At 55.2% G+C, this 57,671-nt stretch carries 51 protein-coding genes (1 of these 51 only partly in view); 23 read left to right on the plus strand and 28 right to left on the minus strand.

Features of this window, described 5'->3' with window-relative positions; genetic code table 11:
* Nucleotides 1–222: 222 nt before the first annotated feature.
* Nucleotides 223–1,851, minus strand: coding sequence for an ABC transporter substrate-binding protein (locus tag H2Z33_RS22770; protein ID WP_023296279.1), 1,629 nt, complete (start codon nt 1,849–1,851; stop codon nt 223–225).
* Between the two features lie 270 nt (nt 1,852–2,121).
* Between H2Z33_RS22770 and yccA the strand changes: the two genes are divergently transcribed.
* Together yccA and tusE are read left to right on the plus strand one after the other, a co-directional pair.
* Nucleotides 2,122–2,781, plus strand: coding sequence for an FtsH protease modulator YccA (gene yccA / locus H2Z33_RS22775; RefSeq protein ID WP_003858127.1), 660 nt, complete (start codon nt 2,122–2,124; stop codon nt 2,779–2,781).
* 88 nt (nt 2,782–2,869) lie between these two features.
* Nucleotides 2,870–3,199 carry a sulfurtransferase TusE gene (gene tusE, locus H2Z33_RS22780; protein WP_003858129.1) on the plus strand — a complete coding sequence of 110 codons (330 nt, stop codon included), beginning with the start codon at nt 2,870–2,872 and terminating at the stop codon, nt 3,197–3,199.
* Here tusE and yccX read toward each other — a convergent pair.
* Nucleotides 3,196–3,477, minus strand: a complete 282-nt coding sequence (yccX, locus tag H2Z33_RS22785) for an acylphosphatase (RefSeq protein WP_017693676.1) — start codon at nt 3,475–3,477, stop codon at nt 3,196–3,198. The genes tusE and yccX overlap by 4 nt on opposite strands.
* 93 nt (nt 3,478–3,570) lie before the next feature.
* On the opposite strand from yccX, the gene rlmI reads away from it, so the two are divergent.
* Together rlmI and hspQ are read left to right on the plus strand one after the other, a co-directional pair.
* Nucleotides 3,571–4,761 carry a 23S rRNA (cytosine(1962)-C(5))-methyltransferase RlmI gene (gene rlmI / locus H2Z33_RS22790; RefSeq protein WP_063135271.1) on the plus strand — a complete coding sequence of 397 codons (1,191 nt, stop codon included), beginning with the start codon at nt 3,571–3,573 and terminating at the stop codon, nt 4,759–4,761.
* Between the two features lie 60 nt (nt 4,762–4,821).
* Complete coding sequence (gene hspQ, locus H2Z33_RS22795) at nt 4,822–5,139, plus strand: heat shock protein HspQ (RefSeq protein ID WP_003858136.1); 318 nt, start codon at nt 4,822–4,824, stop codon at nt 5,137–5,139.
* 32 nt (nt 5,140–5,171) lie between these two features.
* Here hspQ and H2Z33_RS22800 read toward each other — a convergent pair whose 3' ends face one another.
* The gene (locus tag H2Z33_RS22800) at nt 5,172–5,585 is read right to left on the minus strand and encodes a CoA-binding protein (RefSeq protein WP_006809337.1); all 414 of its coding nucleotides are present in this window, start codon (nt 5,583–5,585) and stop codon (nt 5,172–5,174) included.
* A gap of 171 nt (nt 5,586–5,756) precedes the next feature.
* Between H2Z33_RS22800 and csgI the strand changes: the two genes are divergently transcribed.
* Together csgI and mgsA are read left to right on the plus strand one after the other, a co-directional pair.
* Nucleotides 5,757–6,419 (plus strand): curli synthesis inhibitor, encoded by a 663-nt coding sequence (gene csgI, locus H2Z33_RS22805; protein ID WP_015570892.1) that lies wholly within the window; start codon nt 5,757–5,759, stop codon nt 6,417–6,419.
* 80 nt (nt 6,420–6,499) lie between these two features.
* On the plus strand, nt 6,500–6,958 hold the full coding sequence (mgsA, locus tag H2Z33_RS22810; protein WP_063135272.1) for a methylglyoxal synthase: 459 nt from the start codon (nt 6,500–6,502) through the stop codon (nt 6,956–6,958).
* Nucleotides 6,959–7,011: 53 nt separating this feature from the next.
* Here the strand turns inward: mgsA and helD are convergent, their stop codons facing one another.
* The gene (gene helD, locus H2Z33_RS22815) at nt 7,012–9,066 is read right to left on the minus strand and encodes a DNA helicase IV (protein ID WP_063135273.1); all 2,055 of its coding nucleotides are present in this window, start codon (nt 9,064–9,066) and stop codon (nt 7,012–7,014) included.
* 122 nt (nt 9,067–9,188) lie between these two features.
* On the opposite strand from helD, the gene H2Z33_RS22820 reads away from it, so the two are divergent.
* Nucleotides 9,189–9,635, plus strand: coding sequence for a YccF domain-containing protein (locus tag H2Z33_RS22820; protein WP_015570894.1), 447 nt, complete (start codon nt 9,189–9,191; stop codon nt 9,633–9,635).
* Between the two features lie 18 nt (nt 9,636–9,653).
* Nucleotides 9,654–11,816, plus strand: a complete 2,163-nt coding sequence (yccS, locus tag H2Z33_RS22825; protein WP_015570895.1) for a YccS family putative transporter — start codon at nt 9,654–9,656, stop codon at nt 11,814–11,816.
* On the opposite strand, the gene H2Z33_RS22830 is transcribed toward yccS, so the two are convergent.
* Nucleotides 11,773–12,399 carry a TfoX/Sxy family DNA transformation protein gene (locus H2Z33_RS22830; RefSeq protein ID WP_063135274.1) on the minus strand — a complete coding sequence of 209 codons (627 nt, stop codon included), beginning with the start codon at nt 12,397–12,399 and terminating at the stop codon, nt 11,773–11,775. The genes yccS and H2Z33_RS22830 overlap by 44 nt on opposite strands.
* Before the next feature lie 217 nt (nt 12,400–12,616).
* On the opposite strand from H2Z33_RS22830, the gene sulA reads away from it, so the two are divergent.
* Together sulA and ompA are read left to right on the plus strand one after the other, a co-directional pair.
* Nucleotides 12,617–13,126, plus strand: coding sequence for an SOS-induced cell division inhibitor SulA (gene sulA / locus H2Z33_RS22835; RefSeq protein WP_026094322.1), 510 nt, complete (start codon nt 12,617–12,619; stop codon nt 13,124–13,126).
* A 356-nt stretch (nt 13,127–13,482) separates the two neighbouring features.
* Nucleotides 13,483–14,535, plus strand: coding sequence for a porin OmpA (gene ompA / locus H2Z33_RS22840; protein ID WP_017694761.1), 1,053 nt, complete (start codon nt 13,483–13,485; stop codon nt 14,533–14,535).
* A gap of 65 nt (nt 14,536–14,600) precedes the next feature.
* On the opposite strand, the gene matP is transcribed toward ompA, so the two are convergent.
* Nucleotides 14,601–15,053 carry a macrodomain Ter protein MatP gene (gene matP, locus H2Z33_RS22845; RefSeq protein WP_006809347.1) on the minus strand — a complete coding sequence of 151 codons (453 nt, stop codon included), beginning with the start codon at nt 15,051–15,053 and terminating at the stop codon, nt 14,601–14,603.
* A 186-nt stretch (nt 15,054–15,239) separates the two neighbouring features.
* Here matP and H2Z33_RS22850 point away from each other — a divergent pair, with 186 nt between their 5' ends.
* The gene (locus H2Z33_RS22850) at nt 15,240–17,000 is read left to right on the plus strand and encodes an AAA family ATPase (RefSeq protein ID WP_033487273.1); all 1,761 of its coding nucleotides are present in this window, start codon (nt 15,240–15,242) and stop codon (nt 16,998–17,000) included.
* A 68-nt stretch (nt 17,001–17,068) separates the two neighbouring features.
* Nucleotides 17,069–17,587 carry a bifunctional 3-hydroxydecanoyl-ACP dehydratase/trans-2-decenoyl-ACP isomerase gene (gene fabA / locus H2Z33_RS22855; protein ID WP_000227926.1) on the plus strand — a complete coding sequence of 173 codons (519 nt, stop codon included), beginning with the start codon at nt 17,069–17,071 and terminating at the stop codon, nt 17,585–17,587.
* 71 nt (nt 17,588–17,658) lie between these two features.
* Here the strand turns inward: fabA and rmf are convergent, their stop codons facing one another.
* The 6 genes from rmf to rlmKL all read right to left on the minus strand — a co-directional run bounded on the left by rmf (nt 17,659) and on the right by rlmKL (nt 25,584).
* Nucleotides 17,659–17,826 (minus strand): ribosome modulation factor, encoded by a 168-nt coding sequence (gene rmf / locus H2Z33_RS22860; protein WP_003858162.1) that lies wholly within the window; start codon nt 17,824–17,826, stop codon nt 17,659–17,661.
* A 254-nt stretch (nt 17,827–18,080) separates the two neighbouring features.
* Complete coding sequence (gene pqiC, locus H2Z33_RS22865) at nt 18,081–18,647, minus strand: membrane integrity-associated transporter subunit PqiC (RefSeq protein ID WP_017384809.1); 567 nt, start codon at nt 18,645–18,647, stop codon at nt 18,081–18,083.
* Nucleotides 18,644–20,284, minus strand: coding sequence for an intermembrane transport protein PqiB (gene pqiB, locus H2Z33_RS22870; protein WP_015570901.1), 1,641 nt, complete (start codon nt 20,282–20,284; stop codon nt 18,644–18,646). The genes pqiC and pqiB overlap by 4 nt, the downstream gene beginning before the upstream one ends.
* Nucleotides 20,285–20,288: 4 nt before the next feature.
* Entirely contained in the window at nt 20,289–21,542 is a 1,254-nt protein-coding gene (gene pqiA, locus H2Z33_RS22875; protein ID WP_063135276.1) for a membrane integrity-associated transporter subunit PqiA, read from the minus strand.
* A 13-nt stretch (nt 21,543–21,555) separates the two neighbouring features.
* Nucleotides 21,556–23,463 (minus strand): ABC transporter ATP-binding protein, encoded by a 1,908-nt coding sequence (locus H2Z33_RS22880; protein WP_023296269.1) that lies wholly within the window; start codon nt 23,461–23,463, stop codon nt 21,556–21,558.
* 12 nt (nt 23,464–23,475) lie between these two features.
* Nucleotides 23,476–25,584 carry a bifunctional 23S rRNA (guanine(2069)-N(7))-methyltransferase RlmK/23S rRNA (guanine(2445)-N(2))-methyltransferase RlmL gene (gene rlmKL, locus H2Z33_RS22885; protein WP_033487276.1) on the minus strand — a complete coding sequence of 703 codons (2,109 nt, stop codon included), beginning with the start codon at nt 25,582–25,584 and terminating at the stop codon, nt 23,476–23,478.
* A 98-nt stretch (nt 25,585–25,682) separates the two neighbouring features.
* On the opposite strand from rlmKL, the gene H2Z33_RS22890 reads away from it, so the two are divergent.
* Entirely contained in the window at nt 25,683–26,792 is a 1,110-nt protein-coding gene (locus tag H2Z33_RS22890) for a YcbX family protein (protein WP_063135277.1), read from the plus strand.
* On the opposite strand, the gene zapC is transcribed toward H2Z33_RS22890, so the two are convergent.
* Nucleotides 26,789–27,331 carry a cell division protein ZapC gene (zapC, locus tag H2Z33_RS22895; protein ID WP_015570906.1) on the minus strand — a complete coding sequence of 181 codons (543 nt, stop codon included), beginning with the start codon at nt 27,329–27,331 and terminating at the stop codon, nt 26,789–26,791. The two genes, H2Z33_RS22890 and zapC, sit on opposite strands and share 4 nt — an antisense overlap.
* Before the next feature lie 166 nt (nt 27,332–27,497).
* Nucleotides 27,498–28,508 carry a quinone-dependent dihydroorotate dehydrogenase gene (gene pyrD / locus H2Z33_RS22900; RefSeq protein WP_015570907.1) on the minus strand — a complete coding sequence of 337 codons (1,011 nt, stop codon included), beginning with the start codon at nt 28,506–28,508 and terminating at the stop codon, nt 27,498–27,500.
* Between the two features lie 249 nt (nt 28,509–28,757).
* Here pyrD and ssuE point away from each other — a divergent pair, with 249 nt between their 5' ends.
* From ssuE to ssuB, 5 genes are read left to right on the plus strand one after another with little or no spacing between them, the layout of a single operon-like run.
* A complete protein-coding gene (gene ssuE / locus H2Z33_RS22905; RefSeq protein ID WP_003858180.1) occupies nt 28,758–29,333 on the plus strand; it encodes an NADPH-dependent FMN reductase in 576 nt (191 codons plus the stop codon).
* On the plus strand, nt 29,326–30,288 hold the full coding sequence (locus H2Z33_RS22910) for a sulfonate ABC transporter substrate-binding protein (protein ID WP_017693689.1): 963 nt from the start codon (nt 29,326–29,328) through the stop codon (nt 30,286–30,288). Before ssuE ends, H2Z33_RS22910 begins: the two co-directional genes overlap by 8 nt.
* Complete coding sequence (gene ssuD, locus H2Z33_RS22915) at nt 30,285–31,430, plus strand: FMNH2-dependent alkanesulfonate monooxygenase (RefSeq protein WP_063135278.1); 1,146 nt, start codon at nt 30,285–30,287, stop codon at nt 31,428–31,430. The genes H2Z33_RS22910 and ssuD overlap by 4 nt, the downstream gene beginning before the upstream one ends.
* A gap of 9 nt (nt 31,431–31,439) precedes the next feature.
* Entirely contained in the window at nt 31,440–32,231 is a 792-nt protein-coding gene (gene ssuC / locus H2Z33_RS22920) for an aliphatic sulfonate ABC transporter permease SsuC (RefSeq protein WP_063135279.1), read from the plus strand.
* Nucleotides 32,228–32,998, plus strand: coding sequence for an aliphatic sulfonates ABC transporter ATP-binding protein (ssuB, locus tag H2Z33_RS22925; protein WP_063135280.1), 771 nt, complete (start codon nt 32,228–32,230; stop codon nt 32,996–32,998). The genes ssuC and ssuB overlap by 4 nt, the downstream gene beginning before the upstream one ends.
* Before the next feature lie 100 nt (nt 32,999–33,098).
* On the opposite strand, the gene pepN is transcribed toward ssuB, so the two are convergent.
* Nucleotides 33,099–35,711 carry an aminopeptidase N gene (pepN, locus tag H2Z33_RS22930; protein WP_032671214.1) on the minus strand — a complete coding sequence of 871 codons (2,613 nt, stop codon included), beginning with the start codon at nt 35,709–35,711 and terminating at the stop codon, nt 33,099–33,101.
* Between the two features lie 254 nt (nt 35,712–35,965).
* Here pepN and pncB point away from each other — a divergent pair, with 254 nt between their 5' ends.
* The 4 genes from pncB (at nt 35,966) to H2Z33_RS22950 (ending at nt 41,777) form a co-directional block, all read left to right on the plus strand.
* On the plus strand, nt 35,966–37,168 hold the full coding sequence (gene pncB / locus H2Z33_RS22935; RefSeq protein WP_033487278.1) for a nicotinate phosphoribosyltransferase: 1,203 nt from the start codon (nt 35,966–35,968) through the stop codon (nt 37,166–37,168).
* 168 nt (nt 37,169–37,336) lie between these two features.
* Nucleotides 37,337–38,737: an asparagine--tRNA ligase gene (gene asnS, locus H2Z33_RS22940; RefSeq protein ID WP_015570955.1), complete on the plus strand. Its 1,401-nt coding sequence runs from the start codon at nt 37,337–37,339 to the stop codon at nt 38,735–38,737.
* A 606-nt stretch (nt 38,738–39,343) separates the two neighbouring features.
* Nucleotides 39,344–40,402, plus strand: coding sequence for a porin OmpF (ompF, locus tag H2Z33_RS22945; RefSeq protein ID WP_015570956.1), 1,059 nt, complete (start codon nt 39,344–39,346; stop codon nt 40,400–40,402).
* A gap of 184 nt (nt 40,403–40,586) precedes the next feature.
* The gene (locus tag H2Z33_RS22950; RefSeq protein ID WP_017384820.1) at nt 40,587–41,777 is read left to right on the plus strand and encodes an amino acid aminotransferase; all 1,191 of its coding nucleotides are present in this window, start codon (nt 40,587–40,589) and stop codon (nt 41,775–41,777) included.
* A gap of 53 nt (nt 41,778–41,830) precedes the next feature.
* Here H2Z33_RS22950 and H2Z33_RS22955 read toward each other — a convergent pair whose 3' ends face one another.
* The 7 genes from H2Z33_RS22955 to cmoM form a co-directional block, all read right to left on the minus strand.
* Nucleotides 41,831–42,478 (minus strand): MBL fold metallo-hydrolase, encoded by a 648-nt coding sequence (locus H2Z33_RS22955; protein ID WP_015570958.1) that lies wholly within the window; start codon nt 42,476–42,478, stop codon nt 41,831–41,833.
* Between the two features lie 20 nt (nt 42,479–42,498).
* Nucleotides 42,499–43,050, minus strand: a complete 552-nt coding sequence (locus H2Z33_RS22960) for a YcbK family protein (protein WP_003858202.1) — start codon at nt 43,048–43,050, stop codon at nt 42,499–42,501.
* A 175-nt stretch (nt 43,051–43,225) separates the two neighbouring features.
* On the minus strand, nt 43,226–45,049 hold the full coding sequence (ldtD, locus tag H2Z33_RS22965) for a L,D-transpeptidase (RefSeq protein ID WP_063135282.1): 1,824 nt from the start codon (nt 45,047–45,049) through the stop codon (nt 43,226–43,228).
* 179 nt (nt 45,050–45,228) lie between these two features.
* The gene (gene mukB, locus H2Z33_RS22970; RefSeq protein WP_033487280.1) at nt 45,229–49,677 is read right to left on the minus strand and encodes a chromosome partition protein MukB; all 4,449 of its coding nucleotides are present in this window, start codon (nt 49,675–49,677) and stop codon (nt 45,229–45,231) included.
* Nucleotides 49,677–50,381, minus strand: a complete 705-nt coding sequence (gene mukE / locus H2Z33_RS22975; protein WP_033487281.1) for a chromosome partition protein MukE — start codon at nt 50,379–50,381, stop codon at nt 49,677–49,679. The genes mukB and mukE overlap by 1 nt, the downstream gene beginning before the upstream one ends.
* A complete protein-coding gene (mukF, locus tag H2Z33_RS22980; RefSeq protein ID WP_015570962.1) occupies nt 50,362–51,684 on the minus strand; it encodes a chromosome partition protein MukF in 1,323 nt (440 codons plus the stop codon). Before mukF ends, mukE begins: the two co-directional genes overlap by 20 nt.
* A gap of 3 nt (nt 51,685–51,687) precedes the next feature.
* Complete coding sequence (gene cmoM / locus H2Z33_RS22985; RefSeq protein ID WP_003858212.1) at nt 51,688–52,467, minus strand: tRNA uridine 5-oxyacetic acid(34) methyltransferase CmoM; 780 nt, start codon at nt 52,465–52,467, stop codon at nt 51,688–51,690.
* 120 nt (nt 52,468–52,587) lie between these two features.
* Between cmoM and elyC the strand changes: the two genes are divergently transcribed.
* Entirely contained in the window at nt 52,588–53,367 is a 780-nt protein-coding gene (gene elyC / locus H2Z33_RS22990) for an envelope biogenesis factor ElyC (RefSeq protein ID WP_063135283.1), read from the plus strand.
* On the opposite strand, the gene H2Z33_RS22995 is transcribed toward elyC, so the two are convergent.
* From H2Z33_RS22995 to msbA, 6 genes are all read right to left on the minus strand, one after another.
* Nucleotides 53,344–54,237: a YcbJ family phosphotransferase gene (locus H2Z33_RS22995; protein WP_045338017.1), complete on the minus strand. Its 894-nt coding sequence runs from the start codon at nt 54,235–54,237 to the stop codon at nt 53,344–53,346. The genes elyC and H2Z33_RS22995 overlap by 24 nt on opposite strands.
* Before the next feature lie 142 nt (nt 54,238–54,379).
* Nucleotides 54,380–55,126, minus strand: a complete 747-nt coding sequence (gene kdsB / locus H2Z33_RS23000; protein ID WP_063135284.1) for a 3-deoxy-manno-octulosonate cytidylyltransferase — start codon at nt 55,124–55,126, stop codon at nt 54,380–54,382.
* On the minus strand, nt 55,123–55,305 hold the full coding sequence (ycaR, locus tag H2Z33_RS23005) for a protein YcaR (RefSeq protein WP_003858220.1): 183 nt from the start codon (nt 55,303–55,305) through the stop codon (nt 55,123–55,125). The genes kdsB and ycaR overlap by 4 nt, the downstream gene beginning before the upstream one ends.
* Nucleotides 55,306–55,350: 45 nt before the next feature.
* A complete protein-coding gene (locus tag H2Z33_RS23010) occupies nt 55,351–56,580 on the minus strand; it encodes a winged helix-turn-helix domain-containing protein (RefSeq protein ID WP_047062302.1) in 1,230 nt (409 codons plus the stop codon).
* Nucleotides 56,581–56,623: 43 nt separating this feature from the next.
* Nucleotides 56,624–57,601 (minus strand): tetraacyldisaccharide 4'-kinase, encoded by a 978-nt coding sequence (gene lpxK / locus H2Z33_RS23015; RefSeq protein WP_063135285.1) that lies wholly within the window; start codon nt 57,599–57,601, stop codon nt 56,624–56,626.
* Nucleotides 57,598–57,671, minus strand: the 3' portion of a protein-coding gene (gene msbA, locus H2Z33_RS23020; protein WP_003858227.1) for a lipid A ABC transporter ATP-binding protein/permease MsbA. 1,675 nt of this gene lie beyond the right edge of the window; only the last 74 of its 1,749 coding nucleotides appear in the window; its start codon lies off the right edge, out of view; it ends in the stop codon at nt 57,598–57,600. The genes lpxK and msbA overlap by 4 nt, the downstream gene beginning before the upstream one ends.

Genomic DNA, 57,671 nt, shown 5'->3' on the forward strand with positions numbered 1-57,671 from the left:
GTAGAGATTCGAACTCTAGAACCCTTTCGGGTCGCCGGTTTTCAAGACCGGTGCCTTCAACCGCTCGGCCACGCTTCCTAAGTGAAGCGAACTATAAACACCTCACCGCGCGCTGTAAAGAGTGCGCGCATTCGTTCGCTTTAAAAATAGCCAAAATGCGTTTAATCGGTTGAATAGACGACAGATTGGCCGTTTTGGCAGCATAATATCCACCGCGGATCGTTAGTGCTTTTTGATGTACATATCTTTGGTGTAGTAATACCCGAGCTTGTCTGGCGTGAAGCCCCCTACCCACGGTTTCACCAGGTGCGTGCGCACGTAATGATAGACCGGGATCGCCGGGACATCGCGTCCCAGCAGATCTTCTGCCTGCTGGTAGAATTTACCGCGCTCCTCCGCCGTTTTCGATTTCGCCGCGTTCACCAGTGCCCGATCGTAGTCCGGATTGCTGTACTGAGTGGTGTTTTGGCTGTCCCCGGTACGGAAGTTGTTCAGGAAGGTTGCCGCATCGTCGTAATCGGCAATCCAGGCGTAGCGTACCGCGTCAAAGTTATGGGTGTGCATGGTATCAAGCATGGTTTTCCACTCCTGATTTTGCAGCTTCGCCTCCACGCCGAGGTTCTTCTTCCACATTGAGCTGGCGGCAATGGCAATACGCTGGTGCGATTCCGAAGTGTTATAGAGAAGATTAAAGCTGAGCGGATGGCTGTCGTTAAATCCGGCTTCGGCCAGCAGCTTTTTCGCCTCGGCAATGCGTTTATCCATCGGCCAGCTGGCGTAATCCGGGTTCTGGAGCTTGACGCCGCCAATATCCGGCTGGCTGATCAGCCATGCCGGGCGCTGGCCCTGCCCTAATACTTTCCCGGCGATGATGTCTTTATCCAGCGCCAGGTTCAGCGCCTTGCGCACGCGGGCGTCGTTGAACGGCGGCCGGGTGGTGTTGAACTGATAATAATAGGTGGCAAGCTGCGGTGAAACGTCCAGCTCGCTCCCCAGCGTTTTCTTCAGCTGAGCAAACTGGTTGATCGGCACCGTGTAAACAATGTCGATTTCGCCCGCTTTGTAGCGGTTGACGTCAGCAGCTTCAGAGGAAATGGGCAGATAGGTCACCTTGTTGATGACGGTATGTTCGTTATCCCAATATTTCGGGTTACGCACCGCCACAATGCGTTCGTTAACCACCCACTGTGACAGTTTATAGGCCCCGCTGCTGACGAAGTGCTCCGGTTTGGTCCACTTATCACCGAAACGGCCTACCAGGACTTTATCAATTGGCACCAGAGACGGGTGAGCCAGCATCGCCAGGAAAGCGGCGTTAGGTTGCGTGAGCGTAACTTCCAGCGTGGTGTCATTGATGGCTTTCACCCCCAGCGACTCGGGCGCTTTTTTGCCTTCTGCGATATCAGTGCCGTTGACGATACGCATACTACCGGGATAGCTGGCATACGGAGAGGCGGTTTTCGGGTCGACCAGCCGCTGCCAGCTCCAGACAATATCTTCCGCGGTGATGGGGGTTCCATCGCTCCAGGTAATGCCCGGACGCAGATGGAACGTCCAGACGGTGTTGTCTTTATTTTCCCATTTCTCCGCCAGGCGCGGCTGGATTTCACCTGCCGGAGAGACGCTGACCAGCCCGTCGAATAAATCGCTGATAATATTGAATTCGACATCGCTTTCGACTTTATGCGGGTCGAGCGAGGCGGGTTCACTGCCGTTGTTCCTGACCAGTTCCTGCTTATCTGCCAGCTGGGTTCCTGCCGGCACGTTAGCCGCCCAGGTTGCCGTGCTGGCGCACAGGATCCCTGCGGTTAACAAAGAGAGTGTAAAGTGCGTGCGTGTTTGTGGTTTCATTTCCTTCGCCTTATTGTCTGTTTTTATGACGATCCGGAAATAACTCTTAGCGGCCTTAGGGAAATAACGCAATATTTTTCAGTGACCTATAAGAGGTTGATCTGAATACGCCCTACAAACCGCACTTCATTCTGAGTACAAAGGCTTTGCCAGAATAAAAAACCAGTATAATCCCTAAGGGGCTGAGTAAAGATGGGTAAAACCACTTTGCGTCTGCCGCGCCGTTTCCTATTCTTTGCGCTAATTACATCTGTCATAAGAGAGTGACTCATGGATCGTATAATTACTTCTTCACGCGACCGCACATCGCTACTCAGCACCCATAAGGTGCTGCGCAATACCTATTTCATGCTCAGCCTGACGCTGGCGTTTTCGGCGATCACCGCGACGGCCAGCACTGTACTGATGCTGCCTTCTCCGGGCCTGATCCTCACGCTGGTAGGTATGTACGGTCTGATGTTCCTGACCTACAAAACCGCGGATAAACCGGTGGGTATTCTCTCCGCGTTCGCCTTTACCGGCTTCCTGGGCTACATTCTGGGGCCAATCCTGAATGCCTATCTGTCTGCCGGAATGGGCGACGTAATTGGTATGGCGCTGGGCGGTACCGCGCTGGTGTTCTTCTGCTGCTCGGCCTACGTGCTGACCACCCGTAAGGACATGTCCTTCCTTGGCGGTATGCTGATGGCAGGTATCGTGATTGTGCTGGTCGGTATGCTGGCGAACATCTTCCTGCAATTGCCTGCGCTGCATCTGGCAATCAGCGCGGTGTTTATCCTGATTTCATCCGGCGCAATCCTGTATGAAACCAGCAACATCATTCACGGCGGTGAGACGAACTATATCCGCGCCACTGTGAGCCTGTATGTGTCGCTGTACAACATTTTTGTCAGCCTGCTGAGCATCCTGGGCTTCGCCAGCCGCGATTAACTCACCGTGCTGTGAACAGGGCCCCGCTTATGCGGGGCTTTGTTTTTTTGGTAGACTTAGGCGGTTTTTGACTAACGTGTGAATGAATATGTTGAGTTTTGAAGGCAAAGAGATCGAAACCGATAACGACGGTTATCTGAAAGAGAGCAGCCAGTGGAGCGAAGCGCTGGCGGAGAAAATTGCGGAAAACGAAGGAATCACCCTCTCCCCGGAACACTGGGAAGTGGTGCGCTTCGTGCGAGAATTTTACCTTGAATTCAACACCTCGCCGGCTATCCGCATGCTGGTCAAAGCCATGGCGAATAAATTTGGCGAAGAGAAAGGCAACAGCCGTTATCTGTATCGCCTGTTTCCGAAAGGCCCGGCTAAACAGGCGACAAAAATCGCCGGCCTGCCAAAGCCGGTAAAATGCATTTAATAGCGAATACTGAAGTCAGCGTATTCCCGGTCGGGTTGATGCGGTTCCGTTAGCACCTTATCAACCCGCGCGCTGCGCGGTCCGCCCGCTTTCAGCCACGCCACCAGCTTCTCAACCCGATCCGCCTCACCGCAGGCCACAACCTCCACGCTGCCATCATCCATGTTACGCGCATACCCTGTCAGCCCGAGCTGAAGGGCTTCGCGCTGGGTGCTGTAGCGGAATCCGACGCCCTGTACAAGGCCATGGACCCAGGCAATGGTGCAAACATTTGACATCATCCTTCTCCTTATCCGACTGGCGCGTTGCATTTCCTCACTGAAGTCGGGAAAATGGCGGCCATTTCATTGGAATCGACAGAATAGCAAATTATGAGTGTACGTTTAGTGTTAGCCAAAGGGCGCGAGAAGTCATTACTGCGCCGTCATCCCTGGGTCTTTTCCGGCGCGGTTGCCCGCATGGAAGGTAAAGCCAGCCTCGGTGAAACCATCGATATTGTTGACCATCAGGGGAAATGGTTAGCACGCGGCGCATACTCGCCAGCATCTCAGATCCGCGCGCGCGTCTGGACGTTCGATAAAGACGAAACCATCGATATCGACTTCTTTGTCCGTCGTTTGCAACAGGCGCAGCAGTGGCGCGAGTGGCTGGCAAAGCGTGACGGGCTGGACAGCTATCGTCTGATTGCCGGAGAGTCCGACGGGCTGCCGGGCGTGACCATTGACCGCTTCGGCAATTTCCTGGTGTTGCAGCTGTTGAGCGCCGGGGCGGAATACCAGCGTGCCGCGCTGATTAGCGCCCTGCAAACCCTGTTCCCGGATTGTGCCATTTACGACCGCAGCGACGTGGCGGTACGTAAAAAAGAGGGCATGGAGCTGACGCAAGGCCCGGTCACCGGCGAACTGCCGCCTGCCCTGCTGCCTATCGAAGAACATGGCATGAAGCTGCTGGTGGATATCCAGGGCGGCCATAAGACCGGTTATTACCTCGACCAGCGTGACAGCCGTCTGGCAACGCGCCAGTACGTTGCCGATAAACGCGTGCTGAACTGCTTCTCTTATACCGGCGGCTTTGCGGTCTCTGCCCTGATGGGCGGCTGTGCTCAGGTGGTGAGCGTCGACACCTCACAGGAAGCGCTGGACGTGGCGAAGCAGAACGTTGAGCTGAACAAGCTGGATCTGAGCAAAGCGGAGTTTGTGCGCGACGACGTATTCAAACTGCTGCGTAAATACCGCGACCAGGGCGAGAAATTTGACGTCATCGTGATGGACCCGCCGAAGTTTGTTGAAAACAAAAGCCAGCTGATGGGCGCCTGCCGTGGCTATAAAGACATCAACATGCTGGCGATCCAGCTGCTGAACCCGGGCGGCGTGCTGCTGACGTTCTCCTGCTCTGGCCTGATGACGACAGATTTATTCCAAAAAATCATCGCCGATGCCGCAATAGATGCGGGTCGTGATGTACAATTTATAGAGCAGTTCCGTCAGGCCGCCGATCACCCGGTGATCGCTACCTACCCGGAAGGGCTGTATCTGAAAGGGTTTGCCTGTCGCGTCATGTAACTTGAAAAGAGAAATATTGCCCGCACATAGTGTGTATGTAATGTTTCCCGGGAGGTGACTATGATTGCCAGCAAATTCGGTATCGGCCAGCAGGTCCGCCACACCTTGCTTGGATATTTGGGTGTGGTCGTGGATATCGACCCGGAGTATTCCCTTGATGAACCGTCAGCAGACGATCTGGCCGTTGACGCAGAGCTTCGCGCCGCGCCCTGGTATCATGTGGTTATGGAGGGCGACGATGGTCAGCCTGTCCATACCTATCTTGCCGAAGCGCAGCTGAGTGGTGAACTACAGGATGAGCATCCGGAACAACCCACTATGGACGAGCTTGCTCAGACCATCCGCAAACAGTTACAGGCACCAAGACTGCGCAACTAAAGGTGTAAAAAAGCCCGTCAAACGGGCTTTTTTTATTTTGCCAGCCCCAGACGGGGAATATCGATTGCCGGACAGCGATCCATCACCACCTTCAGCCCGGCATCGCGCGCCAGCACGGCCGCCTGCTCATTAATCACGCCCAGCTGCATCCACAGCGTTTTCGCGCCGATGGCAATCGCCTCCTGCGCCACGCCCCAGGCCGCCTCTGAATTACGAAAAACGTCCACCATATCCACCTTTTCCGGCACGTCCGCGAGCGTCGCATAGCCCTGCTGGCCCAGCAGCGTTTTCCCCGCCACCTTCGGCGAGACCGGGATCACGTGATAACCCTGATCCAGAAGGTATTTCATGACCCGATAGCTTGGGCGATCCGGTTTATCGCTCGCGCCGACCAGCGCGATAGTGCGCGTGGACGTCAGAATCTCGACAATGTCGTTCTCTTTCATGCTCTTCCTCCTGGCTTTTTTCAAAGTGTACGTCAAAGCGGACATCTCAACCACGCATCCCATACAGAAGTATGAGGGCAAAACGGCAGAATATGTCTATATGTTAGTAAACGTGTTTGTCGAAAACTTTTGATACATTCTTACCGGGTAGTTTGTCTACAGGAGTCTGCTATGAAAACCGGCATTGCCTGGGCTATGGTTGCGTTAATCATGCCGGTTTGTGTTTTCGCAACCACCCTCAGACTCTCAACCGACATTGACCTGCTGGTGCTGGACGGGAAAAAAGTCTCCAGCTCCCTGCTGCGGGGTGCAGACAGTATCGAGCTGGATAACGGCCCGCACCAGGTGGTTTTTCGGGTGGAAAAGACCATTCGCCTCGCCGACAACGAACAGCAGGTGTACATTTCGCCTCCGCTGGTGGTCAGCTTTAATACCCAGCGTATCAGCCAGGTCAATTTTCGTCTCCCGCGCCTTGAGACAGAAAAGGAGTCACTGGCATTTGATGCCTCGCCGCGCATTGAACTGGTGGACGGGGACTCCATGCCCATCCCGGTAAAACTGGATATTCTGGCGCTGACAAAAAGGCCAAAGGGAACAGACTATGAAGCGGACACCGAGACCTACAACAGGGCCAGCAGGCGCGCCTCGCTGCCCCAGTTCGCCACCATGATGGCGGATGACAGTACCCTGCTTTCGGGCGTATCGGAGCTGGATGTACTCCCCCCTCAGTCGCAGACCCTTACTGAGCAACGCCTCAAGTTCTGGTTCCAGAATGCCGATCCGGACACGCGCGCCCGTTTTCTGCAATGGGCGAAGCAACAACCTTCGTCGTAAGCCACATTTTTTCGTCCTTTCTCTTGCAGCATCAGCCAGTTCCCGTCATCGTGTAGCGAGGTAACCTCACGGATAAGATTATGGAACTGACAACACGCGCACTTCCGGCGCGCAAGCACATTGCTCTGGTTGCGCACGATCACTGTAAACAAATGCTGCTTAACTGGGTTCGTCGCCATCAGCCTCTTTTACAGCATCATGCCCTTTCTGCCACGGGAACAACCGGCAACCTGATCCACCGCGAAACCGGTCTGGAAGTGAATGCCATGCTGAGCGGCCCGATGGGGGGTGACCAGCAGGTAGGTGCTCAGATTTCAGAAGGTAAAATTGACGTTCTGATTTTCTTCTGGGATCCGCTGAACGCGGTTCCGCATGATCCGGACGTTAAAGCGCTGCTGCGTCTGGCGACGGTGTGGAACATTCCGGTAGCCACCAATCTTTCAACGGCAGATTTCATCATTGAATCGCCGCAGTTTAACGATCCGGTGGAGATTTTGATCCCGGATTATCAGCGTTATCTTGCGGAGAGACTGAAGTAGTTTTTTGCCCGGTGGCGCTGCGCTTACCGGGCCTACAGAATTTGCCCGGCGCGTTACGGCTTTCTCGCCACCGGCACGTCAATACTTTTCAAAATATCGACAAACACCGACGGCTCCTCTTTGTTGAACAAGAGCCACACGCGATGGCGCGCGCGGGTTATCGCCACGTACAGTAAGCGCCGCTCCTCTGCATCCGGGAAATCTTCCGGAACAGGTAATAACGCCTCTTCCATCACGGATTCCCGCGCCGGTGCCGGGAAACCGTCGCTCCCCTCTTTTAGCCCCACCACAATCACGTAGTCGGCCTGCTGCCCTTTACTGGCGTGAATGGTCATAAAATCGAGCTGAAGTTTTGGCCAGCGCGTCGCCGCTTTTTCCAGCGCCGTCGGCTTGAGGTGGTGATAACGCGCCAGCACCAGAATCCGTTCATCCGGTTTCGCATAGCCGCTCAGTTTATCCAGCAGCAGTTCCAGCTGATCGCCCGCCAGCAGCGTGACGGCCTTTTTATCCCCCGACGTCAGGCTGTTAAGCGGTTTCGACAGCTGGTGCGGGTTCTGCTGAATAAAACGGTTGGCTATTTCGCCAATCCGCGCGTTGAAGCGGTAGGTGGTGTCCAGATCGCTGCGATCGCCTTCCCCAAAATAGTGGTGGAAGGCCGTCGTGAGGGATAGTTGCGCCCCGCTGAAACGGTAGATAGCCTGCCAGTCATCGCCCACGGCAAACAGCGACGTGTGTTTATTCTGCGCCCGCAGCGCCGAAAGCAGCGCAGCGCGCTGCGGCGAGATATCCTGAAACTCATCCACCAGAATGTGTTTCCAGGGGCTGACGAAGCGCCCTTTCTCCAGAATGATGATGGCCTGATGGATCAGCCCCGAAAAATCGACCGCGTTTTCGTCTTTCAGCGCGGTTTTCCACGCTTTCAGCATCGGCGCCATCAGCTTAACCCGTTTAGAAAACACAGCGCGGATCGACTCCGGTGCGCTTTCTATCATCTCCGCCTGAGAGCCGCCGTGCATGCGCATCAGGCTTACCCACCGGTCGAGACGAGAGCCCAGCCGGCGCGCCAGCTTTTCATCCTGCCAGAAGCTGCCCTCCGGCACCTCCCAGCTGAGTTCCTCTTCAAGCCACTGACGCCAGCCTTTCGCCTGCGCCTTTTTTTCACTGCACTGCTGACGCCATGCCTTGATAAACAGCGCCTGGCGAGCCTGAGCGTCGTTCTCCAGCTTGCTGACAACAGGAACTTTTTTGCTGCCCTGTTGAATGATGTGTAAAGCGAGGGAGTGGAACGTGCGCGCCGAGATATCCTGGGTATGCAAACGCGCCTGAATGCGCTCATCCATCTCCTGCGCAGCCTTGCGACCAAAGGCCAGCAGCAAAATCTGGTCTGCAACCGCCTCGCCCGTTGTCAGAAGCCAACCCGCGCGCGCCACCAGCACCGACGTTTTGCCGCTCCCGGCACCTGCCAGCACCAATAAAGACTGTTCGCCATTCACCACGGCGCGCGCCTGGGCAGGATTGAGGGGCGATGACTCCACTGTACTGAAGAAGTCGGCATATTGCGTAAGCATCGCCTCAGTCCAGGCCTGGTTATGCGCCAGACGGCTTTTCTCGATATCGCTCAGCCAGGCCTGGCACTTCCGCCACGCGTCGCGGCAGTTCTCAAATTCCTCAAGCCGCGCCACCGGTAAAGGCAATGCCGTCAGCGCCTGGGCGATTTTTTGCTGAAGCCCGGCGGTTTGCTGGCGCGTCAGCCACTTCTGCTGCGTATTGCTTAGCGCGATATCGTCCAGCACCTGTTGCAGAACCTGTGCGGCAATCACGCTCATCTCCTGGCTCCACTGCTGCCAGCGCGTGTTCAGATGATGGTGGAAGCGTTGGGTTTCCGCCCACTCGGTCCCGTGGAGTCGCACCACTTTGTCTGCCGGCAGGACGAACTCCAGCTCCCCCCATACCAGCCCTCGTTTACAATGAATGGCCAGTAGCTGATTAAACGGAATAAGGTATTCGTGGCGTTCACCGGAGACTTTCACTCCTGCATTGAGCAGGACAATCTTGTCGTAAGGGTGCTGCGCCAGGCGTTTGCCCATTGAAGTTGCTTTCAGTTCCATATCCTGCCGGATCCACGAGGTCATAATTTGTCAGACAGTTTAACTGCCAGTTTTAAGGTGCTCCAGCCCAAAAAAACGTTACAATCACCGGGCGTTAATCATATCGAAGGAAATGAGGGTTTATGCGTACCGTTCTGAATGTGTTGAATTTTGTCCTTGGCGGTTTTGCCACCACCCTTTCCTGGCTTTTTGCCACTCTGGTGAGCATCGTGCTCATCTTCACCCTTCCGCTGACGCGCTCCTGCTGGGAAATCACCAAACTGTCCCTCGTTCCTTATGGAAATGAAGCCGTACACGTGGATGAGCTGGAGCCGGAAAGAAAAAATGCCTTCATGAATACCGGCGGCACGCTGCTGAATATTTTATGGCTGATCTTCTTTGGCTGGTGGTTGTGTCTGATGCATATCTTCGCCGGTATCGCCCAGTGCATCACGATTATAGGCATTCCGGTTGGCATCGCTAATTTCAAAATTGCTACCATCGCCCTGTGGCCGGTAGGACGCCGTGTTGTCCCGGTCGAAGTCGCGCAAGCCGCGCGTGAAGCCAACGCCCGTCGCCGTTTTCAGTAATAAGGACTGGCCGCACTCATGCTAAGCCCCCTGCTTCGTCGCTATACGTGGAACAGTAACTGGCTGTATAACGTCAGGATCTTTATCGCCCTCTGCGGCACCGTCGCTCTGCCGTGGTGGCTAAATGATGTGAAGCTCACCATCCCCCTCACGCTTGGGGTGGTGGCCGGCGCGCTGGCGGATCTCGACGACCGCCTGGCCGGTCGTTTGCGTAATCTGGTCATTACGCTGGTCTGCTTCTTTATTGCTTCCGCCTCCGTTGAGCTGCTTTTCCCCTGGCCCTGGCTGTTTGCCTTAGGGCTGACGGTGTCCACCAGCGGCTTCATTTTGCTCGGCGGCCTCGGGCAACGCTACGCCACTATCGCGTTTGGCGCCCTGCTGATTGCCATTTACACCATGCTGGGCGTCTCTCTTTACGATCAGTGGTATCAACAACCGGTCCTGCTGCTGTTGGGCGCTATCTGGTATAACCTGCTGACCTTAACCGGGCATCTTATTTTTCCGGTTCGTGCCTTACAGGACAACATTGCCCGCAGTTACGAACAGCTGGCCCACTATCTGGAGCTGAAATCCCGGCTGTTTGATCCGGATATTGAAGAGGACAGCCAGGCGCCCCTGTACGATCTGGCGCTGGCAAATGGCCAACTGGTCGCCACGCTGAATCAGACCAAAGCGTCTCTGCTCACCCGTCTGCGCGGCGATCGCGGTCAGCGCGGTACCCGGCGCACACTGCACTACTACTTTGTCGCCCAGGATATTCACGAGCGCGCCAGCTCCTCGCATGTGCAGTACGCTGACCTGCGCGAGAAATTCCGCTACAGCGACGTGATGTTCCGTTTCCAGCGCCTGCTGTCGATGCAGTCTCAGGCCTGCCAGCAACTTGCGCGCTCAATACTGCTGCGCACGCCCTATCAGCACGATCCTCGCTTTGAACGCGCATTCAGTCATCTGGATGCGGCCCTCGATCGCGTTCAGGCCAGTGGGACATCGCCGGAACAGTTCAAAGCCCTGGGATTCTTGCTCAACAACCTGAGAGCCATCGATGCTCAGCTCGCCACCATTGAGTCTGAACAGGCGATGGCAATGCCGGGCAATGACGCCGACAACCAGCTTGCCGACGACAGTCTCAACGGTTTCAGCGATATGTGGCTGCGCCTGAGCCGTCATTTTACGCCGGAATCCGCCCTCTTTCGCCATGCGGTAAGGATGTCGCTGGTTCTGTGCGTCGGCTATGCATTTATCCAGATAACAGGGTTGCACCACGGTTACTGGATCCTGCTGACCAGCCTGTTTGTCTGCCAGCCGAACTATAACGCTACCCGCCATCGGCTCGCGCTGCGTATTGTCGGGACATTAGTCGGGGTCGCCATCGGGCTGCCGGTGCTCTACTTTGTGCCATCCGTAGAAGGGCAACTGATCCTGATTGTGATTACCGGTGTACTGTTTTTCGCCTTCCGCAATGTGCAGTACGCCCACGCCACGATGTTCATCACGCTGCTGGTGCTGCTCTGCTTCAATCTGCTGGGTGAAGGCTTTGAAGTGGCCCTCCCCCGCGTTATCGACACGCTAATCGGCTGCGCCATTGCCTGGGCGGCGGTGAGCTTTATCTGGCCGGACTGGCGTTTTCGTAACTTACCGCGCGTGTCCGACAGAGCAATGAACGCCAACTGCCGCTATCTGGATGCTATTCTTGAGCAATACCATCAGGGTCGCGATAACCGTCTGGCCTATCGGATTGCCCGTCGCGATGCGCATAACACGGACGCAGAGCTGGCTTCCGTTGTCTCGAATATGTCAACTGAGCCGCGCGCCACGGCAGAAATCCGGGAGACAGCCTTCCGCCTGCTGTGTCTGAACCACACGTTCACCAGCTATATCTCTACCCTTGGCGCCCACCGTGAGAAACTGACAAATCCGGGCATCCTGGCGCTGCTGGACGACGCCGTTTGCTACGTTGATGATGCGCTTCATCATCAACCTGCGGATGAGCCACGGGTTCACCAGGCACTGGATGAACTGGTGCAACGTATCGCACACCTTGATCCTGGCACCGACAACAAAGCTCCGCTGGTCCTACAGCAAATTGGCCTGCTTATCGCTTTGCTGCCGGAAATTTGTCGGCTGCGACAGAAGATCGCTACCTGGCGGAATGATGGCCCTGCGACTCAGGCAGCGCATTAAACCACTCCATAAGCTCCCGGCGAATATCCGCCGGGAGTGCCGCTTCATGTAACCCTTCGATGGCGCCTTCAAGCGCGAACAATACCCGGATACTCAGCGCTTTATTCTTAGAGCGCATTTTCAGCCAGCTCGTCTTCGCCCCCAACTGTCGTAGCGTCTCTTCATTGGTAATGCCCGCCTCCATAAGCAGGACCTCAATCTGAAAGGTCAGGTTCGGCAGATCCTTAAGCCGGTTACGCTGATGGCGCTGGTAGCGCTCTTTCCTGGCGGCATCGAGCGCAAACGAGGAGAGCTGAAGCAGCTTTTCCCTGTTTTGCCACAGACCTTCATCCACACGGTAGTAATTAAGCAGCACTGGCCGTCCTCGTTTCATCAGGGTCAGAAAAGAGGAGGCGTTTTTTACACAGTATTTTGCACTTTGCTCAGAGGCGCGAAGGTACAGCTCGCCGTCAGACACCATCGCGAACACCGCTTCATCCACGGCCAGGGTATAACCGCCAAACAGGGCGCGATGATGAATTTCGCCCAGCGGAGAGAGGTATTCCTGAGATTGATAAATCCGATCATAAGATATCTTTTTCATGATAATTCCATTAAAAATCATACAGTAAACACGATATTTCTTACTAACGGATCCGTTAGCAGGAAAATAGGCAACTTATTGCCGTTGGGCAAGATGATTTTTTCAGGTTCACCAGGAATGGATGAAATTTGCGAGTCGCTTTCCGAAAATGAGGTTGATCTTTATGCACACAGGGGTTACTGTATATCCATACAGTAACTACAGGGCTGGAATGAATATGTACACTTCAGGCTATGCAAATCACTTAACACCTTCCACTTCTGCCGCAGGCAATGCTGCGCAGAATTCTATCGGGCGTGTATCGACAGGGCTTATCAGTGAAGTGGTTTACCGTGAAGACCAGCCGCTGTTAACACAACTCTTACTCCTGCCGCTTTTGCAGCAGCTCGGGCAACAGTCTCGCTGGCAGCTCTGGCTGACGCCACAGCAAAAATTAAGTCGTGAATGGGTTCAGTCGGCTGGCCTGCCGTTAGCGAAGGTGATGCAGATTAATCAACTCTCCCCTTGCGATACGGTCGAGTCGATGGTCCGGGCATTACGTACCGGGAACTATAGCGTCGTGATTGGGTGGTTGCCTGAGGATCTGTCGCAAGAGGAACATTTGCGTCTGACTGAAGCGGCTGAAGAAGGTAACGCGATGGGTTTCATCATGCGGCCGGTTCGTGGAGATTCCTATCGCAGAGGACAACATCCCGGGCTAAAAATTCACTCAAATGTGTACCATTGAGTCATTTTAAGAGTTTTCCTGGAATTTTTTTCGACCGCAGTATGCAAAAAAAGTTCAACGCGCCAAAACTGCGGCAAGGCTTGTCTGACGCGGTTCTCGTTAATTTTACTGCACAAAATTCGTTCAAAAATTGTTAAATATTAGGTATACGGAACTTTTTTTTTCATATGCCTGACGGACTTCACACTTGTAAGTTTTCAGCTACGTTGTAGACTTTACATCGCCAGGGGTGCTCGGCCTAAGCCGAAGATATCGGTAGGTTTATATTTGACCACGCCCCCCGGTGAAGGATTTAACCGTGATTCCTCCGATGGAGATATTCATGGCAAATTTTGGATGATAACGAGGCGCAAAAAATGAAAAAGACAGCTATCGCGATTGCAGTGGCACTGGCTGGCTTCGCTACCGTAGCGCAGGCCGCTCCGAAAGATAATACCTGGTATGCAGGTGGTAAACTGGGCTGGTCTCAGTTCCATGACACCGGTTGGTACAACAGCAGCCTGAACAACGATGGCCCTACTCACGAGAGCCAGCTGGGTGCAGGTGCGTTCGGTGGCTATCAGGTTAACCCGTATGTTGGCTTTGAAATGGGTTACGACTGGTTAGGTCGTATGCCTTACAAAGGCGACAACGTAAATGGCGCTTTCAAAGCTCAAGGCGTACAGCTGACCGCTAAACTGGGTTACCCAGTAACTGACGATCTGGACGTGTACACCCGTCTGGGCGGCATGGTATGGCGTGCAGACTCCAGCAACAGCATCGCTGGTGACGACCACGACACTGGTGTTTCCCCAGTATTCGCTGGTGGCGTTGAGTGGGCAATGACCCGTGACATCGCTACCCGTCTGGAATACCAGTGGGTTAACAACATCGGTGACGGTGCTACCGTTGGCGTTCGTCCAGACAACGGCATGCTGAGCGTTGGTGTTTCTTACCGTTTCGGTCAGCAGGAAGATGCGCCAGTCGTAGCTCCAGCTCCGGCTCCAGCTCCAGAAGTACAGACCAAGCACTTCACTCTGAAGTCTGACGTTCTGTTCAACTTCAACAAAGCTACCCTGAAACCAGAAGGTCAGCAGGCACTGGATCAGCTGTACACCCAGCTGAGCAACCTGGATCCTAAAGACGGTTCTGTAGTGGTTCTGGGCTTCACCGACCGTATCGGTTCTGACGCTTACAACCAGGGTCTGTCTGAGAAACGTGCTCAGTCTGTAGTTGATTACCTGGTATCTAAAGGTATCCCAGCTAACAAGATCTCCCCACGTGGTATGGGCGAATCTAACCCAGTTACCGGTTCTACCTGTGACAACGTGAAACCACGCGCTGCACTGATCGACTGCCTGGCACCAGATCGTCGCGTAGAGATCGAAGTTAAAGGTATCAAAGACGTTGTAACTCAGCCTGCGGCATAAGTTATCGTCTTATAAAAAAACCCCGCGATGCGGGGTTTTTTATTATCTGAAGAAAAGTAAAAAGCTTATTTTTTACCTAACAGTGCCTGTAGATCGTTCTTCAGCGTCGACATCTGGCTGGCATACTTCTCTTTGTGCTCGGCATCTTCAATCAGCTGCACCACCGTTTCCGACAGGGTTTTTCCGCGCCGCTGCGCAAGCCCGGCCAGACGCTGCCAGACCATGAACTCCAGGTCGATGGATTTCTTACGGGTGTGCTGATGCTCGGCATTGAAATGCCGTTTACGACGAGCACGGATAGTTTGCTTCATCCGGTTTAACAAGGCCGGATTAATGTGTTTCTCAATCCAGCCGTTGACCTGTACCGGTTCGTTTTCGAGGGTCAGCAACATATCCACAGCTTCTTGTGCCGCGCTGGCTTCGATGTAGCAGGTGATCAGCTCCCCTTCACGGTGCTTTTTGACCAGGTACTTCCATTTCCAGCCGCTTTCGAGGTTTTCCAGTTGTTGATATTTCATTGCGATCTCAGTGTTACCGTGTAACTCTGTTCAGAATATCAGTTTTTTGGCAATCTGCTGAAAAGAAATCATATCCTGTGAAACGCCGCAGGCGATCCGCATGACGAAAACCCGAATCCTGATTGGGCAGAGTGCGCCGCTTACGGTATACTCCACGGTTTTACTTCTGACTAAAAAACATCAACTTTGACCATTACGAAACTTGCATGGCGTGACCTGGTTCCGGATACCGAGAGCTATCAGGAGCTGTTTGCACAGCCAGACCTCACAAAAGAACACGAATTCATACTTAGCGATACACAACCGCGTTTGCATTACGCGCTGGAGCAGATGTCATCCCCATGGGCTACATCTCCTTTCATGCTGCTCAAAGCCCCGGAAGAAGCCGAGTATCTGACGCTTCTCGGTGATGCCATGCGCCAGTTGCATCCAAAAACGAATGCCGTTTTTGGTGGTCAGTATCATATTGCCGGACGTGACGTGACCTTCGGACCTGCCACGCAGGCAGACGGACAATTCGCTGCAAAAGGCGAAGTGATCACCGCCAACTGGGTGGAAGCAGAACAGCTGTTCGGCTGCCTTCGTCAGTTCAATGGCGATGTGTCACTGCAACCCGGTCTGGTACACCGCGCGAACGGTGGTGTGTTGCTCATCTCCCTTCGCACCCTGCTCGCACAGCCTCTGCTGTGGATGCGCCTGAAAACGGTGGTGATGCAGCAACGTTTTGACTGGATAGGCTACGACGATTCACGTCCGCTGCCTGTTTCCATTCCGTCTATGCCGCTGTCGCTGACCGTCGTGCTGACGGGTGACCGTGAATCTCTGGCTGATTTCCAGGAAATGGAGCCAGAACTCGCGGAGCAGGCGGTTTACAGTGAATTTGAAGACAATATTCAGATCGCCGATGCCGATGACATGGCGCAGTGGTGTCAGTGGGTTATGGCCGTGGCGGAACGTTTCGCGCTGCCCTCGCCTGCCGAGGATGCGTGGCCGGGCTTAATCCGCGAGGCCGTACGCTACACTGGCGATCAGGAAACCCTGCCGCTCTGCCCGCTCTGGATCGGTAAACAGCTGCGTGAAGTGGGCGTTATCAGCGGCAACGGTCCGTTTACTGGTGAGCAGCTTAGCCAGATGCTGGCCCAGCGTGAATGGCGTGAAGGTTATCTTGCTGACCGTATGCAGGATGAAATTCTGCTGGAACAGATTCTGGTGGAGACCGAAGGCGAACGTATCGGGCAAATCAACGCCTTGTCCGTCATCGAGTTCCCCGGACACCCGCGCGCCTTTGGCGAGCCTTCCCGTATCAGCTGTGTCGTGCACATTGGTGACGGCGAATTTACCGATATCGAACGCAAGGCCGAACTGGGCGGAAACATTCATGCCAAAGGCATGATGATCATGCAGGCATTCCTGATGTCTGAACTTCAGCTGGAGCAGCAGATCCCCTTCTCTGCCTCGTTGACCTTTGAGCAGTCCTACAGTGAAGTCGACGGCGACAGCGCCTCGATGGCAGAGCTGTGCGCCGTGATCAGCGCGCTTGCAGACGTACCGATTAATCAGAATATTGCGATTACCGGTTCCGTAGATCAGTTTGGTCGTGCTCAACCGGTGGGTGGACTGAATGAGAAAATCGAAGGCTTCTTTGCTATCTGCCAGCAGCGAGGTTTAAACGGCAAACAGGGCGTGATTATTCCGGCGCCTAACGCTCGCCATTTGAGCCTGAGTCAGGCGATTCTGGATGCGGTAGAGCAGGAACAATTCGCCGTCTGGGCCATCGAAGGGGTTGAGGATGCTCTACCCTTACTGACAAACCTGGTCTGGGACGGCGAAGGCCAGACAACCCTGATGCAGACCATTCAGGAACGTATAGCTCAGGCGACACAGCAGGATGCTCGTCATCGTTATCCGTGGCCGTTACGCTGGTTAAGTTGGTTTAGTGCTAACTGATCGGACTTGTTCAGCGTACACGTGTTAGCTATCCTGCGTCCTTCACTAAAATAAGGCTTACTGAGAACATGGTAGATAAACGCGAATCCTATACTAAAGAAGACCTTCTTGCCTCTGGTCGCGGTGAACTGTTTGGTGCGAAAGGCCCGCAGTTACCGGCCCCAAATATGCTGATGATGGACCGTGTCGTGAAAATGACCGAAACCGGCGGCAACTTTGATAAGGGTTACGTAGAAGCAGAACTCGATATCAACCCGGACCTGTGGTTCTTCGGTTGCCACTTTATTGGCGATCCGGTAATGCCTGGCTGCCTGGGCCTCGATGCCATGTGGCAGCTGGTTGGCTTCTATCTGGGCTGGCTTGGCGGTGAAGGTAAAGGCCGTGCGCTGGGCGTAGGCGAAGTGAAATTCACCGGTCAGGTTCTGCCTACCGCGAAGAAGGTCACCTACCGTATCCATTTCAAACGCATCGTTAACCGCCGCCTGATTATGGGCCTGGCGGACGGTGAAGTGCTGGTAGATGGTCGTCTTATCTATACCGCGAACGACCTGAAAGTGGGTCTGTTCCAGGATACCTCCGCTTTCTGATAACGGCATTTAGCCCCTTCCAGAAAGGCGAAACCTCCGCATTGCGGAGGTTTCTTTTTAAAGAGACGGTATCAAGCAAGTACTGCCCTGTCTCCGATGGCTTCTCGCCAGCCCCCTAGCCATTGGGACCTTTGATTCAGGGCCTGATAGGGACACATTTCTTTTGAACGTCCGGCGATGCCAGCCTGATAACCACGTTGATGAGCCCTTTCCAGGCGATCTCGTTTCTGTCTCTTCATGCCTCGTTTCCCTCATTCTTTTGTCTGGTGGAAAGAAAACAGTGGTTGCAATATGTGCAAGCACAGTTAACGAATACCCCGAATCGGCGTCAGCGTCAACGTTCAAAATTCATACGGGTGTCATATTTGTGAGCTACATGGAAGATTGTTTGTACAAAAAATGTGACGCGGGACAAGTAACAAACTGAACATAAAACAAAAAAAAAGCCGCAATCAGCAAGGAGCTGAGTGCGGCTTTCGTCGATGAATTTTACTTATGGCAGCCGGGAAATCTCTCTTGCGATAGCAGCCGACTCCTGTGCCCACCCCTGCGCAAGCACTTTCACCATTTCGTCATAGCCATCTTTCTGCTGCTTCAGTTCCAGATGGAAAGGACGCTTAATCAGCTGGCCCTGATGATTCAAGAGCCACTCCCCGCTGATAACAACCGCACCATCATAGCGGCCATGGAATCCCGTCACGTTAACATTCAGGGTATCCTGATCGCTTCCCAGAGGCTGCGAGGCGACTACCCAACCAGGAAGCTGGCTGCTCAGATTCGCCACCAGCGTATTGCGTAGCTGCTGATCCAGCGGGCTGGCCCACAGGTTATTGTTGGCGATAACGTACTGCACATCGCTGGTCTGGTAGACCACCCCGTTGCCCGCCAGATAATCTGGCACGGCAACCTGTTCAACCCACAGCAGACGGCTGCCCTGCGAGGTGCTACTCTGCGCACCGGATTGCGCGCTTAACGGCAACTGGTAGTAGCTTTTGTTATCGCTTCCAGAGCTACAGGCCGTTAATACCAGTGCGCCTGCGATGATTAGCCATTTTTTCATTGTTTCGCCCTCTTAGGCTCAGGATCCTTTTTGTCTTTCGCTTCAAACACCAGCGCGTTGCTCTTTTCATTGAGCGTTTTCAGAACGGGCTGTAGCTCACGTAAAACCTGATCAAGACGTTGCATATCCGCCACCATCTTGTTGTAAGCCGCTGAGCCCGGCTGGAAGCCCTGCATACTGCGATTCAGTTCGCGCAACGTTTTCTGCATATCCTGCGGCAGCTGCTGCATGGACTGGTTGGCAGTGATCTTGTTGATATTATCCAGCGTGGTTTGCAGACGTTGCATCGTCGCCTGGCTCTGATGCAGTGATCCCGTCGCGGCCTCAAGCATTGGATTCAGCGGCAGATTGTTGATCTTATCCAGTGTTTCCATCAGGCGCTGTTGGATCTGCGCCAGGCCACTGCTGACCGTAGGAATGATTTTGTAGCCGCCAAATTCACGGATCCCCGTCATTGGTGGCGCTTTTGGATAGAAGTCCATATCGACATATAACGCCCCTGTGACCAGGTTGCCAGTTTTCAGCGAGCCACGCAGACCGCGATTCATCAGATCGCTGATATGCTCCCCAATATCCTGGTCCTCGCCTATCTGGTTAATCAAACGCTCAGGCTCAATGCGGATCAGCACCGGAATACGATAATCATCATCAAGCATCTGCTTGAGTCCCGGAACAAAGTAAGGCACTTGTCCCACGGTCCCCAGACGGATACCGCGGAACTCAACTGGCGCCCCAGGCTGCAAGCCGCGTACAGAGTCCTTAAAGAACATCAGGTAGTCGATGTGATCGGTATAGAGCGCATCCTGAATGCTTTTTTGATCGTCAAACAGCCTGAAGGCTGTTTTCTCCGCCACCGGTTGTCCCAGATCGATACCTTCCGGCACATCAAAACTGACGCCCCCACCAAACAGCGTGGTGAGTGAACCCATCTCAACGCGCATCCCCGCAGAGGTCAGATCCACCGCGATCCCGCTGTCTTTCCAGAAGCGAACGTTGCTGGTCACCAGGCGATCATTAGGCGCATTGATAAAAAGCTGATAGCTGATGGTCCGTTTTTGCGGATCGAAGGTGCTTGTTTCAACCGAACCGACGCGATACCCACGGAACAGTACCGGATCGCCCGGCGAGAGCTGGCCCGCTTTTTTGCTGTCCAGAATAACGCGGATCCCTTTTGCATCCGGTGGCGCAAGCGGCGGTGAATCCAGCAGCTGATAGTTTGCTGGCTGGGCGCCTTTGTTGCCGGGCTGGAGTTCGATGTAGGCCCCTGACAACAGCGTCCCTAAGCCGCTGATCCCTTCTCTTCCGACCTGCGGTTTCACTACCCAAAAAACAGAATCTTCATGGAGCAGTTTTTCCATGCCGGCATTCAGGCGGGCCTTGATTTCAACATGGGTTAAATCATCGGTCAGAGTCGCGCTTTCCACGACACCCACATCCACGCTGCGGCTCTTGATGGTGGTTTTTCCGCCCTCAATCCCCTCTGCATTGGTGGTAATTAGCGTGACTTCCGGTCCCTGATGGCTGTAATGATAAAACAGGATCCATGCACCGATCAGCGCGGTCACGATGGGGAAAATCCACACCGGCGACCAGTTTCTGACCTTCTGCACTTTAGCCTCTCCACTCTTATTTTCCATGCTCTTACTCTTCCTCATGGCTTGAATCGGGCTCACGATCCCACGATAAACGAGGGTCGAAGGTCATGGCCGCAAACATGGTCATAATGACGACCAACGCAAACATCAGCGCCCCCATAGCGGGATAAATACTCATCAGCCCCCCCATACGCACCAGCGCTGAGAGAACTGCAATCACGAACACGTCAATCATCGACCAGCGGCCAACAAATTCCACGACCTCATAAATCATATGCATACGCTCGCTGTCTCGCTTACCGTGCCCTTTTGCATCCCAGCAAAGCCAGGCAATGGCAATCATCTTTAAGGTCGGAACCATAATACTGGCGAGGAATATGACGCCTGCCACAGGGTATGACCCCTCGCTCCACAGCAAAATCACCCCGGCCAGTATGGTCGAGGGCATTCTGTCGCCGAGCAGATCGGTGATCATGATCGGCAAGATATTGGCGGGCAGATAGAGCATGACAGAGGTCACCAGCAGCGCCATGGTCCATTGCAGGCTATTTTTACGCCGGACGTGACCTTTTGTTTCACAGCGCGGGCACACCTCGACATCTGCGGGCAGCACGGCGGTGCAGCACGAGCAGGAGCGAAGCCCCTGACGGATACCCGGTACGCCCACCTTTACCGTCTGCGAGAGCGTAGGCGCCGGGGCAATATCGTCCCAGGCCCAGCGTCGGTCCACGCACTGGAACGCGCGCAGTTGTAGCACGCAGTACAGACACCACGGAATAAAGCTGCTGCCAATCCCCACATCGCCGTAGGCCATCAGCTTCACGAAACTGACCAGGATACCCGCGAGAAAAATTTCCGCCATCCCCCAGCTTTTCAACTGGAACAGGATCCGCGCGAGTTTGATTTTAAGGACAGTGGGCATCCTGACGCGGTTGACCAGCAGCAGAATGACGACCAGGCAAAAAGCCGGGACGATCTGCACGAAAAGAAGAAAGAAGGTGCCAAGGCTGGCGTAATCTTCCGAGAACATCACGCCTGGTATTTCCAGTAAATCCACCTGGCTGGTCATCCCGCCCACTTTCATATAGATGAAAGGGAAGAGATTGGAGAGCAGTAACATGAATAAGGCTGCCAGCGCATAAGCCGTAGGACGCTGCCTTGGCGCGTCCCACTCGGTCGTCAGCGTAGCGCCGCAGCGCGGGCAGGCAGCCTTATGTCCGTGACCAAGCTCTGGCAACGCCACGAGCATATCGCATTGCGAGCATAATATATGCCGATCGGCATGGTGCTGGTCACACATAGATTATCCCTGTTTATGCGCCGTTTTTCAGAGACTCAAGGTACTCCCAGCGCTCAAATGCCTCTTCCAGCGCCTGTTCAGCCTGGGAGAGTTCAGCCAATACTTTCTGAGTATAGTCGTGAGGCTGCGTAAAGAATGACGCATCAGCGACCTGGATTTGCAGTGCTTCCAGTGCAGCTTCCAGCTCTTCCAGACGCTGCGGCAGCCCTTCCAGCTCGCGCTGCAAGTTATAACTCATTTTAGCAGGAGACTTTTTGACAGTTTCTGCCTTTGCAACAACAGGTTCAGCGACATTTTTGGTCTTCGCCTGTTTTTGCGCCAGCGACTGCGATTGCTGTCCACGCGCGTCATGATAGCCGCCCACATATTGCCCGATGCGTCCTTTGCCTTCGAAGATCCAGCACTCGGTCACGGTGTTATCGACAAACTGACGATCGTGGCTGACCAGCATCACGGTTCCCTGATAACCATCAATCAACTCTTCCAGCAGTTCCAGCGTTTCGACATCCAGATCGTTAGTCGGTTCATCGAGAATCAATAAGTTACTGGGTTTCAGGAACAGACGCGCCAGCAAAAGACGGTTACGTTCTCCCCCGGACAGCGCGCGCACCGGCGTCATAGCGCGTTTCGGGTGGAACAGGAAGTCCTGAAGGTAGCCCAGCACGTGACGCGGCTTGCCATTAACCATGACCTCCTGTTTACCCTCGGCGAGGTTATCCATCACCGTACGGTCTGGATCCAGCTCGGCGCGGTGCTGGTCGAAGTACGCCACTTCCAGTTTGGTACCGCAGTGGATACGACCGCTGTCGGCCTGGAGCTGACCGAGCATCAGTTTCAGCAGTGTGGTTTTACCGCACCCGTTCGGGCCGATCAGCGCAATTTTGTCGCCGCGCTGAACCTGAGCGGAGAAATCGTTCACCAGCACTTTGCCGTCAACCGAATAATTCACGTTCTCCATTTCGAAGACAATCTTGCCCGAGCGGGACGCCTCTTCCACCTGCATTTTGGCGCTACCCATGACTTCGCGGCGTTCGCTACGTTCGCGGCGCATCGCCTTCAGGGCGCGAACGCGGCCTTCGTTACGGGTACGACGCGCTTTAATGCCCTGACGGATCCATACCTCTTCCTGGGCCAGCTTGCGGTCGAACTCGGCATTTTGCAGCTCTTCCACGCGCAGGTTTTCTTCTTTCTCCAGCAGATAGGTATCGTAATCGCCCGGATAGGTCACCAGCTTGCCGCGATCGAGATCGACAATGCGCGTGGCCATGTTGCGGATGAACGAACGGTCGTGGGAGATGAAGATAATGGTGCCGTTAAAGGTTTTCAGGAACCCTTCCAGCCAGTCAATCGCTTCGATATCCAGGTGGTTCGTCGGTTCGTCCAGCAGCAGCACCTTAGGCCCGCTCACCAGGGCACGACCCAGCGCCGCTTTACGCAGCCAGCCGCCGGAGAGCGCCGACAGCTCCATATCCGCTTCCAGGCCAAGCTGGGCCAGCACTTCGTTAATGCGGTTTTCCAGCTGCCACAGGCCGTGGTGATCGAGCATCTCCTGCACTTTTGCCAGCTCGTTGAGATTCTTGTCGCTCGGGTCCGTCATCACCAGATGCGAAATCTCGTGATAACGCTTGAGGTATTCCGCCTGCTCTGAAATCCCTTCGGCCACAAAATCGTACACGCTGCCGGTGACGTTACGCGGCGGATCCTGTTGCAGACGAGAGACGATCAGATCCTGCTCGTAAACAATACGGCCGTCATCCAGCCCCTGCTCACGGTTGAGGATTTTCATTAGCGTCGATTTACCTGCGCCGTTACGGCCCACCAGACAGACGCGCTCGTTATCTTCGATATGCAGCTCTGCATTATCGAGAAGCGGTGAGTCGCTGAAAGAGAGCCACGCGCCGTGCATACTAATTAAAGACATTTATTTTTCCTTTCAGACCGCGGAGATCAGCCAGCAGTTGTGGATTTGACGGTTACGGGCAAAGTCCTGAGACAGCGTTTTTTGGCTGATTTCTTGTGCTTTCAGTCCCAATTCGGCCAGGCCGTCGTGATCCATGCGGAATCCGCGCTTGTTATTCGAGAACATAATGGTGCCGCCTTTACGCAGCAGACGCTTCAGGTCGGTCATCAGGCGCAGGTGATCGCGTTGAACATCAAAGCTATCCTCCATACGCTTGGAGTTAGAGAAGGTCGGCGGATCGATAAAGATCAGGTCAAACTGCTCGTCGGTATCGCGCAGCCAGCCCAGCACGTCGGCCTGTAACAGGCGATGCTGACGGCCGGTTAAGCCGTTAAGACGCAGGTTGCGCTCTGCCCACTCCAGATAAGTCCGGGACATATCTACCGTGGTGGTGCTACGCGCGCCGCCAAGCCCCGCATGAACGCTGGCGCTGCCGGTATAGGAGAACAGGTTCAGGAAGTCTTTCCCCTTGCTCATCTGGCCCAGCATGCGGCGGGCGATACGGTGATCGAGGAACAGGCCGGTATCAAGGTAGTCGGTCAGGTTAACCCACAGGCGCGCGTTATATTCGCCCACTTCGAGGAAGTCGCCTTTCTCGCCCATCTTCTGATACTGATTTTTACCTTTCTGACGCTCACGGGTTTTCAGCACCAGCTTGTTTGGCGAAATGCCGAGAACGGCGATGGTGGCCGCAATCACATCCAGCATACGCTGACGCGCTTTTTGCGCATCGATAGTTTTCGGCGGGGCGTATTCCTGAACCACCACCCAGTCCGCATAGCGGTCAACCGCCACGTTGTACTCGGGCAGGTCAGCGTCGTACAGGCGATAACATTCGATGCCTTCTTGCTTCGCCCACTTTTCAAATTTCTTCAGGTTTTTGCGCAGGCGGTTGGCGTAATCTTCCGCCACGCCTGACGGTTTGCTATCCGCCGCTACCTCTGCCAGATGGTAGTTTTTCTGCACGCAGTCCAGCGGGCCGTTTTTCGCTTTGAACTGGCGATCGGCACGCAATTGCAGGCAGCTCAGCAGCTCCGGCGAGGCGCTAAACAGGGAGAGGTCCCAGCCGCCGAAATGCGCTTTCATGTTGCGGCCCAGCAGGCTGTGCAGTGCAATCAGCGCCGGCTCGCTGTCCAGACGCTCACCATACGGCGGGTTGCTGATCACCGTACCGTACGGGCCTTTTGGCAGAGGATTGGTCAGATTCGCCACGTCCTTCACCTCGAAGGTCACCAGCTCGCCGATACCGGCACGACGGGCGTTGCTGCGCGCGCGTTCAATCACCCGTGCGTCGCTGTCCGAACCGTAAAAGTGAGAGGTGTACTCCGCCAGCCCTTTACGGGCGCGGGTCTGCGCATCGTCTTTGACCTCTTTCCAGATGGCTTCATCGTGCTGCGCCCAGCCTTTGAAGCCCCAGTGGCCGCGGTGCAGCCCTGGCGCACGGTCGGTGGCCAGCATCGCGGCTTCAATCAGCAGCGTACCGGAACCGCACATCGGATCGAGCAGCGGCGTACCTGGCTGCCATCCGGAGCGCATCACGATAGCGGCAGCCAGCGTTTCTTTGATCGGCGCCATCCCGGTGCGATCGCGATAGCCGCGCAGATGCAGGCCTGCTCCACTCAGATCCAGGGAAATACTGGCCGTATCGCCGTTCAGCCAGACGTTGATACGCAGATCCGGGTTTTCACGGTCAACGTTCGGACGTTCTTTATTGCGACGCGTGAAGCAGTCCACAATGGCATCCTTAACGCGCAGGGCACCATACTGGCTGTTGCGGATCTCATCGTTGACGCCGTTGAAATGCACCGCAAAGGTAGCGTCCGGGGTGAAGATCTCTGTCCAGTCGATCATCTGTACGCCGGTGTAGAGATCAAGATCGCTGTAGACCTTGCACTCTTTCATCGGCAGCATGATGCGCGACGCCAGACGGCTCCACATCAGGCTCTGGTAAATAAGCCGCGTGTCGCCCTCAAAATGGACACCACCCTGAACCACCCGGCACTCTTTCGCGCCCAGGGCTTCCAGTTCAGTTTTTAACAGCTCTTCCAGCCCACGGGCCGTACTGGCAAACAGAGAATTCATATCGTCACTTTTACTCAAAGAAAATTGTCGCGCATTATAGCTAATATGGCGTGTATGTCATAAAGTTGAAGGCTTATTTTCTTTAGCGGGAGTGTGCAGTGGCGACGTTATCCAGGCTTTTTATTCATCCGGTGAAATCCATGCGCGGCATCGGCGTCTCTCACGCGCTGGCCGATATGAGCGGATTCGCCTTCGATCGTATTTTTATGGTCACCGAGCCTGACGGTACGTTTATCACCGCACGTCAGTTCCCGCAGATGGTTCGCTTTACCCCTTCCCCGCTTCATGACGGGCTGCATTTGACTGCGCCGGACGGTTCAAGCGTCGTGATCCGCTTTGCTGATTTTGCGCCGCTTGATGCGCCAACGGAAGTGTGGGGCAATCATTTTACCGCGCGTATCGCGCCGGATAACATTAACCAGTGGCTGAGCGGCTTTTTCTCCCGTGACGTTCAGCTGCGCTGGGTTGGGCCTGCGCTGACCCGTCGCGTGAAGCGCCACGATGCGGTTCCTCTCTCCTTCGCGGATGGTTTTCCCTTCCTGCTGACCAGCGAGGCCTCGCTGCGTGATTTACAAAATCGTTGCAAAGCCAGCGTGCAGATGGAGCAGTTTCGCCCGAATCTGGTGGTGACCGGAGCGAATGCCTGGGATGAAGATACCTGGAAAGTGATCCGCATCGGCAGCGTTATTTTTGATGTCGTGAAGCCGTGCAGCCGCTGTATTTTTACCACCGTCAGCCCGGAGAAAGGTCAGAAACACCCTTCCGGCGAACCGCTGAAAACCTTGCAGTCATTTCGTACCGCGCAGGATAACGGCGATGTCGACTTCGGCCAGAACCTGATCCCCCGCTCCAGCGGCGTGATCCGCGTGGGCGACGAGGTCGAAATTCTCACCCGCGGGCCTGCCAGGGTGTACGGCGCAGGTCAGGAAGAAGAGATGGTTGACGTTGTCACCAACATCGCTTCCGCGGTGGATATTCACTGGGAAGGCAAGGTTATCCGTGGTAACAATCAGCAGGTGCTACTGGAACAGCTGGAACAGGCAGGTATCCGCGTACCGTATTCCTGTCGCGCGGGGATTTGCGGATGCTGTCGCATTAAACTGGTCGATGGTGAAGTAAGTGCCCTGAAGAAATCTGCGATTGGCAGTGACGGCACGATCCTGTGCTGTAGCTGTGTCCCGAAAACATCCGTACAGCTGGAAGCTTAAACTGCCTGTTCAAGGCTGAAGGAATCAACGCGCAGCTGTGGCTTCAGCCTGTCATTCATCACTTTGATGGCATCACCTAACTGCATAACTCGCCCGGCAATGGTCACGCCGGGTTGGGCCAGCAAACAGAGCGCAGCGTTTTCACCGGGTTCAACCACCAGCAAATTCACCTCTTCTTCGGTATCGCTCAGATTGACGCTCGCCGCATCGCCGATAGCCGGGGTCCAGCACATGCCGTGGGCGAGAAAATGCCAGCTTTTCGGCATTTGCGGTTTCAGGAAACGGATCGCTACCAGCGCATTTAGTACCAGTTCAGCGCGCTGTTCTTTGGAGAGATCGAACTCGCGGCATTTTTCTTCAAAAGAGAAATAGAGTGCAGCGTCGTCAACGCAAAAGCCTGAGGGAGCAAACGCGTCTGGCGTTAACATTCGGCGCGCAAAACGAGAGCGAAACAACATGCCATTGGCTAAGTCGAGCATCATACGGTCATGCTCGTCACAAAAATACCAGCGCCAGTTATCGTCAGGTTTAATTCGCATGTTTCTCTCCCGTCCCCTAAACGTCCTGTACTAAAAATGTCCTATTTGCCGCTTCGCTTATAACACTAGTAATAAAAGACTATAATGTTTAAATAAGCAACAATGACGGAATATAAAACAACCAGGGCTGGAAATAAAGCCCTGGTTGTCTGATTAAGAGAAAAGATTAGATATGCGTGACGATTTCTTTAATCAGCGGCGGCCCTTTAAAAATAAAGCCGGAATAAATTTGCACCAGCGATGCACCTGCCGCCATCTTCTCACGTGCAGCGATGACAGAGTCAATGCCACCCACGCCAATAATCGGCAGCTGACCTTTTAATTCTGCGGAGAGTGCGCGAATAATTTCGGTGCTTTTTAATTGTACCGGACGGCCACTTAATCCACCCGCTTCGTCACAGTTTTTCATTCCCTGAACGAGAGAGCGATCGAGTGTTGTATTGGTTGCAATCACACCATCAATATTATGGCGAACTAAACTGTCGGCAACCTGGATCAATTCTTCTGCCGAAAGATCCGGGGCGATCTTAACCGCGACCGGAACATATTTATGGTGGATCGCCTGTAGCGCCGTTTGTTTATTTTTAATGGCGCTAAGAAGATCGTCGAGCGCTTCGCCATATTGTAATGAACGCAGCCCTGGGGTGTTAGGCGAAGATATATTCACCGCAATATAACCGGCATAGGCATAGACTTTTTCCATACAAATCAGATAGTCATCTTTACCCTGCTCGACCGGCGTGTCTTTATTTTTGCCAATATTAATACCCAGCACGCCATCAAAATGGGCTTTCTTAACGTTCTCAACCAGATGATCGACGCCAAGGTTATTAAAGCCCATGCGGTTGATCAGCCCCTCGGCTTCAACCAGGCGAAACAGACGTGGCTTGTCATTTCCCGGCTGCGGACGCGGCGTCACCGTCCCGATTTCGATCGAGCCAAAGCCCATCGCACCGAGTGCATCAATGCATTCGCCATTTTTGTCCAGACCGGCCGCCAGGCCCAGTGGATTTTTGAAAGTCAGGCCCATGCACTGAACTGGTTTTTCCGGCACGTTTTGACGCACCAGCGCGGCCAGAGGCGTTCCTGTAATACGGCGTAACTGCTGAAATGTAAATTCATGAGCGCGCTCAGGATCGAGCTGGAAAAGGGCTTTACGAACGAAGGGGTAGTACATGAACTCTCCTGGATTCCCGGTGTGCAAACCGGGAGGGGATTATGTGCGATTCCGCCCGGAAAGGGAATTGACCTGTGGCAAAAAAAGCCACGTAAAACGCAATCGTTTACTTATCGGTTCGCTTCTTATGCATTTTTCTGCATTCATCCTGAGGATAAATCATTTAGTGGAATAACCACGCAATGTCACACTCCTGAAAATTGTTATGAATGTTAGATAAAAGCAAACAATTAGTTATAAGGAGCAACCATGCGCGTCATTACCCTGGCCGGAAGCCCCCGCTTCCCCTCTCGCTCCAGCGCACTGCTGGAATACGCTCGCGAAAAGCTTAATGCTCTGGATGTCGAAGTGTGTCACTGGAATTTGCACAATTTCGCGCCTGAAGATCTGCTCTACGCCCGTTTCGACAGCCCGGCGCTGAAAACCCTGATCGAACAACTTAAGAGTGCTGACGGGCTGGTCGTCGCGACACCGATTTATAAAGCCTCTTTTTCCGGCGCACTGAAAACGCTGCTCGATCTGCTGCCCGAACGCGCGCTGGACGGTAAGGTTGTCCTGCCGCTGGCCACAGGCGGTACGGTAGCTCATTTACTGGCGGTGGATTATGCCCTCAAGCCGGTTCTGAACGCGCTGAAAGCGCAGGAGATCCTGCATGGCGTCTTCGCTGACGACTCACAGGTAATCGACTACCAGCATAAACCCCATTTCACGCCGAATCTGCAAACCCGCCTCGACAGTGCGCTCGAAACCTTCTGGCACGCCCTGAACCGTCGGGATCGCCACGCGGCAGCATTTCATCAATCACAAGGAGTGGCGCATGTTTAAAACAATTACCCGTATCGGGCTGGCAGGTCTGCTGGCAGTGGCGTCGCTGGCTCAGGCGGCGGAGAAAGCGCCGGAGAGCCTGCGTATCGGTTATCAGAAAGGCAGCGTCAGCATGGTGTTGGCGAAAAGCCATGCGTTGCTTGAGAAGCGTTTCCCGGAGACCAAATTCTCATGGGTCGAGTTCCCTGCCGGACCACAGATGCTGGAGGCGCTGAACGTCGGGAGTATTGATTTAGGCAGCACCGGCGATATCCCGCCAATCTTTGCGCAGGCTGCCGGGGCGGATCTGGTTTACGTTGGCGTTGAGCCCGCTAAGCCGAAGGCAGAGGTTATTTTGGTGCCGGAAAACAGCGAGATCAAAAGCGTCGCCGACCTCAAAGGCCATAAGGTTGCTTTCCAGAAAGGTTCAAGCTCGCACAACCTGCTGCTGCGCGCGTTGCAGGAGGCCGGCCTTAAATTCACCGATATCCAGCCCGTTTACCTGACGCCTGCCGATGCGCGCGCGGCGTTTCAGCAAAAAAATGTTGATGCCTGGGCTATCTGGGATCCGTACTACTCCGCCGCACTGTTGCAGGGCGGTGTGCGGGTGCTGAAAGACGGCACCACCCTGAAGCAGACCGGTTCGTTCTACCTGGCGGCACGTCCTTACGCTGAGAAAAATGGCGCATTTATTCAGCAGGTGCTGGATACCTTCTCTCAGGCCGATGCGCTGACCCAAAGCCAGCGTCAGCAGAGCATCACGCTGCTGGCAAAAACCATGGGCCTGCCTGAACCGGTGATCGCCACTTATCTTGACCACCGTCCTCCCACCACCATAGCACCGGTTGACGCCCACGTTGCCGCTCTCCAGCAGCAAACGGCAGACCTCTTTTATCAAAACCGCCTGGTTCCAAAGCAGGTGAATATTCGCGAACGCATCTGGCAACCCGCTGGCATTGAAGGAAAAAAATCATGAGTCTGAATCTTTTCTGGTTTTTACCCACCCACGGTGATGGACACTATCTTGGCACAGAAGAAGGCGCCCGCCCGGTCGATCACGGCTATCTACAGCAGATCGCCCAGGCGGCAGACCGCATCGGTTTTACCGGGGTGCTGATCCCGACGGGCCGCTCGTGTGAGGATGCGTGGCTGGTTGCCGCGTCAATGATCCCCGTCACCCAGCGCCTGAAATTCCTGGTAGCCTTGCGCCCGAGCGTGGTGTCGCCCACCGTCGCGGCGCGTCAGGCGGCAACGCTGGACAGGCTTTCCAACGGCCGTGCGCTGTTCAACCTGGTGACGGGCAGCGATCCGCAGGAGCTGGCGGGCGATGGCGTCTTTCTCGATCATACCGAGCGCTATGAAGCCTCCGCAGAGTTCACCCGCGTCTGGCGACGTCTGCTGGAAGGGGAAACCGTCACCTTCGAAGGGAAACATATCCACGTTCGCGATGCACAGCTCTACTTCCCGCCGGTACAGCAGCCGCGCCCTCCCCTCTATTTCGGCGGATCGTCGGACGTGGCGCAGGAGCTGGCGGCTGAGCAGGTCGATCTCTATCTGACCTGGGGCGAGCCACCGGAGCTGGTGAAAGAGAAAATTGCTCAGGTACGCGCTAAAGCCGCAAAACATGGCCGTACGGTACGCTTCGGCATTCGCCTGCACGTGATCGTCCGCGAAACAAACGACGAGGCCTGGCAAGCCGCCGACCGTCTGATCGCTCATCTGGACGACGACACTATCGCTAAAGCACAGGCGGCGTTTGCCAAAACCGACTCCGTGGGCCAGCATCGGATGGCTTCCCTGCACAACGGCAAGCGTGAAAATCTTGAGATCAGCCCGAACCTGTGGGCCGGGGTAGGTCTGGTGCGCGGCGGTGCCGGCACGGCACTGGTCGGCGACGGTCCAACCGTAGCGGCACGCATTAATGAATACGCGGCGCTGGGGATCGACAGCTTTATCCTGTCTGGCTACCCACATCTGGAGGAGGCGTACAAGGTGGGTGAACTGCTGTTCCCGCATCTGGATGTCGCTATCCCGGCAATTCCGCAGCCACGTCAGCTTCAGTTGCAGGGCGAAGCCGTGGCGAACGCGTTTATCCCGAGAAAAGTCGCGCAAAGCTAAGGAGCCACCATGTCTGCAACCGCACAAAAATGGCTGCTGCGCGCCGCGCCGTGGTTTCTGCCCGTCGGCATTGTCCTCGTCTGGCAACTGGCGTCTTCAACTGGCTGGCTGTCGAGCCGCATTTTGCCCTCTCCGGAGGGCGTTGTGGAAGCGTTCTGGTCGCTAAGCGCCAGCGGTGAGCTGTGGCAACATCTTGCCATCAGCTCCTGGCGCGCGGTAATTGGCTTTTCGATTGGCGGAAGCATCGGCCTGACGCTGGGGCTGATCAGCGGCCTGTCACGCTGGGGTGAGCGGCTACTGGATACCTCCGTTCAGATGCTGCGCAACGTGCCGCATCTGGCGCTTATTCCGCTGGTTATCCTGTGGTTTGGCATTGATGAGAGCGCCAAAATTTTCCTCGTGGCGCTGGGAACGTTATTCCCGATTTATATCAATACCTGGCATGGGATCCGTAATATCGATCGCGGTCTGGTGGAGATGGCCCGCAGCTATGGCCTGTCAGGTTTTGCCCTGTTTACCCATGTGATCCTGCCGGGCGCCCTGCCCTCCATTATGGTTGGGGTGCGTTTTGCGCTCGGCCTGATGTGGCTAACCCTGATCGTGGCGGAAACCATTTCGGCTAACTCCGGCATTGGTTATCTGGCGATGAACGCCCGCGAGTTCCTGCAAACGGACGTGGTGGTGGTTGCCATTATCCTTTATGCCCTGCTCGGCAAACTTGCGGACGTCAGCGCCCAGTGGCTGGAACGTAGCTGGCTGCGCTGGAACCCGGCCTACACCACTCAGGAGGCGAAAGCATGAATACTGCACGACTGAACCAGGGAACACCGTTACTGCTGAACGGCGTGACCAAACGCTACGGCGACAACACCATTCTGAATGCACTGGATCTGCATATTCCTGCCGGACAGTTCGTGGCCGTTGTCGGCCGCAGCGGTGGCGGCAAGAGTACCCTGCTGCGTCTTTTAGCCGGGCTGGAAGCGCCAAACTGCGGTGACATTCTGGCAGGCACTACGCCGCTGGCCACGATTCAGGATGATACGCGCATGATGTTTCAGGACGCGCGTCTGCTGCCGTGGAAAACGGTGATGGATAACGTCGGGCTGGGCCTGAAGGGCAACTGGCGGGAGGACGCCCGGCAGGCACTCGCTGCGGTAGGGCTGGAGAATCGCGCGGGAGAGTGGCCTGCGGCCCTGTCGGGTGGACAAAAGCAGCGCGTAGCGCTGGCTCGCGCGCTGATTCACCGTCCCGGCCTGTTGCTGCTTGATGAACCGCTCGGCGCGCTTGATGCCCTGACGCGGATCGAGATGCAGGATCTGATAGAAACCCTCTGGCAGACGCACGGCTTTACGGTACTGCTGGTGACGCATGATGTCAGTGAAGCCGTGGCAATGGCAGACAGGGTGCTGTTAATAGAAGAGGGCAAAATTGGTCTGGATCTGACGGTAGATATTCCACGTCCTCGCCGCGTGGGATCGGCCAGACTGGCGGAGCTGGAAGCCGAAGTACTGGATCGGGTGATGAAACGTGGGGAAGCGGAGATTCAGCGGATAAAGGCTAATGCCTGATGCCCTCACCCCGGCCCTCTCCCACAGGGAGAGGGAGAAAACCGATGCCCCGCGACCCCACGTAGGCCCGGTAAGCGTAGCGCCACCGGGCTTTTTTACATCAGGCCAGCGCCTTAGCAATCTTCTCGTACAGATCGCCAGACAGATTTTCCAGCCCTTTCAGCTGCTCAAGCGCGGCGCGCATTTTCGCCTGACGCTGCGCATCGTAACGTTTCAGGCGGATCAGCGGCTCAATCAGACGAGACGCCACCTGCGGGTTACGGCTGTTCAGCTCGGTCAGCATTTCAACCATGAACTGATAACCGCTGCCGTCTTCGGCATGGAACGCGGCCGGGTTGCTGCTGGCGAAGGCACCAATCAGAGAGCGGACGCGGTTCGGGTTGCTCATGGTGAACGAACGGTGCTTCAGCAGGCTGCGTACTTTGCTGAGTACATCGGCTGCCGGGCTGGTGGCCTGAAGGATGAACCACTTGTCCATCACCAGACCATCCTGATGCCACTTGTCGTCGTACTCCTGCATCAGCGCATCGCGGCACGGCAGCTCGGCGGCAACGCTTGCGGCCAGCGCGGCCAGGGCATCCGTCATGTTATCGGCTTCGTGGTACTGCTTGCTGACCAGCGTGTTCGCCAGCTCTGCCTCACCAAACGCCAGATAGCGCAGGCAGGTATTGCGCAGGGAACGTTTACCGATATCCGCATGTTCCACCCGATACCCGTCCAGCTTGTTGGCGTTGTAAATGGCGAGGAACTCATCTGCCAGTTCGGTCGCCAGCGTGCGGGTCAGCGCTTCACGCACGGCGACGATGGCAATCGGGTCGATGATGTCAAACAGCTCGGCGATTTCAGTCGCAGAAGGCAGCGTTAAAATTTCAGCCGCCAGCGCCGGGTCAATGTTCTCATCCAGCAGGATGGCACGGAACGCGTCTGCCACATGAACCGGCAGCGTCAGCGGCTGGCCCTGCTGGTAACGGTTGACGTTCAGCTTGATGTAGGTCGCCAGCAGGCTTTGTGCCGCATCCCAGCGCGAGAAATCGTTGCGCGCGTGACGCATCAGGAACGTAAGCTGCTGATCGCTCCACTTGTATTCGAGTTTCACCGGCGCGGAGAATTCGCACAGCAGGGCGGGAACGGGCTGGAAATAGACGTTATCGAAGATAAAGGTCTGCTCTGCCTGGGTCACGTTCAGCACGTTATGCACCGGGTGGCCGCCCTTCTGTAACGGGATCACGTTGCCTTCGTTGTCGTACAGCTCAACGCTGAACGGAATGTGCAGCGGATGTTTCTCTTCCTGCTCGGCAGTTGGCGGCGTGCGCTGGCTGATGGTCAGCGTGTACTGCTCGGTTTCCGGGTTGTAGTCGTCTTTGACCGTCACAATCGGCGTACCGGCCTGGCTGTACCAGCGGCGGAAATGAGACAGATCGACGTTAGAGGCGTCTTCCATCGCCTGAACAAAATCGTCGCAGGTGGCCGCACTGCCGTCGTGACGCTCAAAGTAAAGCTGCATCCCTTTCTGGAAATTCTCTTCACCCAGCAGGGTGTGGATCATACGGATAATTTCAGCGCCTTTTTCATACACCGTCAGGGTGTAGAAGTTATTCATCTCAATGACTTTATCCGGGCGGATCGGGTGCGCCATTGGGCTGGCATCTTCTGCAAATTGCAGACCACGCATGGTGCGCACGTTGTTGATGCGGTTTACCGCCCGCGATCCCAGATCGGAGCTGAACTCCTGATCGCGGAAGACGGTTAAGCCCTCTTTCAGGCTCAGCTGGAACCAGTCGCGGCAGGTGACGCGGTTCCCGGTCCAGTTATGGAAATATTCGTGGCCGATAACGCGTTCGATATCGAGGTAATCTTTATCCGTGGCGGTATCGGTACGCGCCAGCACGTATTTAGAGTTAAAGATGTTAAGACCTTTATTCTCCATCGCGCCCATGTTGAAGAAATCGACCGCAACGATCATATAGATGTCGAGGTCATATTCGAGGCCAAAGCGCGTTTCATCCCACTTCATGGAGTTGATGAGGGAGGTCATTGCCCACGGTGCGCGGTCAAGGTTGCCACGGTCCACGAACAGCTCCAGCGCGACTTCACGGCCAGAGCGCGTTTTAAAGGTGTCGCGCAGGACATCGAAATCTCCCGCCACCAGCGCAAACAGATAGCAGGGTTTCGGGAACGGATCCTGCCACTGTACCCAGTGACGGCCATTCTCCAGTTCCCCTTCACCAATCCGGTTGCCGTTGGAAAGCAGGTACGGGTACAGCGTTTTGTCGGCAATAATTTTGGTGGTAAAGCGCGCCAGGACGTCCGGGCGATCCAGATACCAGGTAATGTGGCGGAAACCTTCGGCTTCACACTGGGTACACAGGGCTACGCCTGACTGGTAAAGTCCTTCCAGCGCGGTATTGGCGGCAGGGCTAATTTCATTCACGATGCGCAGGGTAAAGCGTTCCGGCAGGTTGTCGATGACCAGCTGGTTGCCTTCTTCTTTATAGTCTGACCAGGCTTCATCGTTAATATGCAGGGAAACCAGCGTCAGGTCTTCACCATCCAGACGCAGCGGCACGGCTGTCGCGCTCTGGCGCGTCACCTGGCTTACCGCCGTCACCACGGTTTTTGTGGCATCCAGGTCGAAAGTCAGATCGATATCGCTTATCAGGTATTCCGGCGCACGATAGTCGTGGCGGTATTTAGCTTGTGGCTGTTGTGTCATAGAAAACCTTATGCATCGTTTGTCGAGTAACGATTCAATATATTCCTGTTGTGTAAAACGCGCTATGCAGAATGTTCATCTTTTCAGGCACAACGCCCTTTTTAGCTACATTTTTATAACACGGGGCACGAAATGCTCTCGACCATAAAGTGTGCTTATGTTGTGATCGGGGTTCAATAAATCACTAAACAGGGTATACTCCGGAGTTGTTTATTGTACTAAACGCTCCCGTGAGAGGATGCTACAGCGCACCTATGACTCAATTCGCTTCTCCGGTTCTGCATACGTTGCTGGATACCGACGCGTACAAGCTGCATATGCAGCAAGCCGTGTTTCACCACTATCATGATGTCCATGTTGCGGCGGAATTTCGCTGCCGGGGTGACGACTTGCTGGGTATCTACGCAGATTCCATTCGTGAACAGGTCGAGGCCATGCAGCATCTGGCGCTCACCGATGACGAATATCAGTGGCTTTCAGGCCTGCCTTTCTTTAAAGCGGATTATCTGAACTGGCTGCGTGAGTTCCGCTATAACCCGGAACAGGTCACCGTCACCAATGATAACGGCAAGCTGGACATTCGTCTGACCGGCCCGTGGCGCGAGGTGATCATGTGGGAAGTGCCGCTTCTGGCCGTGATCAGCGAGCTGGCCCACCGCTATCGCTCCCCTGAAACCGGTGTGACGCAGGCGGTTGCCGCTCTGGAGAATAAACTCGTTGAGTTTTCCAGACTGACCGAAGGGCTGGATATGTCCCGATTCCGTCTGATGGACTTTGGCACGCGCCGCCGCTTCTCTCGCGAGGTTCAGGAAGCCATTGTCAGACGTCTGCAACAGGAGCCGTGGTTCGTTGGCACCAGTAACTACGATCTGGCACGTCGCCTTGATTTAACGCCGATGGGCACCCAGGCGCACGAATGGTTCCAGGCGCACCAGCAGATCAGCCCTGACCTTGCCAACAGCCAGCGCGCCGCCCTCGCCGCGTGGCTAGAGGAATACCCGGATCGGCTGGGTATTGCCCTTACCGACTGCATTACCATGGACGCGTTCCTGCGCGACTTTGGCCCTGAGTTTGCCAAACGCTACCAGGGTTTGCGCCATGATTCCGGGGACCCGGTTGAATGGGGTGAGAAAGCCATCGCCCATTACGAAAAACTGGGCATCGACCCCATGAGTAAGGTGCTGGTCTTCTCCGATAACCTTGACCTGGCGAAAGCCGTCGACCTTTATCGCCATTTCTCATCGCGGGTGAACCTGAGTTTCGGGATTGGTACGCGGTTAACCTGTGATATTCCTCAGGTGAAACCGCTGAACATCGTGATAAAACTGGTGGAATGTAACGGTAAGCCGGTCGCGAAGCTCTCCGACAGTCCGGGCAAAACCATCTGCCATGACAAAGCGTTTGTCCGCGCATTACGTAAAGCCTTCGATTTGCCTCAGGTTAAAAAAGCCAGTTAACGGCTTCGGGGGAGCCTTCATGGCTCCCCTTCTCTTATTAATTTCTTATTTCTTCTCTTAAGACGGTGAAATTTACTTGTCTGATAGCGGATGGCAGGTAACATAGATATCCCCCCTATAAGGGCGGACAAGTGTTTATTTTTTCCGACTATTAACAGAGAGAATATTATGAGCGTTGTGCCTGTAGCCGACGTACTCCAGGGCCGTGTCGCCGTTGACCAGGAGGTCACCGTGCGCGGATGGGTGCGTACTCGCCGAGATTCTAAAGCTGGCATCTCCTTCCTCGCCGTCTATGACGGTTCCTGCTTTGATCCTGTACAGGCCGTCATTAATAATTCTCTGCCCAATTACAATGATGACGTTCTGCACCTGACAACCGGCTGTTCCGTGATCGTCACCGGTGTTGTGGTGGCCTCTCCGGGCCAGGGTCAGAGCTACGAAATTCAGGCGACCTCGGTGGAAGTGACCGGCTGGGTTGAAGATCCTGACACCTACCCGATGGCTGCAAAGCGTCACAGCATCGAATATCTGCGTGAAGTCGCGCACCTGCGTCCGCGCACCAACCTGATTGGTGCGGTTGCCCGCGTGCGTCATACGCTGGCGCAGGCGCTGCATCGTTTCTTTGACGAGCAGGGTTACTTCTGGGTTTCTACTCCGCTGATCACGGCTTCCGATACCGAAGGCGCAGGTGAAATGTTCCGCGTTTCAACGCTGGATATGGAAAACCTGCCGCGTACGCCGGAAGGTAAAGTCGATTACGACAAAGACTTCTTTGGCAAAGAAGCCTTCCTGACGGTTTCCGGCCAGCTCAACGGTGAAACCTACGCCTGTGCGCTGTCTAAGATCTATACCTTCGGCCCAACCTTCCGTGCGGAAAACTCCAACACCAGCCGTCACCTGGCGGAATTCTGGATGCTGGAGCCGGAAGTGGCCTTTGCCGATCTGAATGACGCGGCAGCCCTGGCAGAAGCGATGCTGAAATACGTGTTTAAAGCCGTTCTCGAAGAGCGCGCAGACGACATGAAATTCTTCGCTGAGCGTGTCGATAACGACGCCATCGCCCGTCTTGAGCGCTTCGTCTCCGCAGACTTCGCGCAGGTGGATTACACCGACGCGGTCGCAATCCTGGAAAAATGCGGTGAGAAATTCGAAAACCCGGTTTACTGGGGCGTGGATCTCTCCTCCGAGCACGAACGTTATCTGGCAGAGAAGCACTTTAAAGCACCGGTTGTGGTGAAAAACTATCCGAAAGACATTAAGGCGTTCTATATGCGCCTTAACGAAGACGGTAAAACCGTTGCCGCGATGGATGTCCTCGCGCCGGGCATCGGTGAGATCATCGGTGGCTCCCAGCGTGAAGAGCGCCTGGATGTGCTGGACGCGCGTATGCAGGAGATGGGCCTGAACCCGGCGGACTACAGCTGGTATCGCGATCTCCGTCGCTACGGCACCGTTCCACACTCCGGCTTTGGCCTGGGCTTCGAACGTCTGATTGCTTACGTAACAGGTGTTCAGAACGTACGTGATGTGATTCCATTCCCACGCACACCGCGTAACGCAAGTTTCTAACCGACCAAATCATTAATGGCCAGCAAATGCTGGCCATTATTTTATCCTGCAATGTCAGTTTTCGTCAGTCAGAAGTAAGCGTCTTTAAACCACAACCCCGCTATTACCTCTACCTGTTACGTTTTGTTTCCACGAAATATCCTGAGACAAAAAAATAACCCCATTCTTATTGCGCTTAAAACAATCCTTACGCATTAGCATAAAAAACAACCAATTTCACAGCCATCTGGATGGCTTTTATCGATCATAAGAAAAAATGAGCCGTTTAACTTCTGTTTATACGAAAGGCCTTTAGCTAAATTAAACATAAGGAAATCATATATATAAGAATAAAGCGGATGTTTAATTCGCCAGGTGGCACTGAAATTTGAGGTGCTTCACAAAGTTCCCAAAAATACATATTTAGTTACACATATTTTCTTTTGGTAACTGAATCTTGAAGATTGTAGCACTTTCAGTGTAGCGAAACGGTTCTATGAATGGAAAGATGCCTGTCAGACACATAAAGACACCTAACTCTCATCAATAGTTCCGGAAATATTTATTGACAGAATTTATTGGCGGCAGTGGCGAGTGTCATAAAAAAACCAATGAGGGTAATAAATAATGATGAAGCGCAATATCCTGGCAGTGGTAGTCCCTGCCCTGCTGGTAGCCGGTGCAGCAAACGCTGCTGAAATCTATAACAAAGACGGCAACAAATTAGATCTTTACGGGAAAGCAGTTGGCCTGCATTACTTCTCTGATTACGCGGGAAACGATGGCGACAACACTTACGCGCGTCTGGGCTTCAAAGGTGAAACTCAGATCAACGATCAGCTGACTGGCTACGGTCAGTGGGAATACAACTTCCAGGGTAACAACTCTGAAGGTGGCGATGCACAGAACGGCAACAAAACCCGTCTGGCATTCGCAGGTCTGAAATTTGGTGACGCAGGCTCCTTCGACTACGGTCGTAACTACGGTCTGGTCTATGACGCAATCGGCATCACCGATATGCTGCCTGAGTTCGGCGGCGACACCGGCGCGAGCGATAACTTCTTCGCAGGCCGTACGGGTGGTCTGGCGACTTACCGTAACAGCAACTTCTTCGGCCTGGTTGACGGTCTGAACTTTGGTGTTCAGTACCTGGGCAAAAATGAACGTGATGACGCAGTACGTTCCAACGGTGACGGCTGGGCAACCTCTCTGAGCTATGATTTCGACGGTTTCGGCATTGTGGGTGCTTATGGTGCAGCTGACCGTACCAACAACCAGCAGACGCTGGATTGGGGTAAAGGCGACAAAGCTGAGCAGTGGGCAACCGGCCTGAAATATGACGCGAACAACATCTACCTGGCAGCTATTTATGGCGAAATGCGTAACGCAGCGCGTCTGGGCAGCCGTGGTTTCGCTAACAAGTCTCAGGACTTCTCTGTCGTCGCTCAGTACCAGTTCGACTTCGGTCTGCGTCCATCCATCGCTTACTACAAATCTAAAGCGAAAGACGTAGAAGGTATCGGTGACGAAGACTACATCAACTACATCGACGTTGGTGCGACATACTACTTCAACAAAAACATGTCTACCTATGTTGACTATCAGATCAACCAGCTGAAAGACGACAACAAGCTGGGCATCAACAACGACGATATCGTGGCTCTGGGTCTGGTTTACCAGTTCTAATCAGCACACCTCGTTGTTTTATGCTTAATGAACAGGGCTTCGGCCCTGTTTTTTTATTCCTGAGAGAAAATAATAGCGACTTTTGAAAAGCCGCACGCTTTTCGTCGCAAACGGTTGGCATTTTGTAAATCTACCGTTAACCTGATAGCGGATTTCACTTCTGTAATCACAATGGAACTTCGTCATGTTTGAGAACATTACTGCCGCTCCTGCCGACCCAATTCTGGGCCTGGCCGATCTGTTTCGTGCCGACGACCGCCCTGGCAAAATCAACCTGGGTATTGGTGTATATAAAGATGAAACCGGCAAAACTCCGGTACTGACCAGCGTCAAAAAAGCTGAGCAGTATCTGCTGGAAAACGAAACCACCAAAAACTACCTCGGTATTGATGGTATCCCTGAATTTGGTCGCTGCACCCAGGAGCTGCTGTTCGGCAAAGGCAGCACCATTGTGAGCGAAAAACGCGCCCGCACGGCGCAGACCCCAGGCGGTACCGGCGCACTGCGCGTGGCGGCAGATTTCCTGGCGAAAAACACCTCTGTGAAGCGTGTGTGGGTAAGCAATCCAAGCTGGCCGAACCACAAGAGCGTTTTTAATTCTGCGGGTCTGGAAGTGCGTGAATACGCCTACTACGACGCGGCAAACCACGCGCTGGATTTCGACGGTCTGCTGGCCAGCCTGAGCGAAGCCCAGGCGGGCGATGTGGTGCTGTTCCACGGCTGCTGCCATAACCCAACCGGTATCGATCCTACGCTTGAGCAGTGGGAACAGCTGGCTAAGCTGTCCGTTGAAAAAGGCTGGCTGCCGCTGTTCGACTTCGCTTACCAGGGCTTTGCCCGTGGTCTGGAAGAAGATGCAGAAGGTCTGCGCGCATTCGCCGCCGTGCATCAGGAGCTGATTGTCGCAAGCTCCTATTCCAAGAACTTTGGTCTGTATAACGAGCGTGTCGGCGCCTGTACGCTGGTGGCTGCTGACGAAGCAACCGTCGATCGCGCATTCAGCCAGATGAAGTCCGTGATCCGCGCTAACTACTCTAACCCACCGGCACACGGTGCGTCTGTGGTCGCGACGATCCTGAGCAACGATGCGCTGCGCGCAATCTGGGAGCAAGAGCTGAACGATATGCGTCAGCGCATTCAGCGCATGCGTCTGCTGTTTGTGAACACGCTGGCTGAGAAAGGCGCTGACCGTGACTTCAGCTTCATCATCAAGCAGAACGGCATGTTCTCCTTCAGCGGCCTGACCAAAGAGCAGGTGCTGCGCCTGCGTGAAGAGTTTGGCGTGTATGCCGTTGCCTCTGGCCGCGTGAACGTTGCAGGTATGACGCCTGACAACATGGCGCCGCTGTGCGAAGCCATTGTCGCGGTGCTGTAACCTGCACCCATAAAAAAAGCCTGCATAGCGCAGGCTTTTTTATTTTACCGGGTTTACCAGACAGGCATTTCATCCTGAAGGAACGGGTTATGCAACCGCTCATCGCCCAGCGTCGACATTGGTCCGTGGCCAGGGATAAACGTCACATCATCACCTAACGGCAATAACTTCTGCTTAATCGACTGAATCAGTTGACCGTGATCGCCGCGTGGGAAATCGCTGCGTCCTACGCCCCCTTTGAAAATCACGTCACCGGAAATCAGTAGGCGCGACACGTCATCAAAGAAGACGATATGGCCGGGCGTATGCCCTGGGCAATGCAACACCTGTAAAGTTACATTCCCTACGTTAACGCGATCGCCTTCGTTCAGCCAGCGGTCCGGTGTCAGTGGCTGACACTCATCCAGACCAAACATGCGGCTTTGGGCAGGCAGCCCCTGAAGCCAGAACTCATCTTCTTTTTCCGGGCCGATAATCGGCACACCGTAGTGTTCAGCCAGTTCAGCCGCTGCACCCACATGGTCGAGATGACCATGGGTGAGTAAAATCTGCATCAGCGTTACACCGCTGGCAGCGACTTCCTGCTTGATTGTCTCAGCGTCGCCACCGGGATCAACAAGCGCGGCCAGTTTAGTTTGTTCACACCAGATCAATGAACAGTTCTGTGAGAACGCGGTAACCGGAATAATACGATAGTTCATACTGCTCCTGTGTTTCGTTATTACCAGTGCCGAACCGGCCCGGTATCAATATGCACAAAGTTGCTACGTGGGTAGTATCCTACACCACCTGCGCGCATAGATAACGCCGCTTTGCGAATATTGGCTAACGAAACGCCTTCAATATGGAAATCCATCGCCTGCCCTTTGGTGTGATAGCTTTTTTTCGCTACCCCACGGCTGTGGGCGCGCAGTTCATTGTTGGTATCCAGAGAGCGATAGCCAGAAATGAGTTGCACCGGCCTTTTGGTTCCCAGCAGTCCCTGCAAGCGGTAAAGCTGATCGAATAATCCAGGGTCGATGGCTTTGATTTTATTCGCGCGGAAATCACGGAAAAAATGGTTGAGTCTTGCTAATTCATCCTGAATATAGCCTCTGCCATCGAAAAATTCCGCTTTAAGCGTCTCACCAGTATGCAGATTGTTGAGCGTTAAAATACGCGGACGAGGTGTCGAGAGGGTGGCAAATGCTGGCGTCGGAAGGATGGCTGCTGCGCCCAGCGCAACGCCACCTAACGCCAGCAATTTGCGGCGATTAGCGTCAAATTTGTCCATGATAATCAGGTCTACAGGTAAAAGAAATTGTCAATATGCTTAGCGCACGAAGGGCACCATAACTGGCAAAGCTTGCTACGTCAAGGCGCCCAACCCCAGTGAATACGCGGCTTGCAGCCAGATCGCCTCATATTCACCATAACTTACGACAATCATTTTTACCGAACTACTTCATTTACCTGATTAATTGTTCCGCTTTTGGCAAAATTTGTGCGCCGGATCGCGCTGTCAGATCATAATTGTAAATATCTGTACGATACTGGGTGCGTCCGTCCGCGCCTACAAACGCCGTCAGATAGTAAAGATTGACCGGAATATTGTGGCGGATATTGACGTAACGCGTATCCCCCTGCTTCAGGGCATCTGATATCCGCGTATCGTTCCAGCCTGCATCCTGCAACAGCATATTCGCCAGCTCGGAGGCCTTGTTCACGCGGACACAGCCCGAGCTGAGCGCGCGTGCATCTTTCTGGAACAGATTATGGTTCGGGGTATCATGCAGGTAGATAGCGTCCGAACTTGGCATATTGAATTTGTAACGTCCCAGCGAGTTATGTGCGCCAGGTGCCTGCTGGAAACGAAACGGCAGGTTCGAAGGCGTAATCGTTGACCAGTCGACCATCCAGGGATCAATCGCTTCTTTGCTGTTCCAGCCACGCATCACCGTATAGTTATGTCGCTCCAGATAACCCGGGTCATTCCATACCTTAGGCAGGATATCTTTGCGCGCCAGCGTCGGCGGCACGTTCCACGGCGGGTTAACCACCACGTTATTCAGCGCGCTGCTCATCATTGGCGTTTTTCGGTCAGGTCGGCCGACAATCACGCGGGACGCCAGCACTTCGCTACCGTCCTGATAGTAGACCAGGGAGTACGCCGGAATGTTGACCATAATGCCGGTGGATAACGTGCCCGGCAGCAAGCGCAAGCGCTGGATATTCAACGCCAGCACTCCTGCCCGCTGGGCCGGAGAGACGTTCAGCCAGTCGCGAGTAGATGGACCAATCACGCCGTCAGCGCCAAGCCCCTGCGCGGCCTGGAACTGCTTCACTGCGGCGACCAGCTCGCGATCGTAAGCGGCGGGCTTATTGCTCAACGCAACGGCCGTTTTCTCTTTTACCGGCGCCGACGGGCTGACGACCGCATTTTGCGTCTCGTCACCGGGCAGAGCAATTTTAGGGCCGCTGTCAAGAATGCCGGAGCGTTTCATAATTTCGCGGATCGCAGGCACATCGCTGCTCCACTGCCCCGGACGCAGCGTTGTGGTGCCACGCAGCTGAGGCCACGGGCGGGAATCCGCAACCAGCTCAAGAAGCGACTGATGCATCGTGGCATATTGCGGATGGGCAGGCGCAAGGCTTGCGATAAAGCGCGGCAGTTCGCCGTTATCCAGCGACAGCTGCCACTGATTAATGACGGACAGCGCAGGCGTCGCCAGCTTGTACGGTTTACTGCTGTATAACCAGCGGTTGCCGTTCACCGAAATCCCCGCCACAAACTGTAAGTAGCCCATCATGGCATCAGACAGCACCACGTCACGCGCCTGTCCGGTAACGGCAGGGTCGGTCAGGAGCTCAACCCAGGTCGTGAACTGCGGCTGAAAGCCTGCAATCGCCACTTCAGCCAGCTGCTGCTGGAAGGCTCGTACCGCCTCGCGATTTTCCCACATCGGTTTCATATCGCGCGCAGCGTAAAGCAGCGTGAGCTGGTTAATATAAGCAGGAGTATAGCTCGAGGGCAGGCCGGTCATAAGCTGCTGGCGTAATGATTCAGTATCGATGCCTTCCGGCAGCGGTTTAATGCCGGCCATGATGGCCGTCGCCGGAGACTGATCCAGCGGTTGTGACAGCGACGTCGGCTGCGCGCCCATCGTCGCGGAGCTGTCAGTCGGTACAATTTCAGGCTCATCGGCCTGAGCGGTAAACAGTGGAGCAAACATCACTGTCAGGCACAAACTCAGCGCAGACAGCTGACGACCACGATTTTTCTTAAGCAACATCCCTTGCCCCCTGTTTTTCACGACATGCCCATTATTCTGGAGATTTCCTTCAGTATAGAAAGGCATACTCGCTGCTGCCTTACCTTATGTAAAGAAGTTTAAAGATAACGCAGCCCTGAACACAAGTTAAGTGAATAAAAAAAGCGGCGCATGAGCGCCGCTATTTGTCGCACCCCGGGTTAAGAGGCGTCAGCCGTGCCCGGTAATGACTCCGGTGGCTGCGGGGCGAAACCACGCAGGCCCACGACGTGTACGTGTTCACTGTTCTGAAACACCTTACGCACCAGCTTATAGGTTGTCCCTTTTTCCGGACTGATGTTTTCCGGCGCCGCGATGATGAGCTGCATATCGAGTCGCTCGCAAAGCTCAAACAGCGTGGCGATGGAGCGGGCGTCGAGACGCGCGGCTTCATCGAGGAACAGCAGACGGCATGGCGAGATGTCTTTGCCGCGCAGACGACGCGCTTCATCTTCCCAGCTCTGCACCACCATCACCAGAATCGACATACCGGTACCGATAGCTTCACCGGTAGAGAGCGCACCGGATTCCGCGCGCAGCCAGCCGTCTGAGCCACGGTTAACCTCAACTTCCATTTCCAGATAGTTGCGGTAGTCCAGCAGCTCCTCGCCGATGGTTTGCGGCGTACGCTGGCCCATGTCAATCTGCGGATTCAGACGCTGATATAGCTTCGCCAGCGCTTCGGAGAAGGTCAGGCGGTTACTGTTGAACAGATCCTGATGCTGTTCGTGCTGTTCAGACAACACGTCCAGCAGCGTGGAGTGCGCCTCACGCACGTTCACGTTCAGCCGCACGCTGTTGACCTGGCCAAACGACACGCTTTGCAGGCCCTGGTTCAGCTGACGGATACGGTTCTGCTCGCGCTGAATGGTTTTACGAATAATATTCGCCACGCTGCGGGAGCTGATTGCCAGCTTCTGCTCGCGGGAGGTCAGCTCCTCCGTCAAACGGCCCAGCTCGATCTCCATCTGTTCGATCGCTTCCACCGGATCGTCGGTACGGATGATGTCCTGACGAATACGCTCGCGTAAGTGCTGATAAACCGCCACGAAGAACTGAATTTTGCGCTCAGGACGCTTCGGATCTTCGGACATACGCAGCACGTCGCGCAGGTGTTCATTGTCCGCCACCGCCAGACGCAGCGCGCCCAGCGCCTTATCCGACATAGAGCGCAGTTCATCGGCTGACAGGTACGCCAGCTCGCGACGATGCAGACGACGCTCCACGTTGTTATCTTTCACCATGCGCATCACCGCGCACCACCCCGCCTTCGCGGTCACAACCTGTTCACGCATCTCATGATAGTCACGCTCCAGCTTGCGCAGGCGTCGCGTCAGGTTGTCCATCTCTGCTTCACAGAAGGTCAGCGCTTTTTCCAGCTGATTACGACGCGCGCGGTTGTTACTGAGCTGAGCATGCAGTTCATCGCGGCGAATACGCGCCCGCTCTTCTGCACCGCTGTCGGCGCGAACGCCGATGTCCTGCAACTCTTTATGCAGATCGTTTAACAGCTCTTTCTTGGTGTCGAAGGAGCTTTTCAGCGAGGCCATGACCTGGCTGTACTGGCTCAGCTGTGCGGCGTGAGTACGCATCGCTTCACGGGCGCGCGTACGCTCTGCTTCGGCCTGCTCAAGACGCTGGCGCAGCTTTTCATTAAGATCGCTGTTCCCGCTCAGCATTTCTGCTGAATCGGAGTAGCCGAAGTGTGCGCGACGTTGCACCACTTCCGTCAGGGCAAACGCCTGCTGACGCGCTTCGCGCTGCACCTGCTGTGACCAGGCATAATCCTCTTTTAACTGCTCAAACTGTTCCGGGTCGCTCTGGAGAACGGAAACCATCGGCTCCAGTTTTGCCAGCTGATTGCCGTGCTGCTGCACAAAGCGCGCCGCTTCCTGCGCTTCGTCCAGACGTTCCTGAATTTCGTCCACGCGGTCGGCGAGCGTATCGTCCGCCAGCAGGTTCAGGCGCGGCAGGATACGGTTAAGGGCCGCAACGCCCTCTTTCGCCTGCTCGAACTGCACGCGGCTTTGCTGGTTGTCATTTTCATGGCTGGCAAGCGCACGCTCCAGCTCACCACGGCGGGTGTTGAGCTTGCGGATTTCAGCTTCCGGATCGGGCTCAAAGGCAACGCCCAGGTGGCTGCCGATAAAGCGGCTGAACGCCTGATGCAGACGCTGCGTTTTTTGAACATCAAACGACAGGGTTGCAAAACGTTCAGAAAGCGTTTCGCGCTCAGCGTGCAGGCTTTCAATACGGTTTTCACGCGCGGCGCGGCCAAACAGCGGCAGTTCCGGGAAGCGCGAATAGCGCCACTGGCGATCGGCGATTTTCACCACCACCGCTTTTTCCAGCTCGTCGACGCTGAATACGCTGTCATCAAACGACTGCGGATCCCCTTCGATGAGGTAGAGATCTTCCGGGCAGTCTTCCAGCCCTGCAAGCTGGTCCGAAATCAGCGACAGATCAGGCACCACAATCGCGTTACGGGATGGACCGTACAGCGCGGAGAAGTACGGCGCATCGTCCAGGCCGACATCGTCGTAAATTTCAGACAGCAGCACGCCGCCGAAACGCTCGGCTAAGGCATTCAGGCGCGGATCTTCTGAGCCGCCAGGCTGGCTTAAACGCTCAATCTCTTCATCGACGTCACGCTTGCGCGCACCCACTTCGTCACGCTCAACAATCGCTTCACGCTCGCGCTCCAGCAGCTGTTGCATGTATTCGGTGACGTCCTGGCTGGAGGAAAACTCCTGGCCACACTGTTCGCTGAGCTGGTTCAGGCTGCTTTGTGCAGCCAGCCAGATCGGCGCACGCTGTAAGAGCGTCTTCGAACGCGACTGAAGCTGTTCCAGCTCCTGACGCAGCGTCATGCGCTGTTCGCTGGCGTTCGATACGGTATCCGACAGGGCCGCAATACGCGCTTCCAGCTCCTGGTGCAGGGCCTCAAGCTCGTCGAAATCGTAATTTTTACCCTGACGCTTGCAGAATTCCGCCAGCAGACGCTCGGCTTCCTGCTGTTCACGCAGACGCTGTTCCAGCTCGTTCAGGCGCATGCGCAGCGGCTGCACCTGTTCGGCCAGATGGCGTTGATTGACGCCGTCGCGCAGCAGCTCACGGGCAACGTCCCACGCTTCGTTACGCGCCAGCGGACCGTTGATCGCCACCACCAGCTGGTACGCCTGCTCAAACTGGCTGTGCGCCGTTTGCGCCACGCTCATTTTCTGATCGAGAGAAAGCAGTTTCTCAGTGGCTTCCTGCTCTTTGGCCTGGAAGGTATCCAGCCATTCGTCAGCGCTTTCCGGGGTCAGGTCCGGCAGATGGCACAGCTCTTTGGCACGCTGCAACGCCTGCAACGCCTGGTTGTACTGAATCGCACGCGTCTGCTGCACATCCAGCGCCTGCTGGTAATCAGCAAGCTGGCTTTTCAGCTCATCCACTTCCAGCTCGGCGGCTTCCGCGCGGGCTTCGTTCTCTTCCTGCAATTCGGCAGCTTCGGCCACCACTTCATTTTGCTCTTCAAGACGAATTTGCAGCTCATCCAGATCGGCTTCATAGCGCTCGATTTTTTCCTGCTGACGCAGCGCGGTCTGCACCAGGTTCAGGTGATCGCTGGCCGCCTGGTAATCGGCTTCCAGATCGCCCTCTGCCCCGTTGTGTTCGCCCAGTTCACGGGCCATTTCAACGTGCTTATACTGCTCGGCCACCAGCTGTTTACGCGAGGTGAACAGCTCGCGGCGGTACTCTAATGCCTGATCGAGATGCACGCGACGCTCGTTGGCGTGACGCATATAATCCGCCGCCACATAGTTGGTGGCTTCACTGATCAGGTGTTTAAACAGATCGCGGTCAGACTGGGTAACGCGAATCGCTTCCAGCGTCATGCGGTTTTCACGCAGCGCGGCTTCCATGTCCTGGAAGGCCTTACGCACGCCGCTGTTTTCCGGCAACAGGTAGTCGCGCAGGGAGCGGGTAATGGCGCTGGAGATCCCGCCGTACAGGGAGGCTTCAATCAGACGGTAATATTTGCTGCGGTCGGATGCGGTACGCAGACGACGCGCCACCACGCCCAGATCGAACATCAGGGAGTGGTAGTCGGTAATTGAGTTGAACTGCTTGAACTGCACGCCTTCGATAGCTTCGAGCTTGTCTTTCAGCTCCTGCAGCGTCAGTACGCGCGCCTGACGCTCATTGAGCGTTTCCGTCAGCAGCGCCGTTGGCTGCATTGAGGTTGGCAGCCCCTGAATCGCGAACGGTTTGATATCCACTTTTCGATCGCGACCGGCGACCTGCTGCAGACGCACGCCCACCACCACACGCTGGTGACGGGAGTTGATCACATCCAGCACCGAATAACAGACGCCAGCTTTGAGCTTACCGTGCAGGCCTTTATCACGAGAGCCGCTTGTCGCCCCCGCTTCGGTGGTGTTACGGAAGTGCAGCAGCGTCAAATCAGGGATCAGCGCCGTCACAAAGGCCGCCATGGTGGTGGATTTACCCGCACCGTTACCGCCGGAGAGCGTTGTCACCAGCTCATCCAGATCGAATGTTCGGGCAAAGAAGCCGTTCCAGTTAATCAGCGTTAGTGAGCGAAATTTACCGCGTTCAATCATTACTCTTCCTCCCCGCTATCCGGCTGATTGTCTTCAGGCTCGTCATTGAGCTGCAAATGGTTTTCCACCGGCATCGCCTCACCGTCACGGATCATGCGCAGCTGCGCTTCACGCGCATCGTCACCCGCACGCACGTCGGCGCCAAAACGGAAGACCGATTCGGTAATACGGAACTTGCTGCTGTCGTGACCCATGAACCAGACCATTCCCAGACGGCGCAGACGGTTCAAGGAAGAGCGAACTTTTTCCTGTAATTTCTGACGGTCCAGATCGGACCCCGTTGAGCGGTTATTGACCAGCTTGAGCAGCTTGCTTTCATCCGCCAGCGACAGCAGCTCATCGTAAAGCTCCTGCTGGGTGAAGATCCCTTCATTCGCCAGACGTTCCGGGCTGAGATAGAGGTAGCAGAGAATTTTGCCGACCATCATATCCAGTTCGGAAAGCACCGAGCGCGGAATAAGCGTGGTAGAGCGCGGACGCAGGTAGAAAAAACCTTCCGGCGCGCGGATCAGCTCAACGTTATAGCGAGCGTAAAACTCTTCCAGGTACTCCTGAAAGTCCATCAAAAAGGCGTGATTATCCAGCTCGTCAAGGCCAATGTGACGACCGGCACGCAGCTGGCTATCCAGCGCCGGAAACAACGGATTCGCCAGCGCCTGTGCCAGCTTAACTGGCATCACGTGTTCAATATTTGTCAATGACATGCGCCTGTACCTTGGCTCCGTAATCGTTAATCGGCTGCCACTTCGGCGGCAGTCCGGTGAAATCGGCTTGTGCGATGCCCAGGCGCACCGCCTGGTCTACAACAATGCGGGCAACATCGAAGTGGCGCGCGCGCGGATACTGCGCCAGATAGTCGCGTACCACGAGGCCAAGATCCAGCGGTGCTTGTCTGGTTTTGTAGACAGCGAGCTGTTCTTCGATCATCGCCGCAAGCTGCTCGCGAATTTCGTTAAATTCTTCGTATTCCAGATCCGGCGGCAGTTCACCGGTGACCTCTTCATCACGCAGCGCCATCTCTTCGTCGCGCATATCCAGCAGACGATCGGCGTTGGCGTAGGTCAGCGCCCACGGCGCATCGAAGTAGGTCTGTACCGACTGGCGCAGACGTTGAGCAAAGACGCGATTCTTATCCATATCGATGGCGGTACGGATAAATTTATGCACGTGGCGGTCGTAACCGATCCACAGGTCGATCGACTGCTGGCCCCAGCTGATAATGCGGTCAAGCTTGCTCTGCAAATCAAACACCAGACGGTCGATAAAATGCAGATCGTCGTGCGCCATCGTCGCGTCCTGGATGCGTAGCAGATTGGCCTGTAGCTTATCTCCCGCCGCCTCCAGCGTATCCTGCAACTCACGCAGCGTACCCGACGTTTCTGACAGCAAGAGTTCACAGCTGGAGATGGCCGCACGCCAGTCTTTATTAAGCAGTTGAGCGATATCGTCTTTCACCTGCTGCTGCTGTTCGTCCATCAGACGTTGAGTCAGATCGATACTGTCGAAAATCTCGGCAACCGAATATTTCAGCGGCGCGTAAACGTTGCGATGCCAGTGGAATTCATCACCGTTTTCATCAGCCGCGTCGGCGGCACGCTTCAGCTCGCCTGCAACAATAGAGAGCTGCATGGAGAGACGCAGCGTGGAAAATTCGCGCTGGCGGATGTAATAGTCGGTAATGCCAATGCCCAGTGGCGTAAGACGATAGATGGCGTTTCCTTCCGCCTGCTCGCTGGTAAAGCGGTTCAGCAGACGTTGACGCACCATATCATTGATTGCGTTGTTGGCACGCACGCTAATGGTTTCGCTGGTTTGCTCAAACGCATCACTGACGTGGCGGAACGCATCCACCAGTTCGCCTTCACTCATTTCGCCATCCAGGCGTTCGCCGTTTAGCGTCGCAACCGCCAGCAGGAATGAGAGTCTGTCTACCGGCAGCGAGATGGAGAAATCGTTTTTCCTGGCCCAGGCAACCAGTTCGGGGACTGTCTGGGAAAATTCACTCATAGATTATCCTTGCATCTGCGGCTTGCGCGCGGTGACGTGTATATAGCGGCCAAGGCTCAGATAAGGCTCCTGGCGGCAGTACCGCGTCTCTATTTCTGTTAAGGCGTCTAAACAGTCATCCTGTTTTTGTTTATCACGCAGATAATCATGAAACACCCTCACGCCGGTTTTGCCGGTAATTTCCCAACCGATCTCCTCCAGCCAGCCATAGACCTGCTGCGGTTCACGAGGGAAATCCGGTGAAAGCGTGCGACGTTTCTTTTTATACATGCCCTGCTGTACATAGCCAAAATTGCCGACCAGCACGTTTCGCATTAGCAGGCCGTTGGCATTGTAAAACATCAGCGATAACGCACCGCCCGGGCGCAACATCGACCACAGCGTTTTTAACATCGCTTGTGGTTCGGCGATCCATTCGAGCACAGCATGAAACAATATCAGATCAACCTGCGTTTCCAAATGCTGCGGAATGTCCTGAGCGGCGCAATGTATAAAATGCATGTTGTCGCTCACACCTTTCTCTTCTGCCGCTCGCCCTGCGCGCGCAACCATCTCGGCAGAAAGATCGCAAAGCGTGACGTGATGTCCCCGCTGCGCCATCAGAATTGCAGTCTGACCTTCCCCACCGCCGGCATCCAGCACGCGCAACGGTCGGTCACCGAATTCAGCCAGCAGCTTGTCCAGATCCTGCCAGAGGATCGTCTGACGAAGCTGACCTTTGGTGGTGCCATAAATGTTGCGCGAAAACTTTTCCGCGATGTCATCAAAATTGCGATCCCGCATTGGGAGGGTTCCACTCACTGCAAAACCGCTATTTTGTCACACCCGCGCGGAGAATGAACCACTCTGGTGTAATATCACCGACAATCGCCTGCTGTATGGTTAAAAAAGGAACCAAAAAGGATGTTTTTTACCCTAAAAAAATATATCGGAGGCATGATGCTTCCCCTTCCCCTGCTGTTGCTTCTCATCGCGCTGGGGCTGGCATTGATATGGTTTAGCCGCTTTCAGAAAAGCGGTAAATCCCTCGTTACCGTGGGCTGGCTGGCGCTGCTGTTACTCAGCCTGCAACCGGTCGCTGACGGTTTATTACGTCCGATTGAAAACACCTACCCGACATGGCAGGGAAATCAGAAGGTGGGCTATATCGTGGTGCTGGGCGGCGGATATACCTGGGATCCGAACTGGGCGCCCAGCTCGAACCTGATCAACAACAGCCTGCCGCGCCTGAACGAGGGGATCCGCCTGTGGCTGGCCAATCCTGGATCGAAGATGATCTTCACGGGCGCTGCGGCAAAAACCAACCCGGTCAGTACCGCTGAAGCAGGAGCAAGAGTGGCTGAATCGCTTGGCGTACCACGTTCCGCCATCATCACGCTGGATAGCCCAAAAGATACCGAAGAAGAGGCGGCGGCGGTGAAACAGGCCATCGGTGATGTACCGTTCCTGCTGGTGACCTCTGCTTCACACCTGCCGCGCGCAATGATTTTCTTTGAGAAGCAGGGCCTGCATCCGCTTCCTGCTCCGGCAAACCAGATGGCTATTAACGCCCCGCTCAATCCGTGGGAACGGATAATCCCGTCCCCGGTATGGCTGATGCACAGCGATCGTGTCGGCTACGAGACGCTTGGCCGCCTCTGGCAGTGGCTCAAAGGTTCGTCAGGCAAGCCAGGGCAGGAGTGATTTTGCGGCCAGATCGAAACTGACGCGATTAAAGCGCCCGGTGTTGACCAGCTGCGCCACCTCATCCCAGAGAAGATAGAGCCAGCGTCGCCAGAGAAAGGCCTCCGCAACGGGGGCGCGCTGAAGATAGTGCCAGAGCAAATCTTCCGCCGCCCCGCCCTCGCTCAGCCTGAACAGTTCGTACTCGCGCGGCGCCCAGAGCATGATCCCCGGCCCGACCATCGCCAGCAGCTGGTCGCTGCGCGAGTCTTTAAGCATACTGCGCAGCGTGAAATTGCCGTGAACCAGCACGCAGTTGTCGTTAAAGCCCTCAAACAGCGTCGGCAGACACTCCCGGGTGCGGAATAAAATACGTTTGTCCTGCATCGTTAAACCGGTGTTGTTGAACTGGTTCAGCGTGCCCCACAGCACTTCAACACGCTGGCGATACCACAGCGGCCACAGGTTTTCCTGCGTGCTGTCCACCGCGCCAACAAGGCCCCGGCTGTCCTGCCGATGCCAGGCAAGCAGAGCCTCGACAATCTGATCTTTCAGCTGTTCCCAGCGCTCCGGTGTACGCGTCGGGGCTTCAACAGAAACCCCGCGTAAACGCTCGATAAGCAGAACATCCGGGCCGGGATGCTCCTCATGGGTCATCACGCCGTAGACCGTCGGCATGCGGACAGTCCCTTCCCGCGCCAGCATCGACATTTTCCAGGCCAGCTGTCTGGCGACGCCCGGCGAGGTAAAACTTCTGGCCATCAGCGGCATGGGGTTTCCCTGACTGTCGTACAACGACCAGAGTGCGGTGTCGGCCTTTTCATTCACGCATTCCACCCGGCTTAGCTTTTCGCCAAGGAGATGGCTGAGTTCAGCACGCAGCTGTTCCATATGAGATTACCCCCATTAAGACTACTGCTTTTATAATGAGCGCGCGAAACCCGGATGTCACCCGGTAGAGATCAATAATGAAAAAGAAAAGGAAAATAGCCTGGCGGGAGAGCATCCCCCCAGACGAGGGGATGCCAGCGAATTAACGCATTTCGACGCGTACGCGCTCGAGATCTTCAGGGGTATCCACGCCGGTGCCTGGGATTTCCTGGGCAACCGCAACGTGAATTTTCTCGCCGTACCACAGCACGCGAAGCTGTTCGAGCATTTCAATATGCTCCAGCGGGCTTGGTGCCCAGGCGACGTAGCGACGAATAAAGCCAGCGCGGTAGCCGTAAATACCGATGTGGCGCAGGAAGGTTTCGCCGATTGTCTCTTTCGATTGCGCGAAACGATCGCGATCCCACGGAATGGTGGCGCGGGAGAAATAGAGCGCGTAGCCCTCTGCGTCCATGACCACTTTCACCGCATTCGGATTGAACGCCTCTTCAGCTTGGTGAATCGGCACCGCGAGGGTCGCCATCCCGACCTGACGCTGAGCCAGGTTGTCGGCCACCTGACGGATAATCGCCGCCGGGATCATCGGCTCATCGCCCTGCACGTTCACAATCACCGTCTCGTCGCTGAAACCGCATTTTTCGACGACTTCCGCAAGGCGCTCGGTGCCTGACTGATGATCGGCACGGGTCATGCACACTTCCCCACCCGCGGCCTCAACCGCGCGCGCAACATCCGGGTGATCGGTGGCGACGATGACGCGTCCGGCGCCCGATTCGCGTGCCCGTTCAAGGACATGCACAATCATCGGTTTGCCATTGATATCCACCAGCGGTTTACCTGGCAGGCGCGTTGAAGCATAACGCGCAGGGATAATGACAACAAAACTCATGGTTTGATCTCTTCTGCCACCAGGGAACGGGCTTCATTTTCCAGCAGGACCGGAATACCGTCACGCAGCGGGAACGCCAGGCTGTCCAGTTTGCAAATCAGCTCTTGTTTATCCTGGCTGTAATACAGTTTGCCGTTGCACACCGGGCAGGCAATAATTTCAAGTAAACGGTGATCCATAGTTCCTCCGTATGGGTAATCGCTAAAGCTTATCACATTCCCTTTTCAGGGAGTGCCTGTTTCCCAGCCACCTCGACAGGTCGTAAACAGCCCCGCAGGCACGCGACCGAGTACAATTTCATGCGCCCCCTGCCAGCGGGCAAATTCACTGAGCGCAGTCGTTAACCCTTTTTCCAGGCCAGCCGTCACCTTTATGCCCTCTTCCAGCCAGAGCGCGATAATTTCAAGCATGCCGGTTTTACGGTGCATTTTAGCGTCCATGCGCCCGACTAGCTGGCCTTTGTGCAGCAGCGGCAAAACAAAATAACCATACTGCCGCCTGGGCGCCGGGGTGTAGCATTCCAGACGGTAGCTGAAATTAAACAACTGCCCGGCCCGCTTTCTGTCCCAGACAACGGGGTCGAACGGCGACAGCACGGCACTGTGGGTCGCCTGGAGTTTGCCCTCCTGCGCCTGCGCCAGCAGAGGGAACAAATCCGCATGCAACCACATTTCACCTAACGACTCTACCGAGACCGGCATGACGCGCTGTTCGCGCTGCCACGATTCCAGCAGTGGTTTTAGCTGCGGCTGACGCAGACGATAATAATCCGCCAGCCACTGTGGGCGGAAGATGCCAAGGCTGCGGGCGCTGTTCCCGAGCATGATGGCTTCGGCTGCGTCCTGAGACAGCAGGTCACGCGTATCGTCCCAGTGAGGCATAACACGGTGCGTGAGGTCATAGACGCGCTGAAAGTTGCGGCGCTCGACCACCATCACTTTGCCCGACGTAAACAGCCCTTCAAGATGGCGTTTGTGCGGTTTCCACTCCCACCATCCGCTTGCGCCTTTTCGCGGGTGTTCAAAATCCGCAGAGCGTACCGGCCCGTTTTCCTGAATATGGGCAATCAGTTGCTCTATTTCATCCGCGTGTTCCACCATCCACTCCTGACGGTATTTCCAGCCCATTTTGTCCGGGGCGAGCATGCGGTGACGCATCAGGGCAAAATCGCTTCGCGGGAGAAAACAGGCTTCATGCGCCCAGTATTCCATCAGTTCGCCCTGACTTAGCGCATTATCCAGCCACTGCGGAGGATAGTTTCCCAGGCGGCTAAACAGGACCAGATACGGGCTACGCGCCACGATGTTAATGGTGTCGATTTGCAGCAACGACATGCGTTGCACGGTAGAGAGGATATCAGCTGGCTGCGCGCGGCGGCGGGGCTTTTTCAGAAGCCCCTGGGCGGCAAGATGCAGGTTTCGTGCGGCTGCAAGTGAGAGTTGCGGTAGAGACATGCGTTTTCCTGTCAGTCAAAGCGCCACCGGAACCGCGTAGAAGTTACTGCACTAACGCGAGCAGTTCCTTGAGCAAATGTTCCGGCTGTTCGCCGCTGAGTTCAGCGTCAACCGGCAGATACCACCAGTTTTCTTTCGCAAAGGCCCGGCATTTTACCGCGTCTTTTTCCGTCATGATCAGCGTCTGGCCCGGCGCTGCCAGCCTTTCAACCTCTTCGGCAACTAACGCCTGGTGATCGGCCAGCGGCACTCGTTTTTCAAGCTTTGCGCCGCACTGCTCCAGCGTTGCGAAGAAACGCGGCGGATGACCTATACCGGCCATCGCAACCAGATGTTCCAGTTGCGCGACGTCTTTACGCACGCCGGACAACATATTCACGGCCTGTCCGGGACGAAGATGCATCGGGATTTCGCCCGCTCTGGCTTCACCACCGTTTACAATCACAGCATCGACGCTCTTCAGGCGCGACGCTCGCTCACGCATTGGACCGGCTGGTAGCCACCAGCCGTTGCCAAAACGCCGAACGCCGTCAATGACCACGATCTCTTTGTCACGCGCCAGCGCGTAATGCTGCAAACCATCATCGGTAATAACGATTTGTACGTCATGCTCCGCAAGCAGTGCCTTCACGGCATCACTGCGCACCGGCGATACCGCAACCGGCGCGCCGGTACGCTGGTAAATCAGTACCGGCTCATCACCGGCTTCAGCGGTTGTCGTAGCTGGGCTCAGCACCAGTGGATACTGCGCCGCTTTACCACCGTAACCGCGTGAGACAACTCCCGGGCGGATACCGCGTTTATGGAGCTGTTCTACCAGCCAGATCACCACCGGGGTTTTGCCGTTTCCACCCGCCGTCAGGTTGCCGACCACCACCACAGGTACCGGTGCGCGCCAGGCGCGCTTGATCCCGAGGCGGTAAAGCAGACGAATAGCACCGCTCACCAGGCCATACAGCCAGGAGAGCGGGAGAAGCAGCACCCACAGAGGGGATTCACCCGACCAGATGCGTGCAATCATTGACCGAACTGCATTTTATGAAGCTGCGCGTAAACACCACGCTGTTCCAGCAGGTCCGCATGGCTGCCGC

This window comes from Enterobacter sp. YSU (assembly GCF_016082135.1).
Taxonomy (GTDB): domain Bacteria; phylum Pseudomonadota; class Gammaproteobacteria; order Enterobacterales; family Enterobacteriaceae; genus Enterobacter; species Enterobacter hormaechei_C.

Bases quoted from the DNA above. Each gene is read 5' to 3' on its own strand.
- H2Z33_RS22800 (WP_006809337.1), bottom strand. From the start codon at position 5,585: ATGAAAGAGAACGACATTGTCGAGATTCTGACGTCCACGCGCACTATC.
- csgI (WP_015570892.1), top strand. From the start codon at position 5,757: ATGAAAACCGGCATTGCCTGGGCTATGGTTGCGTTAATCATGCCGGTT.
- mukE (WP_033487281.1), bottom strand. From the start codon at position 50,381: ATGTCATTGACAAATATTGAACACGTGATGCCAGTTAAGCTGGCACAG.
- rlmI (WP_063135271.1), top strand. From the start codon at position 3,571: ATGAGTGTACGTTTAGTGTTAGCCAAAGGGCGCGAGAAGTCATTACTG.
- ompF (WP_015570956.1), top strand. From the start codon at position 39,344: ATGATGAAGCGCAATATCCTGGCAGTGGTAGTCCCTGCCCTGCTGGTA.
- ldtD (WP_063135282.1), bottom strand. From the start codon at position 45,049: ATGTTGCTTAAGAAAAATCGTGGTCGTCAGCTGTCTGCGCTGAGTTTG.
- ycaR (WP_003858220.1), bottom strand. From the start codon at position 55,305: ATGGATCACCGTTTACTTGAAATTATTGCCTGCCCGGTGTGCAACGGC.
- pqiB (WP_015570901.1), bottom strand. From the start codon at position 20,284: ATGGAAAATAAGAGTGGAGAGGCTAAAGTGCAGAAGGTCAGAAACTGG.
- H2Z33_RS22880 (WP_023296269.1), bottom strand. From the start codon at position 23,463: ATGTCTTTAATTAGTATGCACGGCGCGTGGCTCTCTTTCAGCGACTCA.
- tusE (WP_003858129.1), top strand. From the start codon at position 2,870: ATGTTGAGTTTTGAAGGCAAAGAGATCGAAACCGATAACGACGGTTAT.
- H2Z33_RS22995 (WP_045338017.1), bottom strand. From the start codon at position 54,237: ATGGAACAGCTGCGTGCTGAACTCAGCCATCTCCTTGGCGAAAAGCTA.
- H2Z33_RS22950 (WP_017384820.1), top strand. From the start codon at position 40,587: ATGTTTGAGAACATTACTGCCGCTCCTGCCGACCCAATTCTGGGCCTG.
- mukB (WP_033487280.1), bottom strand. From the start codon at position 49,677: ATGATTGAACGCGGTAAATTTCGCTCACTAACGCTGATTAACTGGAAC.
- mukF (WP_015570962.1), bottom strand. From the start codon at position 51,684: ATGAGTGAATTTTCCCAGACAGTCCCCGAACTGGTTGCCTGGGCCAGG.
- H2Z33_RS22830 (WP_063135274.1), bottom strand. From the start codon at position 12,399: ATGAAAAAGATATCTTATGATCGGATTTATCAATCTCAGGAATACCTC.
- ssuB (WP_063135280.1), top strand. From the start codon at position 32,228: ATGAATACTGCACGACTGAACCAGGGAACACCGTTACTGCTGAACGGC.
- yccS (WP_015570895.1), top strand. From the start codon at position 9,654: ATGCTAAGCCCCCTGCTTCGTCGCTATACGTGGAACAGTAACTGGCTG.
- H2Z33_RS22955 (WP_015570958.1), bottom strand. From the start codon at position 42,478: ATGAACTATCGTATTATTCCGGTTACCGCGTTCTCACAGAACTGTTCA.
- pncB (WP_033487278.1), top strand. From the start codon at position 35,966: ATGACTCAATTCGCTTCTCCGGTTCTGCATACGTTGCTGGATACCGAC.
- H2Z33_RS22960 (WP_003858202.1), bottom strand. From the start codon at position 43,050: ATGGACAAATTTGACGCTAATCGCCGCAAATTGCTGGCGTTAGGTGGC.
- kdsB (WP_063135284.1), bottom strand. From the start codon at position 55,126: ATGAGTTTTGTTGTCATTATCCCTGCGCGTTATGCTTCAACGCGCCTG.
- sulA (WP_026094322.1), top strand. From the start codon at position 12,617: ATGTACACTTCAGGCTATGCAAATCACTTAACACCTTCCACTTCTGCC.
- ssuE (WP_003858180.1), top strand. From the start codon at position 28,758: ATGCGCGTCATTACCCTGGCCGGAAGCCCCCGCTTCCCCTCTCGCTCC.
- H2Z33_RS22820 (WP_015570894.1), top strand. From the start codon at position 9,189: ATGCGTACCGTTCTGAATGTGTTGAATTTTGTCCTTGGCGGTTTTGCC.
- helD (WP_063135273.1), bottom strand. From the start codon at position 9,066: ATGGAACTGAAAGCAACTTCAATGGGCAAACGCCTGGCGCAGCACCCT.
- yccA (WP_003858127.1), top strand. From the start codon at position 2,122: ATGGATCGTATAATTACTTCTTCACGCGACCGCACATCGCTACTCAGC.
- pyrD (WP_015570907.1), bottom strand. From the start codon at position 28,508: ATGTACTACCCCTTCGTTCGTAAAGCCCTTTTCCAGCTCGATCCTGAG.
- pepN (WP_032671214.1), bottom strand. From the start codon at position 35,711: ATGACACAACAGCCACAAGCTAAATACCGCCACGACTATCGTGCGCCG.
- H2Z33_RS23010 (WP_047062302.1), bottom strand. From the start codon at position 56,580: ATGTCTCTACCGCAACTCTCACTTGCAGCCGCACGAAACCTGCATCTT.
- mgsA (WP_063135272.1), top strand. From the start codon at position 6,500: ATGGAACTGACAACACGCGCACTTCCGGCGCGCAAGCACATTGCTCTG.
- pqiA (WP_063135276.1), bottom strand. From the start codon at position 21,542: ATGTGTGACCAGCACCATGCCGATCGGCATATATTATGCTCGCAATGC.
- asnS (WP_015570955.1), top strand. From the start codon at position 37,337: ATGAGCGTTGTGCCTGTAGCCGACGTACTCCAGGGCCGTGTCGCCGTT.
- rmf (WP_003858162.1), bottom strand. From the start codon at position 17,826: ATGAAGAGACAGAAACGAGATCGCCTGGAAAGGGCTCATCAACGTGGT.
- matP (WP_006809347.1), bottom strand. From the start codon at position 15,053: ATGAAATATCAACAACTGGAAAACCTCGAAAGCGGCTGGAAATGGAAG.
- rlmKL (WP_033487276.1), bottom strand. From the start codon at position 25,584: ATGAATTCTCTGTTTGCCAGTACGGCCCGTGGGCTGGAAGAGCTGTTA.
- H2Z33_RS22910 (WP_017693689.1), top strand. From the start codon at position 29,326: ATGTTTAAAACAATTACCCGTATCGGGCTGGCAGGTCTGCTGGCAGTG.
- yccX (WP_017693676.1), bottom strand. From the start codon at position 3,477: ATGTCAAATGTTTGCACCATTGCCTGGGTCCATGGCCTTGTACAGGGC.
- lpxK (WP_063135285.1), bottom strand. From the start codon at position 57,601: ATGATTGCACGCATCTGGTCGGGTGAATCCCCTCTGTGGGTGCTGCTT.
- cmoM (WP_003858212.1), bottom strand. From the start codon at position 52,467: ATGCGGGATCGCAATTTTGATGACATCGCGGAAAAGTTTTCGCGCAAC.
- elyC (WP_063135283.1), top strand. From the start codon at position 52,588: ATGTTTTTTACCCTAAAAAAATATATCGGAGGCATGATGCTTCCCCTT.
- ompA (WP_017694761.1), top strand. From the start codon at position 13,483: ATGAAAAAGACAGCTATCGCGATTGCAGTGGCACTGGCTGGCTTCGCT.
- hspQ (WP_003858136.1), top strand. From the start codon at position 4,822: ATGATTGCCAGCAAATTCGGTATCGGCCAGCAGGTCCGCCACACCTTG.
- ssuD (WP_063135278.1), top strand. From the start codon at position 30,285: ATGAGTCTGAATCTTTTCTGGTTTTTACCCACCCACGGTGATGGACAC.
- zapC (WP_015570906.1), bottom strand. From the start codon at position 27,331: ATGCGAATTAAACCTGACGATAACTGGCGCTGGTATTTTTGTGACGAG.
- pqiC (WP_017384809.1), bottom strand. From the start codon at position 18,647: ATGAAAAAATGGCTAATCATCGCAGGCGCACTGGTATTAACGGCCTGT.
- ssuC (WP_063135279.1), top strand. From the start codon at position 31,440: ATGTCTGCAACCGCACAAAAATGGCTGCTGCGCGCCGCGCCGTGGTTT.
- H2Z33_RS22770 (WP_023296279.1), bottom strand. From the start codon at position 1,851: ATGAAACCACAAACACGCACGCACTTTACACTCTCTTTGTTAACCGCA.
- fabA (WP_000227926.1), top strand. From the start codon at position 17,069: ATGGTAGATAAACGCGAATCCTATACTAAAGAAGACCTTCTTGCCTCT.